Annotated in this window: 56 protein-coding genes and 2 pseudogenes; 27 read left to right on the forward strand and 31 right to left on the reverse strand. The window is 71.2% G+C overall.

Translation table 11 applies throughout. The features are described from left to right. The first annotated feature begins 40 nt into the window (after nucleotides 1-40). Entirely contained in the window at nucleotides 41-913 is an 873-nt protein-coding gene (locus KBX37_RS14460; RefSeq protein ID WP_210776464.1) for a 1,4-dihydroxy-6-naphthoate synthase, read from the forward strand. Here the strand turns inward: KBX37_RS14460 and KBX37_RS14465 are convergent. Together KBX37_RS14465 and KBX37_RS14470 are read right to left on the reverse strand one after the other, a co-directional pair. Next, nucleotides 874-1260 carry a cold-shock protein gene (locus KBX37_RS14465; RefSeq protein WP_210776414.1) on the reverse strand — a complete coding sequence of 129 codons (387 nt, stop codon included), beginning with the start codon at nucleotides 1258-1260 and terminating at the stop codon, nucleotides 874-876. The genes KBX37_RS14460 and KBX37_RS14465 overlap by 40 nt on opposite strands. Nucleotides 1261-1288: 28 nt before the next feature. Continuing rightward, on the reverse strand, nucleotides 1289-1915 hold the full coding sequence (locus KBX37_RS14470; protein WP_210776415.1) for an HAD family hydrolase: 627 nt from the start codon (nucleotides 1913-1915) through the stop codon (nucleotides 1289-1291). Nucleotides 1916-1999: 84 nt separating this feature from the next. On the opposite strand from KBX37_RS14470, the gene KBX37_RS14475 reads away from it, so the two are divergent. Beyond that, nucleotides 2000-4465 (forward strand): helicase-associated domain-containing protein, encoded by a 2466-nt coding sequence (locus KBX37_RS14475; RefSeq protein WP_210776416.1) that lies wholly within the window; start codon nucleotides 2000-2002, stop codon nucleotides 4463-4465. 42 nt (nucleotides 4466-4507) lie between these two features. Here KBX37_RS14475 and KBX37_RS14480 read toward each other — a convergent pair whose 3' ends face one another. Together KBX37_RS14480 and KBX37_RS14485 are read right to left on the reverse strand one after the other, a co-directional pair. Next, a complete protein-coding gene (locus KBX37_RS14480) occupies nucleotides 4508-4744 on the reverse strand; it encodes a hypothetical protein (protein WP_210776417.1) in 237 nt (78 codons plus the stop codon). A 135-nt stretch (nucleotides 4745-4879) separates the two neighbouring features. After that, complete coding sequence (locus KBX37_RS14485; protein WP_210776418.1) at nucleotides 4880-5767, reverse strand: L,D-transpeptidase; 888 nt, start codon at nucleotides 5765-5767, stop codon at nucleotides 4880-4882. 179 nt (nucleotides 5768-5946) lie between these two features. Between KBX37_RS14485 and KBX37_RS14490 the strand changes: the two genes are divergently transcribed. The 3 genes and pseudogenes from KBX37_RS14490 to KBX37_RS14500 all read left to right on the forward strand — a co-directional run. Then, nucleotides 5947-7626 (forward strand): DNA repair helicase XPB, encoded by a 1680-nt coding sequence (locus tag KBX37_RS14490; RefSeq protein WP_210776419.1) that lies wholly within the window; start codon nucleotides 5947-5949, stop codon nucleotides 7624-7626. A gap of 324 nt (nucleotides 7627-7950) precedes the next feature. Then, complete coding sequence (locus tag KBX37_RS14495; protein ID WP_210776420.1) at nucleotides 7951-8394, forward strand: type II toxin-antitoxin system HicB family antitoxin; 444 nt, start codon at nucleotides 7951-7953, stop codon at nucleotides 8392-8394. Between the two features lie 89 nt (nucleotides 8395-8483). Further along, nucleotides 8484-8986: pseudogene (locus tag KBX37_RS14500) on the forward strand (helicase); the annotation flags it as partial. Nucleotides 8987-9115: 129 nt separating this feature from the next. On the opposite strand, the gene KBX37_RS14505 reads toward KBX37_RS14500, so the two are convergent. Continuing rightward, on the reverse strand, nucleotides 9116-9490 hold the full coding sequence (locus tag KBX37_RS14505; protein ID WP_210776421.1) for a hypothetical protein: 375 nt from the start codon (nucleotides 9488-9490) through the stop codon (nucleotides 9116-9118). A 22-nt stretch (nucleotides 9491-9512) separates the two neighbouring features. Continuing rightward, nucleotides 9513-10292, reverse strand: a complete 780-nt coding sequence (locus KBX37_RS14510; protein WP_210776422.1) for a hypothetical protein — start codon at nucleotides 10290-10292, stop codon at nucleotides 9513-9515. Between the two features lie 431 nt (nucleotides 10293-10723). Between KBX37_RS14510 and KBX37_RS14515 the strand changes: the two are divergent. Together KBX37_RS14515 and KBX37_RS14520 are read left to right on the forward strand one after the other, a co-directional pair. After that, a pseudogene (locus tag KBX37_RS14515) lies at nucleotides 10724-11032 on the forward strand (helicase); the annotation flags it as partial. A 550-nt stretch (nucleotides 11033-11582) separates the two neighbouring features. After that, on the forward strand, nucleotides 11583-12125 hold the full coding sequence (locus KBX37_RS14520; protein WP_210776423.1) for a hypothetical protein: 543 nt from the start codon (nucleotides 11583-11585) through the stop codon (nucleotides 12123-12125). A gap of 185 nt (nucleotides 12126-12310) precedes the next feature. Here the strand turns inward: KBX37_RS14520 and KBX37_RS14525 are convergent, their stop codons facing one another. Then, nucleotides 12311-12703, reverse strand: coding sequence for a hypothetical protein (locus tag KBX37_RS14525; protein ID WP_210776424.1), 393 nt, complete (start codon nucleotides 12701-12703; stop codon nucleotides 12311-12313). Between the two features lie 417 nt (nucleotides 12704-13120). Between KBX37_RS14525 and KBX37_RS14530 the strand changes: the two genes are divergently transcribed. After that, complete coding sequence (locus KBX37_RS14530) at nucleotides 13121-13864, forward strand: TIGR04255 family protein (RefSeq protein WP_210776425.1); 744 nt, start codon at nucleotides 13121-13123, stop codon at nucleotides 13862-13864. Between the two features lie 875 nt (nucleotides 13865-14739). On the opposite strand, the gene KBX37_RS14535 is transcribed toward KBX37_RS14530, so the two are convergent. After that, nucleotides 14740-15795 carry an IS110 family transposase gene (locus KBX37_RS14535; protein WP_210776426.1) on the reverse strand — a complete coding sequence of 352 codons (1056 nt, stop codon included), beginning with the start codon at nucleotides 15793-15795 and terminating at the stop codon, nucleotides 14740-14742. A 967-nt stretch (nucleotides 15796-16762) separates the two neighbouring features. Further along, entirely contained in the window at nucleotides 16763-16972 is a 210-nt protein-coding gene (locus KBX37_RS14540) for a winged helix-turn-helix domain-containing protein (RefSeq protein ID WP_210776427.1), read from the reverse strand. 454 nt (nucleotides 16973-17426) lie between these two features. Here KBX37_RS14540 and KBX37_RS14545 point away from each other — a divergent pair, with 454 nt between their 5' ends. Then, nucleotides 17427-17663: a DivIVA domain-containing protein gene (locus tag KBX37_RS14545; protein WP_210776428.1), complete on the forward strand. Its 237-nt coding sequence runs from the start codon at nucleotides 17427-17429 to the stop codon at nucleotides 17661-17663. Continuing rightward, the gene (locus KBX37_RS14550; protein ID WP_210776429.1) at nucleotides 17660-17926 is read left to right on the forward strand and encodes a hypothetical protein; all 267 of its coding nucleotides are present in this window, start codon (nucleotides 17660-17662) and stop codon (nucleotides 17924-17926) included. Before KBX37_RS14545 ends, KBX37_RS14550 begins: the two co-directional genes overlap by 4 nt. 80 nt (nucleotides 17927-18006) lie before the next feature. Here the strand turns inward: KBX37_RS14550 and KBX37_RS14555 are convergent, their stop codons facing one another. Then, on the reverse strand, nucleotides 18007-18972 hold the full coding sequence (locus tag KBX37_RS14555) for a zinc metalloprotease (RefSeq protein WP_210776430.1): 966 nt from the start codon (nucleotides 18970-18972) through the stop codon (nucleotides 18007-18009). A 215-nt stretch (nucleotides 18973-19187) separates the two neighbouring features. On the opposite strand from KBX37_RS14555, the gene KBX37_RS14560 reads away from it, so the two are divergent. Further along, a complete protein-coding gene (locus KBX37_RS14560) occupies nucleotides 19188-19652 on the forward strand; it encodes a DUF1579 family protein (protein WP_210776431.1) in 465 nt (154 codons plus the stop codon). Between the two features lie 18 nt (nucleotides 19653-19670). Here the strand turns inward: KBX37_RS14560 and KBX37_RS14565 are convergent, their stop codons facing one another. Then, entirely contained in the window at nucleotides 19671-20417 is a 747-nt protein-coding gene (locus KBX37_RS14565; RefSeq protein ID WP_210776432.1) for a TIGR03089 family protein, read from the reverse strand. Nucleotides 20418-20551: 134 nt separating this feature from the next. Here KBX37_RS14565 and KBX37_RS14570 point away from each other — a divergent pair, with 134 nt between their 5' ends. Next, on the forward strand, nucleotides 20552-21289 hold the full coding sequence (locus KBX37_RS14570; RefSeq protein ID WP_210776433.1) for a hypothetical protein: 738 nt from the start codon (nucleotides 20552-20554) through the stop codon (nucleotides 21287-21289). Here KBX37_RS14570 and KBX37_RS14575 read toward each other — a convergent pair. The 5 genes from KBX37_RS14575 to ligD (KBX37_RS14595) form a co-directional block, all read right to left on the reverse strand. Beyond that, nucleotides 21207-22373, reverse strand: a complete 1167-nt coding sequence (locus tag KBX37_RS14575; protein ID WP_210776434.1) for a hypothetical protein — start codon at nucleotides 22371-22373, stop codon at nucleotides 21207-21209. The genes KBX37_RS14570 and KBX37_RS14575 overlap by 83 nt on opposite strands. Nucleotides 22374-22476: 103 nt before the next feature. Beyond that, nucleotides 22477-23370, reverse strand: coding sequence for a hypothetical protein (locus KBX37_RS14580; RefSeq protein WP_210776435.1), 894 nt, complete (start codon nucleotides 23368-23370; stop codon nucleotides 22477-22479). A 6-nt stretch (nucleotides 23371-23376) separates the two neighbouring features. Then, complete coding sequence (locus tag KBX37_RS14585; protein WP_307849076.1) at nucleotides 23377-23895, reverse strand: SigE family RNA polymerase sigma factor; 519 nt, start codon at nucleotides 23893-23895, stop codon at nucleotides 23377-23379. Between the two features lie 64 nt (nucleotides 23896-23959). Then, the gene (ligD, locus tag KBX37_RS14590; protein WP_210776436.1) at nucleotides 23960-24871 is read right to left on the reverse strand and encodes a non-homologous end-joining DNA ligase; all 912 of its coding nucleotides are present in this window, start codon (nucleotides 24869-24871) and stop codon (nucleotides 23960-23962) included. Further along, nucleotides 24861-25802, reverse strand: a complete 942-nt coding sequence (ligD, locus tag KBX37_RS14595; protein ID WP_210776437.1) for a non-homologous end-joining DNA ligase — start codon at nucleotides 25800-25802, stop codon at nucleotides 24861-24863. The genes ligD (KBX37_RS14590) and ligD (KBX37_RS14595) overlap by 11 nt, the downstream gene beginning before the upstream one ends. 86 nt (nucleotides 25803-25888) lie before the next feature. Between ligD (KBX37_RS14595) and KBX37_RS14600 the strand changes: the two genes are divergently transcribed. After that, complete coding sequence (locus KBX37_RS14600; RefSeq protein WP_210776438.1) at nucleotides 25889-26908, forward strand: Ku protein; 1020 nt, start codon at nucleotides 25889-25891, stop codon at nucleotides 26906-26908. Between the two features lie 51 nt (nucleotides 26909-26959). Here the strand turns inward: KBX37_RS14600 and KBX37_RS14605 are convergent, their stop codons facing one another. Further along, entirely contained in the window at nucleotides 26960-27352 is a 393-nt protein-coding gene (locus KBX37_RS14605) for a PPOX class F420-dependent oxidoreductase (protein ID WP_210776439.1), read from the reverse strand. A gap of 182 nt (nucleotides 27353-27534) precedes the next feature. On the opposite strand from KBX37_RS14605, the gene KBX37_RS14610 reads away from it, so the two are divergent. The 3 genes from KBX37_RS14610 to KBX37_RS14620 all read left to right on the forward strand — a co-directional run bounded on the left by KBX37_RS14610 (nucleotide 27535) and on the right by KBX37_RS14620 (nucleotide 29835). Beyond that, on the forward strand, nucleotides 27535-28173 hold the full coding sequence (locus KBX37_RS14610) for an FKBP-type peptidyl-prolyl cis-trans isomerase (protein ID WP_307849077.1): 639 nt from the start codon (nucleotides 27535-27537) through the stop codon (nucleotides 28171-28173). A gap of 143 nt (nucleotides 28174-28316) precedes the next feature. After that, the gene (locus tag KBX37_RS14615; protein WP_210776466.1) at nucleotides 28317-29141 is read left to right on the forward strand and encodes a hypothetical protein; all 825 of its coding nucleotides are present in this window, start codon (nucleotides 28317-28319) and stop codon (nucleotides 29139-29141) included. 37 nt (nucleotides 29142-29178) lie between these two features. Continuing rightward, nucleotides 29179-29835 (forward strand): HAD family phosphatase, encoded by a 657-nt coding sequence (locus KBX37_RS14620; protein ID WP_210776441.1) that lies wholly within the window; start codon nucleotides 29179-29181, stop codon nucleotides 29833-29835. A 28-nt stretch (nucleotides 29836-29863) separates the two neighbouring features. Here the strand turns inward: KBX37_RS14620 and KBX37_RS14625 are convergent, their stop codons facing one another. After that, complete coding sequence (locus KBX37_RS14625; protein ID WP_210776442.1) at nucleotides 29864-30037, reverse strand: hypothetical protein; 174 nt, start codon at nucleotides 30035-30037, stop codon at nucleotides 29864-29866. Nucleotides 30038-30128: 91 nt separating this feature from the next. Here KBX37_RS14625 and KBX37_RS14630 point away from each other — a divergent pair, with 91 nt between their 5' ends. Further along, entirely contained in the window at nucleotides 30129-31142 is a 1014-nt protein-coding gene (locus KBX37_RS14630) for an NADPH:quinone reductase (protein WP_210776443.1), read from the forward strand. A gap of 4 nt (nucleotides 31143-31146) precedes the next feature. Here KBX37_RS14630 and KBX37_RS14635 read toward each other — a convergent pair whose 3' ends face one another. Further along, on the reverse strand, nucleotides 31147-31557 hold the full coding sequence (locus KBX37_RS14635) for a DUF1801 domain-containing protein (RefSeq protein ID WP_210776444.1): 411 nt from the start codon (nucleotides 31555-31557) through the stop codon (nucleotides 31147-31149). Nucleotides 31558-31828: 271 nt separating this feature from the next. After that, a complete protein-coding gene (locus tag KBX37_RS14640) occupies nucleotides 31829-33463 on the reverse strand; it encodes a fatty acid--CoA ligase (RefSeq protein WP_210776467.1) in 1635 nt (544 codons plus the stop codon). A 100-nt stretch (nucleotides 33464-33563) separates the two neighbouring features. Between KBX37_RS14640 and KBX37_RS14645 the strand changes: the two genes are divergently transcribed. Beyond that, complete coding sequence (locus KBX37_RS14645) at nucleotides 33564-34055, forward strand: NUDIX domain-containing protein (protein ID WP_210776445.1); 492 nt, start codon at nucleotides 33564-33566, stop codon at nucleotides 34053-34055. Here KBX37_RS14645 and KBX37_RS14650 read toward each other — a convergent pair. Continuing rightward, the gene (locus KBX37_RS14650; RefSeq protein WP_210776446.1) at nucleotides 34048-34929 is read right to left on the reverse strand and encodes a DMT family transporter; all 882 of its coding nucleotides are present in this window, start codon (nucleotides 34927-34929) and stop codon (nucleotides 34048-34050) included. The genes KBX37_RS14645 and KBX37_RS14650 overlap by 8 nt on opposite strands. A gap of 83 nt (nucleotides 34930-35012) precedes the next feature. On the opposite strand from KBX37_RS14650, the gene KBX37_RS14655 reads away from it, so the two are divergent. Next, on the forward strand, nucleotides 35013-35903 hold the full coding sequence (locus tag KBX37_RS14655) for a LysR family transcriptional regulator (protein WP_210776447.1): 891 nt from the start codon (nucleotides 35013-35015) through the stop codon (nucleotides 35901-35903). Between the two features lie 9 nt (nucleotides 35904-35912). Here KBX37_RS14655 and KBX37_RS14660 read toward each other — a convergent pair whose 3' ends face one another. Together KBX37_RS14660 and KBX37_RS14665 are read right to left on the reverse strand one after the other, a co-directional pair. Next, the gene (locus tag KBX37_RS14660) at nucleotides 35913-37589 is read right to left on the reverse strand and encodes an MDR family MFS transporter (RefSeq protein WP_210776448.1); all 1677 of its coding nucleotides are present in this window, start codon (nucleotides 37587-37589) and stop codon (nucleotides 35913-35915) included. A 133-nt stretch (nucleotides 37590-37722) separates the two neighbouring features. After that, nucleotides 37723-38268 (reverse strand): type 1 glutamine amidotransferase domain-containing protein, encoded by a 546-nt coding sequence (locus KBX37_RS14665; RefSeq protein WP_210776449.1) that lies wholly within the window; start codon nucleotides 38266-38268, stop codon nucleotides 37723-37725. A gap of 115 nt (nucleotides 38269-38383) precedes the next feature. On the opposite strand from KBX37_RS14665, the gene rfaE2 reads away from it, so the two are divergent. Next, nucleotides 38384-40288, forward strand: coding sequence for a D-glycero-beta-D-manno-heptose 1-phosphate adenylyltransferase (gene rfaE2, locus KBX37_RS14670; protein WP_210776450.1), 1905 nt, complete (start codon nucleotides 38384-38386; stop codon nucleotides 40286-40288). Next, complete coding sequence (locus KBX37_RS14675; protein ID WP_210776451.1) at nucleotides 40285-41163, forward strand: glycosyltransferase family 2 protein; 879 nt, start codon at nucleotides 40285-40287, stop codon at nucleotides 41161-41163. Before rfaE2 ends, KBX37_RS14675 begins: the two co-directional genes overlap by 4 nt. 19 nt (nucleotides 41164-41182) lie before the next feature. Here the strand turns inward: KBX37_RS14675 and KBX37_RS14680 are convergent, their stop codons facing one another. The 3 genes from KBX37_RS14680 to KBX37_RS14690 are packed head-to-tail and all read right to left on the reverse strand — an operon-like array spanning nucleotide 41183 to nucleotide 43366. After that, on the reverse strand, nucleotides 41183-42307 hold the full coding sequence (locus KBX37_RS14680; protein ID WP_210776452.1) for a glycosyltransferase family 9 protein: 1125 nt from the start codon (nucleotides 42305-42307) through the stop codon (nucleotides 41183-41185). 7 nt (nucleotides 42308-42314) lie between these two features. Continuing rightward, complete coding sequence (locus KBX37_RS14685; RefSeq protein ID WP_210776453.1) at nucleotides 42315-42863, reverse strand: Hsp20/alpha crystallin family protein; 549 nt, start codon at nucleotides 42861-42863, stop codon at nucleotides 42315-42317. Next, nucleotides 42860-43366, reverse strand: a complete 507-nt coding sequence (locus tag KBX37_RS14690; protein WP_210776454.1) for a DUF2231 domain-containing protein — start codon at nucleotides 43364-43366, stop codon at nucleotides 42860-42862. The genes KBX37_RS14685 and KBX37_RS14690 overlap by 4 nt, the downstream gene beginning before the upstream one ends. Before the next feature lie 156 nt (nucleotides 43367-43522). On the opposite strand from KBX37_RS14690, the gene KBX37_RS14695 reads away from it, so the two are divergent. Next, complete coding sequence (locus tag KBX37_RS14695) at nucleotides 43523-44143, forward strand: pyridoxamine 5'-phosphate oxidase family protein (protein WP_210776455.1); 621 nt, start codon at nucleotides 43523-43525, stop codon at nucleotides 44141-44143. On the opposite strand, the gene KBX37_RS14700 is transcribed toward KBX37_RS14695, so the two are convergent. Both KBX37_RS14700 and KBX37_RS14705 read right to left on the reverse strand, forming a co-directional pair. After that, a complete protein-coding gene (locus KBX37_RS14700) occupies nucleotides 44104-44721 on the reverse strand; it encodes a hypothetical protein (RefSeq protein WP_210776456.1) in 618 nt (205 codons plus the stop codon). The genes KBX37_RS14695 and KBX37_RS14700 overlap by 40 nt on opposite strands. Before the next feature lie 179 nt (nucleotides 44722-44900). Continuing rightward, the gene (locus KBX37_RS14705) at nucleotides 44901-45965 is read right to left on the reverse strand and encodes a suppressor of fused domain protein (protein ID WP_210776457.1); all 1065 of its coding nucleotides are present in this window, start codon (nucleotides 45963-45965) and stop codon (nucleotides 44901-44903) included. A 92-nt stretch (nucleotides 45966-46057) separates the two neighbouring features. On the opposite strand from KBX37_RS14705, the gene KBX37_RS14710 reads away from it, so the two are divergent. The 4 genes from KBX37_RS14710 (at nucleotide 46058) to KBX37_RS14720 (ending at nucleotide 48841) form a co-directional block, all read left to right on the forward strand. After that, nucleotides 46058-46606, forward strand: a complete 549-nt coding sequence (locus tag KBX37_RS14710) for a GNAT family N-acetyltransferase (RefSeq protein ID WP_210776458.1) — start codon at nucleotides 46058-46060, stop codon at nucleotides 46604-46606. 307 nt (nucleotides 46607-46913) lie between these two features. After that, nucleotides 46914-47207, forward strand: coding sequence for a pyridoxamine 5'-phosphate oxidase family protein (locus tag KBX37_RS34485; protein WP_247658047.1), 294 nt, complete (start codon nucleotides 46914-46916; stop codon nucleotides 47205-47207). Then, on the forward strand, nucleotides 47180-47413 hold the full coding sequence (locus KBX37_RS34490; protein ID WP_247658037.1) for a pyridoxine 5'-phosphate oxidase C-terminal domain-containing protein: 234 nt from the start codon (nucleotides 47180-47182) through the stop codon (nucleotides 47411-47413). The genes KBX37_RS34485 and KBX37_RS34490 overlap by 28 nt, the downstream gene beginning before the upstream one ends. A 261-nt stretch (nucleotides 47414-47674) precedes the next feature. Then, nucleotides 47675-48841, forward strand: coding sequence for a hypothetical protein (locus tag KBX37_RS14720; protein WP_210776459.1), 1167 nt, complete (start codon nucleotides 47675-47677; stop codon nucleotides 48839-48841). Between the two features lie 150 nt (nucleotides 48842-48991). On the opposite strand, the gene KBX37_RS14725 is transcribed toward KBX37_RS14720, so the two are convergent. Both KBX37_RS14725 and KBX37_RS14730 read right to left on the reverse strand, forming a co-directional pair. Beyond that, a complete protein-coding gene (locus KBX37_RS14725; protein ID WP_247658055.1) occupies nucleotides 48992-49432 on the reverse strand; it encodes a VOC family protein in 441 nt (146 codons plus the stop codon). A gap of 480 nt (nucleotides 49433-49912) precedes the next feature. Continuing rightward, nucleotides 49913-50254: a hypothetical protein gene (locus tag KBX37_RS14730; RefSeq protein ID WP_210776461.1), complete on the reverse strand. Its 342-nt coding sequence runs from the start codon at nucleotides 50252-50254 to the stop codon at nucleotides 49913-49915. 1203 nt (nucleotides 50255-51457) lie between these two features. Here KBX37_RS14730 and KBX37_RS14735 point away from each other — a divergent pair. Next, the gene (locus KBX37_RS14735) at nucleotides 51458-51805 is read left to right on the forward strand and encodes a hypothetical protein (RefSeq protein WP_210776462.1); all 348 of its coding nucleotides are present in this window, start codon (nucleotides 51458-51460) and stop codon (nucleotides 51803-51805) included. A 297-nt stretch (nucleotides 51806-52102) separates the two neighbouring features. On the opposite strand, the gene KBX37_RS35980 is transcribed toward KBX37_RS14735, so the two are convergent. Beyond that, nucleotides 52103-52417 (reverse strand): DUF4190 domain-containing protein, encoded by a 315-nt coding sequence (locus tag KBX37_RS35980; RefSeq protein ID WP_374103750.1) that lies wholly within the window; start codon nucleotides 52415-52417, stop codon nucleotides 52103-52105. Nucleotides 52418-52831 lie beyond the last annotated feature (414 nt).

Consider the following 52831-nt stretch of genomic DNA (forward strand, 5'->3'; position numbering starts at 1 on the left):
GGGTGGGGTGGGGGCGCGGGGGCGGGGCTACCGTGGGAGCGTGGCGCTCTCCCTGGCGATCTCGCCCTGCCCCAACGACACGTTCGTCTTCCACGCGCTGGTGCACGGCCGGGTGCCCGGCGCGCCGCCGGTCGAGGTGACCTACGCGGACGTGGACGTCACCAACACGGCCGCCGAGCGGGGGGCGTTCGACCTGGTGAAGGTGAGCTTTGCGGCGCTGCCCTGGCTGCTGGACGACTACCACCTGCTGCCCTGCGGCGGGGCGCTCGGCCGCGGCTGCGGCCCGCTGGTGCTCACCCGGGGCGGGGGCGGCGACGGTGCCGGGCGGCCGGACCGGGCCGACCTGAGCGGGGCCACGGTGGCGGTGCCCGGCGACCGGACGACCGCGTACCTGCTCTTCCGGCTCTGGTCGGCCGAGCGGCCGCCGGCGCGGATCGAGGTGGTGCCGTTCCACGAGATCATGCCGGCGGTGGCCGCCGGGAAGTACGACGCGGGGCTGGTCATCCACGAGGCGCGGTTCACCTACCACCGGCACGGGCTGACCGCGCTGGTGGACCTGGGCGAGTGGTGGGAGGGCGACACCGGGCTGCCGATCCCGCTCGGCGCGATCCTGGCCCGCAGGGGCGCGGTCGACCCGGTGGCGGCGGCCGGCTGGATCCGGGAGTCCGTCCGCCAGGCCTGGGCCGACCCGGCCGCCAGCCGGGACTACGTGCTCTCGCACGCGCAGGAGATGGAGCCCGACGTGGTGGACCGGCACATCGGCCTCTACGTCAACGAGTTCACCGCGGACCTGGGGGACGCGGGCTTCGCCGCCGTAAAGGCGCTGCTGGGCCGGGCCGCCGACGCCGGGCTGATCCCGAAGACCGCCAGCCCTCAGACCTCCAGCTCGCGCGCCACCGCGTGGACCAGCTGAGCGACCTTCTGCGCGGTCTTCTTGTCCGGGAACCGGCCCCGGCGCAGGTCCGGCTGGACCTTCGCCTCCAGCACCTTGATCATGTCTTCGACCAGGCCGTGCAGCTCCTCGGCCGGACGCCGGCGCAGCTCCGCCATCGACGGCGGCACGTCCAGCAGCTTGACCCCCATCGCCTGGGCGCCCCGGCGGCTGTCCACCACGCTGAAGTCGACCCGCTGCCCACCCTTCAGGTCGGTGACACCCGCCGGTAGCGCGCCCTTGGGCAGGAACACGTCGCCACCCTCGTCACTGGTGACGAACCCGTATCCCTTGGCCGCGTCATACCACTTCACTCGACCCGTCGGCACCTGAGAACCCCTGCTTCGCTTGAGACGTCTACTGCTGCTCCAAGGCTAGCCCGATGATCCGGTCCAGCGCCGCCGGGAATCCGGTGAGATCGTCCAGCACCTGGTACGCCCCGGCGGCCCGCAGCTCGTCGGTGCGGCACGGCCCGGTGGCCACCCCGACGCCGGGCACCCCGGCCGCGCCCGCCGCCGCCATGTCCGCCACGTGGTCGCCGACGTAGAGGGTCGCGCCGTGCGCGCGCAGCGCGGTCGCCTTCTCCTCGGCGAAGAGGTCCCCGGCCACCTCGTCGACGCTCAGCCCGAGGTGCTCCAGGTGCAGCCGGGCCAGCCGGCCCATCTTGGCGGTCACCACCATCACCCGGCCGCCGCGCGCGTGCACCGCCTCGACGGCCTCCCGCGCGCCCGGCAACGGGACGGTCGGGGTGATCGCGTACGCCGGGTACAGCTGGCGGTAGATCGTCACCGCCTCCTCCACCCGCTCGGGCGGGAACCAGTGCGCGATCTCGGTGCGCAACGGCGGCCCGAGCCGGGAGACCGCGAGGTCCGCGTTGACGGGTACGCCGGTCTGCGCGGTCAGCGCCCGGAAGCAGGCGGCGATGCCGGGGCGGGAGTCGACCAGGGTCATGTCGAGGTCGAAACCGACCATCAGTGGAAGCACCCCGAGAACGTACCCGCCCAACCCGGACCGAGCCGGACGTCCGAGGGGCGGGACGGCCCCGCAGCGGGCTAGCGTGGAACGACGATGACCACCTCACTCGCCGACCACCTGCGCGCCCTGCCGGACGAGTCGCTGGCCGCCCTGCTCCAGTTGCGGCCCGACCTCGTGGTGCCGGTGCCCGCCGACGTCTCCGCCCTCGCCATCCGGGCCGAGTCGCGGGTCTCCGTGGCCCGCGCGCTGGACGGGCTGGACCAGTTCACCCTCCAGATCCTCGACGCCGCCCGACTCACCCGGCACCCCGAGGAGGGCACCACCTCCACCGACGCCGTCCTCGCGATGGCCACCGCCGGGCCGCACCCGCCCGCCCCGACGACCGTCCGGGGCGCGGTGGACCGGCTGCGTGCCCGCTTCCTGCTGTACGGCCCGGAGCACGCCCTGCGCGTCGCGGGCAGCGTCGACGAGGTCTCCCCGTACCCGGCGGGGCTGGGGCGACCGGCGGCGGAGCTGGACCTGCGGACGGCGGCGCTCTGTGCGGACCCGGCGAAGCTGCGGCGGACGCTGCTGGCCGCTCCGCCCTCGGCCCGGGCGATCCTGGACCGGCTCGCCGCCGGGCCGCCGGTGGGCAGCGTCCCGCCGGGCGCCCTCCAGGCGCCCCCGGTCGGGGCGGAGGCCGACCTGCCGCCGGACGCGACCTACGGCGGCGCGCCCACCGGCTCGCCCATCCGCTGGCTGGTCGACGCCCGGCTGCTCGTGCCGGTCTCCGCTGGCACCGTGGAGCTGCCCCGCGAGGTGGGGCTGCTGCTGCGCCGGGACAGCGGCCCGTTGGGCCCGCTGCGCACCAGCCCGCCGTCAGTCACCGCGCCGCCGCGCGAGCCGAAGGCCGTCGACTCCGCCGGGGCCGGGCAGACCATGGAGCTGGTACGGCACACCGAGGCGCTGCTGGAGAGCCTGGCCGCCGAGCCGGCGCCGGTGCTGCGCTCGGGTGGTGTCGGCGTCCGTGACCTGCGCCGGCTGGCCCGTGGCGTCGGGCTGGACGAGCCGGCCACCGCGCTGGTCTTCGAGGTGGCGTACGCGGCCGGGCTGGTCGGCGAGCTGGACCTGCCCGGGTCCACCACCGGCCGCTACGGCGCCGACCAGCAGGTGCTGCCCACCGGCGGGTACGAGGTGTGGCGGGCGATGTCGCTGGCCCACCGCTGGGAGCAGCTCGCCCGGGCCTGGCTGACGATGACCCGGCAGGTCGGGCTGGTCGGCCAGCGCGACGACCGGGACCGCCCGATCAGCGTGCTCTCCGCCGAGGCGGAACGGGCCGGCGCGCCGGCCGCCCGGCGGGCGGTGCTCGGGGTGCTGGCCGACCTGGAGCCGGCCACCGCACCCACCCCGGACGAGGTGCTGGAGCTGCTGGACTGGCGGGCCCCCCGGCGCAGCCGGGGCCGGGAGGCCGCGCACCGCGAGGTGCTGGCCGAGGCCGCCCAACTGGGCGTCACCGGGCTCGGCGCGCTCACCTCGTACGGGCGGCTGCTGCTGGCCGACGTCACCGAGGCGGACGAGCGCGCCGACGACCCGCTCGGCTTGCGCTCGGACGCCGAGAGCGGCGACCCGTCGAGCGCCGTGCGGGCGTTGGACGCGCTGCTGCCCGCCCCGGTCGACCACTTCCTGGTGCAGGCCGACCTGAGCGTGGTGGTGCCCGGCCCGCCCGACCCGGCGCTCGCCGCCGAGCTGGACGTGGTGGCGGAGCACGAGTCGGCCGGCGGGGCCAGCGTGCACCGGATCACGACGGCGAGCGTGCGCCGCGCCCTGGACGCCGGGTACACCGCCGACGACCTGCACGCCCTGTTCCGCCGCCGGTCACGCACCCCGATCCCGCAGGGGTTGACGTACCTGATCGACGACGTGGCGCGCAAGCACGGCGGGCTGCGCCTCGGCTCCGCCGGCGGGTACGTGCGCAGCGACGACGAGGCGCTGCTCGCCGAGGTGCTGGCCGACCGGCGACTGGAGTCGATGGCGTTCCGCCGGCTGGCACCGACGGTGCTGGTCACCCCGTACCAGGTGGGGCGGATGCTGCTCGCGCTGCGCGACGCCGGGTACGCGCCGGTGCCGGAGGACACCAGCGGCGCGACGGTGCTGTCCCGGCCGAAGACCCGGCGGGCTCCCGCCCGGGCGTCGGTGAGCACCCGCGCGCTGGATCCGCTGGCCGCACCGAAGCTGGCCATGCCCCGGCTGCTCGGCGTGGTGGAGCAGATCCGGCGGGGCGACGCGGCGGCGCGGGCGGCCCGACGGGCCCCGGCGGTGGTGCGCGGCAGCGCGGCCCGGGTGGCCGCCGGCCCGATGCCGGCGCACAGTCACAGCGAGGCCCTGGCGGTGCTGCAACAGGCGGTCCGGGACAAGGCGCTGGTCTGGGTGGGCTACGTCGACGCGCACGGGGCGACAGCGTCCCGGCTGCTCCGGCCGGTCTCGATCGGCGCCGGTTACCTGCGCGCCGAGGACGACCGGACGGAGATGCTGCACACCTTCGCGCTGCACCGGATCACCGCGGCCGTGCGGGAGGACTGAGCGACGCCGGAGCACGGCGGGGCGCCGGGAAGACCGGGCGCGTCAGCGCCGGCTGCGGCGCACGGTGCCGATCACGGAGACGGCGAGCAGCAGCGCGAACGCGGCGCCGGCGGTCTCGCCGACCGAGGCGACGAAGCCCTGCCGCTGCACCAGCCAGCCGAAGAAGAACCAGCCGACGAGGGCGAGCGCGGCGGCGGCGTAGCCGACCAGCGTCGCCGTGGAGACCTCGTCGGCCGGCAACGACTCGTCGTCGGTGACCGTTTCCTGGTCGACGCTCATTGCCAGCCCTCCCCGCCCCGTCCGGCTCCCGCCCTCCAGGGTGGCATCCGGACGCTTGGCCGCACAGGGGACAAAACCCTGAATCGCCGCCCCGACAGGACTGTCGGGGCGGCGATTCAGGTGCGGGGTCGCGGGTCAGGTGCCGGGGCGGCGGCCGACCAGCGTCACGCGGGAGCCGACCTTGCCGAGCTCCCACCAGCGGACCGCGTCGGTGTGCAGCAGGTTGACGCAGCCGTGCGAGCCGATCGAGGAGTTGTGCAGGTAGGTGGTGGTCTCGTGGAAGCCGATCCCGCCGTTGAAGCGCTGCCAGTAGGGCAGCCAGACGTCGTACGGGTCCGACCACTCCTTCAGGGCACGGAGGTTGATCTTGTAGGTGCCCGCGGGGGTGGCGTAGCCGGACATGCCGGTGCGGGTCACCGTCGGCTTGGCCACCACCTTGCCGTCGCGCATCACCCAGGTGGTCTGCTTGGTCAGGTCCACGCAGAAGGTGGTGCCGGAGCCGGCGTTGCACCGACTGGTGTCCGTGTTCGCCAGCCGCTTCGCCACGTCGTACGTGGTGGGGCCGGCCCGGCCGGCGGCCGGGCGGATGTCGTACCGCTGCTGGAACTTCTTGATCGCGGCGCAGTCGGCGTCGGACTGCCGGCCGTTGACGCTGACCGTGCCGAACCCGCCCAGCCGGGCGAGGTAGCCCTCCACCTCGCGCTGGTGTTCCCCCTGCTCGCAGCGGGTCTTGTTCTGCGGTGTCGGGTTGGCGAACCGGCGGCCGCGCTCCGGCTTCGGCGGCGTGGTGACGCGCGGCGTCGTCGCCGTGGCCTTCAGCGTCGGGGCCGGCGTGGTCGGCTGGGCCCGCTGGTCGGGCGGCGAGCCGCTCGCCCCCGTTACCTGTTCCGCATTGCCGACCGGGGCGAGCCCTCCTCCAGTGCCACCCGGATCGGCCTGCGGGTCGAGCGCGCACCCACCGGCGCCGACCAGCGTGACCACCGCCAAGGCGACGATCCGGATGGTTAAACCTTTATGCCTCATTGAGCCCTCCCGAATCTGCCGTCCGATTGGAAGACGTTCGGCGATGGGAAACCGTTGCGTCGTTTGGGCATTTTTTTGGGCGTCCCCGACCTCGTGCAACACTGGATGGTCGGCCTGCGGCGGGGTGTCCCCGCCGATGACGGGTAGCCGACAAGCCCGGCCGAGGAGAGGACGCTGGCGTGAGCGGTGGACCACTGATCGTGCAGTCCGACAAGACCCTGCTGCTGGAGATCGACCACCCCGACGCGCAGGCCTGTCGAATCGCGATCGCCCCCTTCGCCGAGCTGGAGCGCTCCCCGGAGCACGTGCACACTTACCGGCTCACCCCGCTGGGGCTGTGGAACGCCCGGGCCGCCGGCCACGACGCCGAGGCGGTGGTGGACGCGCTGATCAAGTACTCCCGCTACCCGGTGCCGCACGGGCTGCTGGTGGACGTGGCCGAGACGATGGACCGGTACGGCCGGCTCCAGCTCGCCAACGACCCGGCGCACGGCCTGGTGCTGCGGGCGCTGGACCGGCTGGTGCTGATCGAGGTCGCCAAGAGCAAGAAGCTCGCCGGCATGCTCGGCAACAAGATCGACGACGACACCATCCAGGTGCACCCCTCCGAGCGCGGCCGGCTCAAGCAGGCGCTGCTCAAGCTGGGCTGGCCGGCGGAGGACCTGGCCGGATACGTCGACGGCGAGGCGCACCCGATCGAGCTGGCCGAAGCCGGCAAGGACGGCCGCAAGCCGTGGACGCTGCGGTCGTACCAGCGGGAGGCGGTCGAGGCGTTCTGGGCCGGCGGCTCGGGCGTGGTCGTGCTCCCCTGCGGCGCGGGCAAGACGCTGGTCGGGGCGGCGGCGATGGCCGAGGCGAAGGCCACCACGCTGATCCTGGTCACCAACACCGTCGCCGGCCGGCAGTGGAAGCGGGAGCTGATCGCCCGCACCTCGCTGACCGAGGAGGAGATCGGCGAGTACTCCGGCGAGCGCAAGGAGATCCGCCCGGTCACCATCGCGACGTACCAGGTGCTCACCTCGCGGCGCGGCGGCGCGTTCACCCACCTGGACCTGTTCGGCGCCCGCGACTGGGGCCTGGTCGTCTACGACGAGGTCCACCTGCTGCCCGCGCCGATCTTCCGGTTCACCGCGGACCTCCAGGCCCGCCGCCGGCTGGGCCTGACGGCGACTCTGGTACGCGAGGACGGCCGGGAGGGCGACGTGTTCAGCCTGATCGGCCCCAAGCGGTACGACGCGCCGTGGAAGGACATCGAGTCGCAGGGCTGGATCGCCCCGGCCCAGTGCACCGAGGTACGCGTGACGCTGACCGACGCCGAGCGGATGTCCTACGCAACGGCCGAGGCCGAGGAGCGCTACCGGATGGCGGCGACCGCCCGCACGAAGCTGCCGGTGGTGAAGGCGCTGGTCGACCGGCACCCGGACGAGCAGACCCTGGTGATCGGCGCGTACATCGACCAGCTGCACCAGCTCGGCGAGTACCTCGACGCGCCCATCATTCAAGGCTCGACCACCAACAAGGAGCGGGAACGACTCTTCGACGCGTTCCGGTCCGGCTCGCTTCGCACTCTCGTCATTTCCAAGGTCGGCAACTTCTCGATCGACCTGCCGGAGGCGGCGGTGGCGATCCAGGTGTCGGGGACGTTCGGATCGCGGCAGGAGGAGGCACAGCGGCTGGGGCGGGTGCTGCGGCCGAAGGCGGACGGGCGGCAGGCGCACTTCTACACGGTGGTGTCCCGGGACACCATCGACACCGAGTACGCGGCGCACCGGCAGCGGTTCCTGGCCGAGCAGGGGTACGCGTACACCATCGTGGACGCCGACGACGTCCTCGGCCCGAAGCTCCCTTCGGTCGACTGACGCGCGGCCCGGGTGCAGGTGTCTGTCTCACGCGCTTTCGAGCTGATGTCGTAGACGAATCAGCCGGCCGCGCGCCCGCTCCCGGCTCAACGGCGGCCGAGCGTACGCAACCACGTCTTCTGCAGCATCGCGCACGTTTCTTGTCGTCCAGGGCGCTCTACGACGCTGGCGTGACCTTCGAGAAGGTCCGAGAGGGTGGCAGCCACACGATCTACCGATACGGCCCGCAGAACGTCGTCATACCACGACACAAGGAGATCAACGAACTCACCGCGCGGGGTACCCTGCGCAGCCTGGGCTTGAGGTAAAAGGGGGCGCTCGTCGATGAAGTACACCGTCAGATGCGCACGCTCGGGTGCCTGGTGGGCGATCACCGTGCCGGAGATCAAGGGCGTGTTCTCTCAGGCCCGTCGTCTCGACCAGGTCGAAGGAATGGCACGCGAAGCCATCGCCCTCATGCTCGACGTCGACCCGCACAGCTTCGATGTCGACGTGCAGCCCGACCTGCCGGAAGAGGTGACGCGCGCCCGCAAGGCCCGCAGCGCCCTGCGCAAGGCCGAAGAGTCCGCCGACGAGGCGACGGTCACCGCCGCACGCGCACTACTCGCGAAGGGCTACACGGTCCGCGACGCGGGCGCACTTCTTGGCATCTCCCCGCAGCGCGTGTCGCAGCTGGCGCCGAAGAGGGGTACGGCCGGCGGCTCCAGCAAGGTCCACAAGGACGGGAAGGCCGGTCTGAAACAGGACCACGAGGTCGCCGCCGCTTGATACGGCGGCTTTCGGCACCCGACCGGCCTCCAATACGGCGGCATCCGGACCGGGCGTTGTCGTGCGGCCCCCTCGCGGCGCGGCGGCGCCTGGACCTGTTCGGCGCTCGCGACTGGGGCCTGGTCGTCTACGACGAGGTCCACCTGCTGCCCGCGCCGATCTTCCGCTTCACCGCGGACCTCCAGGCCCGCCGCCGGCTGGGCCTGACGGCGACTCTGGTACGCGAGGACGGCCGGGAGGGCGACGTGTTCAGCCTGATCGGCCCCAAGCGGTACGACGCGCCGTGGAAGGACATCGAGTCGCAGGGCTGGATCGCCCCGGCCCAGTCTCCATCGACCTGCCCGAGGCGGCGGTGGCGATCCAGGTGTCGGGGACGTTCGGGTCGCGGCAGGAAGAGGCGCAGCGGCTGGGACGGGTACTGCGACCGAAGGCCGACGGGCGGCAGGCGCACTTCTACACAGTGGTGTCCCGGGACACCATCGACACCGAGTACGCGGCGCACCGGCAGCGGTTCCTGGCCGAGCAGGGGTACGCGTACACCATCGTGGACGCGGACGACGTCCTCGGCCCGAAGCTGCCCACGGTCGACTGATCCCGACCGCCCGGTTCCCGGGGTGCTGGCCAGCATGAAAAAGGGCGCTTCGCCGAGGTGGGGAAGCGCCCTTCTCCATACCGGTCTCCGGGGCGTGCCGGTCAGCTCTGTCCTACGAGCCGTGTGGTGTCACACCCTTGGCGATGTCCGAACCAGGTAGTACGAGATCAGGGCCAGAGAGCTGGTCACGGGTATCGGAAGGAGACCCGCGACTGCGGCGGCGAGCAGAAGCCGCTTTGCCCACACCGCCCGGTCCTGGAGGACGCACAATGCCGCGGCGAGGGCCAACGCGGCAGCGATGACCTGCAGAATGACGATGATCGACATGGTCGGAGACCAGTCGTGCTGCACGAGTTCGACGCCCTGCGGGCCGGTGGACGTGATGGTGCTGCGTACGGGAATCGCGAGCGCCGACAGCACCGAGGTGACGGACGCAACCAGCGCGAGGCCGGCCGCTACGTGTTTCCTGCTGATGTGCCACCGGAACATGGTCAGAGTCCCCATAGCCTGCCTCCTGATTCAACTGTTACTTGCGAAGCAGTCGACCATCCACCATCTGGTCCAGTGTTCCATCGTAGTGCCCCCACTGCTCGAGGGTGGTCTCCACGTCCGGGACCTGCCACTGCTTGTTGGTGAACCTGATCTTCGTCTTGTGGTGGATCCCGCCGGGGAAACGCTTGTTCAGCTTGTACGGGATGAAGTCATTCTGGGGGCAACCGTCGAACGACCACAGGAGGGTTCGCCCCCATTTGCTGACGCTACCGGTGCACTCTCCGGACCAGTCGAAGACAGTCTTTCCGTTCCAACACCAGTTGAGCGTCTGACGGGCGGTCAGGGTGCCGCCGGCCAGCTTGTGAGTGAGGGTGATTCCGTCCACGCACTTCTTCTTCGCGGCGGCGGCGGCCCGCGGCTCGCCGGAGCCGGGAGGCAGGTCGGGGCCGACTGCTTCCTGGGCCGTGTAGTCAGCGACCTCGTACGCCGTCGATGGCTGAGGAAGTGAGGTGACCTGCGGTGGAATGCTCGCGAGTTCCGCCTCGATGGTCTCGAGAAGGTCTTCCTGCGCCTTGCGCGGATCACACTTGTACGTGTCGGCGAGTTGCTGCGACAGTTCCCCGCGGCTGACCCTGAGGTCGGTCTCGGTGCGGAACTCGTCCCACTGCGGGTTGCCCACCTCAAAACACTGCAACCCGAGCGACTCAGACGCGGTGGCCACCCCTGGCGCAGCCGAAACGATGGCGATTGCCGACACGAAGGCCATCGTTGCGGCACCGAAGCGCCTCTTCCGTTCCCCCATGATTTCCATCAATGCCCTTTCCATTGGGAAACTCGGCCGTTGCGGTGGCCGAGCCGACTGGAGCCTAAACGCTTGTCGATCCGCCGTGGGGGCACCTCATCCTTCGCAGTCGCATGCGCGACGTATCACCATCGAACACATCCGCAGGTGCGGCAAAGCGCAGCGAAGGCCAGCGCACTGCGGCAAATCGGGCCTTCTGAATAGTGCTCAATCACACGATATCGGGTTCACATTTGCTTGCTTCGACACATAAGTAGAACGACTCCTGCGCAGTCGGCATGAATCACCCCTCTTTTCAGCGCTCGGAACATTCGAAGTCGTGTCACGAAAGCGACAAAGATGGTCGCCCAGGCGAGTCCCCTGGAACTGGATGGACGCGACGCTCCGCCCGCTCCGCAGGCAGCTCTGAGCGTCAACTTGTTCACGCCGGCATCGGCCGACGGCCGATCTTCCGGTTCACCGCGGACCTCCAGGCCCGCCGCCGGCTGGGCCTGACGGCGACTCTGGTACGCGAGGACGGCCGGGAGGGCGACGTGTTCAGCCTGATCGGCCCCAAGCGGTACGACGCGCCGTGGAAGGACATCGAGTCGCAGGGCTGGATCGCCCCGGCCCAGTGCACCGAGGTACGCGTGACGCTGACCGACGCCGAGCGGATGTCCTACGCGACGGCCGAGGCCGAGGAGCGCTACCGGACGGATCGCTCCTACACCCCTACATCGCCGACACGGAGGGCGATCACGGTGCACCGCCCGCCGAGACTGGGGCCGAGCTGTCCCTCTTGCTCGCTACAGACCTGATGTCCTACACGCCTTAGCCGCCAGCACGTCCCGATCCAGCGGCCAACCACGCCGGCATCGCCAGCCGGTCCCCGACCCCCGCCGGGGGGAGCCTTGCGCGGTAGTCAGGCAGCGTCAGCAGGCATCGTCCTGTGCGCTCACGCTCGGCCGGCTTTGTCGCTCCTTCCCGGCCCTCATTGTCGCGTAGCGCGCTGTTTGCCGACTCACTGCTGACATCGTCTGACGATGGCTGACCCTGTGCCCCCAGCTCCTGGTCCTGGTGTCCGGTCTGGGAGCAGGTGGCCTGCGGTCGGTGCGATGGCCAGGCGCGGGACAGGTTGGCACGGACGTTGCTGGATAGGTCAGTCCGGAATCTACTTGGCCATTTCTTACCGGCCTGCCTGCGGCTGGTGTCGGCGCGCCCGGCCAGCACGGTCCGGACAGCTACGGCGTCATACGCCTAAGCTCGCGAGCTGTGCGACTGACGAGAGGCAAACGAGTCGGGCTGCTTCTTTTTGGACTGGCGATGATCGCGGTGGGTGTGGTCGGGGCAGCCCGCAAGTGGTCGGACACAGCGATGATCCCGTCGATCATCTTGGGCGTGGTGGTCACGGTCGCCGCTGTGGTGGGTGCCCTTCCGGGCGGCAACTGGAAGGAGGGCCAACTGCAGTGGCCGGAGATCGACTTGCTGGCCCGAGTCGACGAGCTTGAGTCGGCAGCGGCCGCGATCGCGGAGCAGCAGAAGCAGCGGGACAAGGAGTCCGATGCGCAGATCGCGGAGTTGCGGGCCAGGTGCCAAGGGTTGGATGACCTGATCACCGACTACATCTTGGCTCACGAGCCGCCCCCGGACGACGGGATGGTCGACGAGGACCGATTGCAGTTCTTCGAGGACGAGGTCGCCAGCGCCGAACAGGAGGTACAGGTGCGGCTGTTCACCGGCGAGGACTACGACGACGGCATCGGCCTTGACGAGTTGAGGGAGAACCTGGAGGAGCTACGAGGCCAGTATCGCCGCGAGGAGCGTCGGCAGAGGGCCTGGAAGCGGTTCCCGACGGCCAGGGGCTAGGGGGCAGCGGCCGCGCGTCGCCTTGTCTGCGTGCGGCACGCTACGGGCAGCTGCGGCGTCATGCTCGACACCGGATGACCATCTTCAACCGGACGTGACCACTCCGATGGCCACGTTCCTGCGGACTGCCCAACTTTGTCCGGACCGGACAACGTCAATCAACGAAGCAACGGATGACCACCCGCCTAGCTAGACACCTGGCCGGCCACACTCATCGCCGTGGCAGCAAGGGCCGAGATCATCGCGACGAGAGCACCAAGAGTGGTGAGCCCTTCTCTGGGGGAAGCCCAGAGCCCGCGGTTCACTTGGCGCCAAGTGTGCGGGACAACCGTCATCCTGAGCTTCTGCCACTTGTGCTGCCGCTTGCTGCACCCAAGCAGGAGCCCGGAGGAGTTGTTCCGGCAGAGCGACCTGTCGCGGTTGATCGCGCAGCACCAGACAGGCGCTTGGAACAAAAAAAACGCCGTGACCAGCAATGAGAGCACGAGCAGCACTACCGGCCCAGCAGCGTGTGTCCACCAGGCCGTGATGAGGATGATGAACGCCAGGTAACCCCAGTACCGTCCCAGACCCTTCATGGCATCGAACGTAGTGGATCGGAGACGGTACGTGACGGGTCTCTGTCCGCTATCAGACATACGGCCTACCACCCGCCAACCTCCGCGGCTCGGACGTCTCGCGCACACGAGGCCTGCGGCCCGACTGCTCGCTTCTGGCCGCAGCACGGCCCCTGCCGGTGCTCGGATCCATCAATCCGCCCCCGGCAGGGAAGGCCAGCTGGCCCGACGGGCGGCGAGAGGGCCCCGGGCGTGACAGCAGCCTGAGGCTGTAGCCAAAGCCAGGCACGGTAGACGGACACCTGTACCCTAATGCACCACAAGTCCCGGCAGGCGCGCCAGGGCAGGATCCGGCAGAGCTCTCGCCATACGTGCGATCGTAGGCAATCATGGGTTGATACCGGTAACGGCGGCCGACGAAGTCGAACGGGTGAGCACGTGGGAAGGGTCTACAGCAAGGCTCCGATCATCGAAGCCGTGATCGAGCTACGAACCAGGCATGCGGAAAATGTGACACTGGACGACCTGGCAAGAATTCACGGCGCAGAGGCGACACGGTACCCAGTTCTCGACAAGCGGCTCCAGGTCGATAACCGCATCGAGGTCACGGACGGTGAGGTATCGAGTCAGATAGACCACCGTCAGTTGGGCTTTGTGTTCAAAAGTGCCGATGAGCTGCAAATAATCCACGCGACGGTGCAGGGATTTCTTTTCTCCAGGCTTGCCCCCTACCCTAACTGGGAACCGTTCGTCGAAGAAGCTTGGCGGGTATGGCAGAAGTACCGCCAAGAAGCCAAACCCGAGGCATTGACTCGCGTTGGGGTGCGCTTTATCAACAGAATCAATGTGCCGTCAGACTCGATTGAGATCAAAGACTATTTGCGAACGTATCCCGAACTATCGGGGGAGCTGCCGCAGGTGCTTAGCGGTTATTTCATGCAGGTTCAGGTTCCCCTTCGACAATTCGACGGGATCGTGAACATTACGTCGGGCATCGAGAACCCCGGCCAAGGGTTAGTCTCGCTAATTCTTGACGTTGACTGCTTTCGGGACCTTGACTTAAGCCTCTCCGCACCGGACTTCGACGAAGAAGTCAGGGCGATTCTTTGGCGTCAAAGAGAGGCCAAGAATTTCGTATTCGAGTCCTGCATCACCGACGCGACCAGGGAGTTGATTAGCTAATGCCTGCCGCCGCGATTGCATCCCAATTCAACGTCGCAGATGTATTGGCCGTGTCTTATGGCGAGGCCTCGTCAGTGAAGCGACTGAAGAGCCGCGCACTCGGCCTGCTTACTCCTACCCGTAGCTGGGATGCGGTAGTCCGCCGAAGTGCCCAGCCAGAGGTCTCGGTGCCTGACACTAGGCCTGCCACAATGCTGCGACGCGTGCCTTTTGATTACGGGCCGGAGAGCGGTGGCGAATATGTCGAGTTTGGCGAGGCAGACGACGACAATTGCAACCTTTCTTGGTGATAGGCGAGCAAAGGAGAACCGGTGCAAACGCACCTGCCTTGGTTCAGCCAAGGGGACATCCTTGAGAGAGTACCGATCATCTCGGTGGATGCGCCTCTAGAAGGCGGCCTCTCGGTGAGTTCGCCACCGGGACCTGCCGTACTTCTAACCCATGGCTGCGCGATGGATAAGGCATCCCGGGCAGGCAAGCCATCAATCAGGACGCTGCACTTCGCTCCCTTGGTCGCCGTCAGCCATCAGGATCCAGGTCGACAGCAGCTGCTGCGGGCAGGCGGCCTAGCTCCTTATGAAGTAATGCACCTTGGTGACTGCGGGCCGTTCGGGGAGTCCTTCATCGTCTTGAGCCAGATGTACCCCCTCCCGACTGCCTACTTCGTCCCTGAGGTAATCGCGTGGCCGGATCACCCTGCCGCCCATCCAGACGATCGCTACTGCACCCCGTCCCACAATGCCTCAAGGGTCGGCAGGCTAGACGATGCTCAGGTAGACCTTTTGAAGCGCAAGATGAACGCTTTCTGGACTCGATTGCTTCCGAAAGACGCATAGCGCCGGTCGGACACGCCCATCCCGATGCTCCTATGGAGGTCAAGTGGTCAGGGCGGCGAAGTCGGCGACCAGGGCGGAGTAGACGTCGCGGACGATGTAGCGTTTCAGGCAGCGCAGGATTTCCTGCTTGCTGAGGCCTTCGGTGATGCGTCGTTGCAGGTAGGCGCGGGTGCGCTGGTCGTAGCGCATGCGGCAGAGTGCGATGGTGTGTAGGGCGTGGTTGGCGCCGCGGTCGCCTCCTTGGTGCAGGCGGTGGCGGCGCACCCGTCCGGAGCTCGCGGGGATGAGTGCTGCTCCGCAGAGGTGGGCCAGGGCGGCTTCGGAGTGCAGCCGGTCGGGGTTGTCGCCGGCGGTGGTGAGCAGCTGGGCGGCGACGTCGGGGCCGACACCGAACAGGGCCGTGGTGCGGGGTGCCGCTTTCCGGACGATGGGTGCCACCTGCCGGTCGAGGGCGGTGATCTCCTCGGTGAGGGCCGTGACCCGGCGGGCGAGCCCGACCAAGGCTGCGGCGGTGGCGTGCTCCGGCTCGTGGAGTCTGGTCGGGTCGTAGGTCAGCGCAGCGCACCGGCTGACCAGCACAGCAGCGCTGGTCCTGGTCAGGTGGGCCCGCAAGGGTTCGGGGGCGGCGGCGACCAGGCCGCGCATCTGATTCAAGGCGGCGGTGCGGGCCTTGACCGCTCCTCGACGGGCGACCCTCAGGGCGCGGATCGCCTCGACCGGCCCGGTGCGGGTCTTCGGCGTGCCCATCGCGGTGCCAGCAAGGGTGGCCCGGGCGGCGGCGATAGCGTCGATCGGATCGGACTTGCCCTGGGCGCGGCGGGCGCGGCGGTCCGGCCGGTCCACCTCCACGACGGCGATTTTTTTGCTGGTCAGATAGCGGGCCAGGCCGGCACCGTAGCTGCCGGTGCCCTCCACACCCACGGCAGTTACCCGCCCGAAGGAGCGCATCCAGGCCAGCAGATCCGCGTAGCCGGCGGTGGTCGCGGGGAACTCGGCGTCGGCCAGGAGCCCGCCGGTGCGGTCGATGACGGCGGCGTGGTGGGTGTCGCGGTGGGTGTCGACACCACCGATGAGAGATCGCGTCTTGGCTGCCATGCTGGTGAGGTCCGCCTTTCTCGTCTGCGTCGAAAATCTGTGGACACGTCACCGGTCAGGCGATGCGGACAACACAGTGGTGGGCGCCTCTCGCACAGGCTCCTATCAGGTCACGACGCCTGACCGGTGACATGCAGCTGCCGGGGCCACCGAGCTGGCCGACGAATCGGGATGAGGACAGCAACCGTCGGTCTGCCGGTGAGTCAGACCAACCCGGCGACCCACCCCACCATCCTCACTGTGTGCCGTCGACCCGCCGTCCTAGGGAGCGGGCCGCCGCCCGGTCCGCAACGTCAAGCGGACCTTTGACGGCTCGTTCGGGCGCTGGCGGGTCGGGCGGTGGTCTGCTCGGCTTGCCCGGGTCGGTGGCAGGCGGGATGGCCTACCGCAACCACCCACGGACCCGGCGGCTGCCGACGATCTTCGGCCATCCTGGAGCCGGAGGGCCCCGCCGGAGGCGCCCTAACCGCAACCACGCACGGTGCGCCAGCTCGCCGGCGGGCCCGGCATGCGCTTCCCTACGCCGCGCGGGTCCTAGCCGCGCGGCCCGGCCGGCTGCCGGCCCACCACACCACGCTCAACGATCCTGTCGTTCTGCGGCGGCCCTTCGGGCTCCCCGCTCTCCGCGCCAGCCGCCGGGCGTTAGGCGTAACGGCCGCAGAGCGCCAGCGGCAGCGGCCGGCGCGCGCCCTGGCGGCGGCGCGTGCGGCCCGTTGCGGGCCGCCTTGAAGAGTTGTCCAGAAAGTTTGAACGGGGATTCTAGTGAGGGCCCCGACGGCAGGGCTGACCCGAGTGTGCCCTTGCTCCGTGCCCTCACGTGGCCCGTCGACCCGGTCAGTGCAGGTGCTTCTCTCGGCGCTTGCGCGGGCCCGTCGTAGTGACCTGATCAGGAACTTCGTTCATCCCTCATCTGTCCAGAGCTCTCATCACGCTCATCAGTCGCGCGTGGTGCGCTAGCGAGCCCGGGTCAGCGGCGGGTGGACTCTGCGACGAAGACGCCGCGGCCTGGGCGGCCGACCAGCACACCCTGCTCCCGCAACGTCGCGATCGCGCGCTGAATGGTCGAGTGCGAGACGTCGTAGGAGTCGGCGAGCGCGCGACCTGAGGGCAACTGGCTGCCCGGCGGATAGGTCCCGTCCTTGATCTTGCTTCGCAGATCGTCTAGCAGCTCGTCCATGGTGGGCGGAATAGGCACGATGCGGCCCCTTGCAGTCGGTTGGCCCACCCAGTATTGATCCACGCCCTCGACGTAGGCAATGCATCCGCTGAAAGAGGTGAAGGTGGTGACATAGCTGGTAGTGGTGATGGTTCAGCAGAAGAGGACGGCGCGGTACTTGACGTAGGTGATGCTGCATCGGTAGCGTCGCTCTCGGTGATGCGGTGCTGCTGCGGTCGGTTGGCGCCTCTCGTACCGGTCTCGCATCGCCGCCGAGACCCCACCCTCCGCGCTCCCCCGGCGCGGCCCTGCTGCTGTACCGCCGATCGAGGCTGCGGTGGCAGGGCGGGGCGGTCTCCGCCGCCCCCACCCGGCGGAGGCCGCCCCCTCCACTTCGACGCGACCCGACGAAGGGCGGTCCCCCGTGCGCGACCTGATCCGCCGGCTGGTGAGCCGACGCGAGGAAAGACCACCGATGGCAGTTGCCCACCAGAAACAGCCTCTCCGGCCCTGGCAGATCCGCGAGCGCTGCTTCAACGTGCGCCGGCGCGGCCTCGACCCCGTCGAGATCCGCACCTTCCTGCACCGCGTCGCCGACGAACTCACCGCCGCGCAGACCGCCCTGGTCGCGGTGCAGGAGGAGAACGTACGGATCAAGAACGCGCTGCGCGCCTGGCAGAGCGCCCAGTCGGCGAACCACCGCTACCGATGATCGAGCGTTGGGTGATCCATCTGCCGGTCACCGCGCCCGACCTGCTCCGGGCCCGGATCCTCGCCCGGACCGCCGCCCGGGTGCTGGCCCGGCTCAGTGCCCGCTTCGAGCCGGGCGGGGTGACCGTCTCGGCCGAGGACCAGCAGGGCGTACGCCACTGGGTCTTCTGCGACCGGCGACTGCCCGGCGGCGGCCGGTGTGCCCTGCCGGCCGACCACACCGCGCCCTGCTCACGGCGCGCGCCCTGGCTCCACCGGCGATGAAAGGCCGGGAACGTGGGCGCAACAGGAAAGGAGCTGGCGGGCCGCTGAGTGCGGCCCGCCAACCCCCGACAATGCTTGGGTTACTTGGTGCCACCGGCCCGGAACGCCACCCAGGCGTCGCTCATCCGGTCCGCCTGTCCCGCGGTGAACATGTCCATGCAGGAGTCCTGCGTGTAGTCCATGAAGTTGTGGATCGGGTCGAGCCCGGGTGCGGTGCAGGTGTCCGCGCCCACCGGGCAGTTGAACTGCGGGTGCGCTTCACGCGGGGTGTCCGCCACGTAGTCGCCGGAAGCGGAGCACCCGTGCGCGAAGGTGTGCTCCAGCATCAGCCAGTGCCCGACCTCGTGCGTCAGCGTGTCACCCAGGGCGTACTTGCCGGCCGTGCCGCCCGGCATCGACTCGTCGAGGATCACCACGCCGTCGATGAAGTCGCGGCCGTTGTTGTAGCCCTTCGGGAAGTACGCCCAGCCGAGCAGCCCGCCGCCGATGTTCGCCGCGTACACGTTCAGGGTGCGGGAGTCGCCGGTGTACAGCGCCTTCTTCATGTCGCGCTCGTTCTTGCCCGGCACGACGGTGTACCAGTCGCTGTTCACCGTCCACGTCGTGTCGACGAGGTCGAACCGGAACGGCGTGTCGGCGGCGTTCGCGGCGGTGCTGCCGGCGAACGAGTCGTTGAGCACCTTCATCTGGTCCGCGATCAGGGTGTTCCACCTGGTCGTCTCGGCCGCGCTCAGCGGGTGGTCGGAGACCATGTGGAAGACCGTCGGCACGGTGACGCTGCCGTTGGCCAGGCGCGGGGAATCCTTGATCACGCCGTAGGCGTTCGCCTCGTTCTTCGAATACAGCTCCGGCTCCTGGGCGGTGGCGCCCTCGGCGACCCGGGCGGTGCTGTGCGCCTCAGCTCCGGGCGCACAGGCCGCGGCACCCGGGGAGGTGGTCGCGGGAGCTGCCGAGGCGACCGCCCCGGAGGCTCCGCCGGCCCCCAGGAAGGTGGCGGCGGTGGCGGTCAGGACCGCCAGTTGGAAAGCCGATCTTCTTCTGCGCATCGTTGCCCTTTCACATCCGGGGGATGAGCCACGTCAGCGGCAGGGACGAGGGTCACCGGGATACGGGACCGACATCGTCGTTCCGCCATAACAACACGTCAGCGGCGTTAACAACAGACCACGAGCGGGTCGATTGCCGGATGGCAAGGGCCGGTTTCGCAACGGTCGGACCGACGACGCTTCCCGGCTCGCCCGCGGCGGCCTACGGTCGACGGATGGTCCTTTCCGAGTTCGCCGGGTCCTGGGTGGGCAGCAACGGCTTCCGGCTGATGCCCGATCATCCGCTCGCCGAGTTCCCTGCCACGATGACCGTGGCGACGGCCGCCGGCGGACACCTCACCTCGATCGCCTACTCCTGGCGGCACCCGGACGACGGACCCCAGGACGGCCTGCTCCTCATCGCCGCTGCCGGCGAGGACGGCTCACTCACGGCCGTGTGGGGCGACTCCTGGCATCAGAAGCCGGTGCCGATGTCGTTGCCCGGAGGATCAGGAGCAGGCGAGACGTTCGAGTTCGAGGGCGACTACGGCGGCGGTTGGCGCTGGCGGATCGTGTTCGACGCCGCCGACACCGCGACCCTGCGGATGCGGATGGACAACGTGATCCCCGCCGACCAGGCCACGGCCGCGATGGCCGCCGGGCCGTACCCGGTGATGGTCATGGAGGTACGCCGCGCCTGACCGGGCGCGGTGCGGGGTTCAGAGGACGTGGGTGGCCCGTTCGGCGGCGAGCCGGTCGGCCTCCACGGTGTTGTGGATGACCACGGATGCGCCGACCGACAGCGGGGCGAGCAGCCACTTCAGCGGTTGCTCGTGCTCGGCGGCGTCGACCAGGAGGCTGTCGCCGGCCCGCAGGCCGAGCTGGGCGGCGACCTCGTGCGCCAGCGCGCCCCACTCGCCGTAGCTGGTGCCGTCCGGGGTGGCCGGGTCGGCAGCCCGGACGGCGTGGTGGTCGGGCGGGGTCGCCGGGTGCCGGAGCACCTCGGCCGACCAGTCCAGCCAGCCCACCGGCACGTCGGTCAGCGACCCCGGCCCGGTGCCGACCAGGTAGCGGTGCGTCCCGTCGGGTACGTCCTCCAGCCAGTCGTCGAGGCGTTCCGGGGTCACGAACACCGCGTCGTACGGCCGGTCGCCGCCCGGTTCGAGTACCGGTAGCCCGGCGGTGGCGCGCGGCCGGAACGACACTGCCAGCCCGACCGACCAGGCACCGAGCAGCACTGCGGCGGTACGCCAGTGCGGCGGCAGCAGCACCGCGACCCGGCTGCCGGGGCCCAGCCCGCAGCCGTCGCGCAGCAGCCCGGCGCAGCGCGCCGCCCAGCCGCCGAGCTGCTGCGCGGTCAGCGCGGTCCGTTCGCCGGTCGTCCCGTCCAGGTACGTCAGCAGCGGCGGGCCGGCCTCGTTCGCCACATCCCGCCCCCACACGACCGGGTCCTGGACGGTGTCCATCGGGCGTCCTCCTCGTGACGACGACGCCTCACCCTACCGATCGAGCGGGACCGGCGAGAACGTCGACGACCCCGGCCGCCACGCCGGGCCGACTACACTCGCGGCCACATCCGGCTCGGGAATGGGGCAGTCGAATGGGCGAACTGTTGTCGACAGTCGTGCAGATCGTCAGCTCGTATTTCACCAGGATGCTGGACCGGCGGGCGGTGTCCCGGGACGCGAAGGTAGCTGCCGAACTGATGGCCGTCGTCCTGGCCCTCCAGGAGGTGTGCCTCACCGGACACCGGATCCTCGCCCTTGCCGGCACGATCGTCTCGGGCACCGCGCGACCCGACGACCTGACCGAGTTCGCCGCCACGCTCCGCCGGCAGTCCACCCTGGTGGACCAGCTCAGAGATCGGATCGAGACCGCGCGCCCCCTGCTCGCCACCGTCGAGGTGGAGTTCGCCCTCAGCGTGGCGCCGTTCCTCGACGCGAAGTCGGGGCTGCTGACCCGCTGGCAGCAGCAGGCGGCGACGAGTCAGTTCTCCACCACCACGCTGCTCTTCCTGCCCGCCGAGAGCGTCACCCGGGCCGTGGCGGCGAGCCGGCCCCGCCCCGACGCCACCTCGCTCGACCTTGACCGGACGGATTTCGTGCTGGTGGTGGCCGACGAGGTGCGCAGCGTGCGCCGGCACGAGGTACGGGACATCCGCACGGCCACCGAGGTCGAGCGCGACCGGGTGCTGCGGGACATCGAACAGGCCCGCGCCGGGCTGGAGACCGCGACGGCGCTCTGCGCCCAGTTGCTCACGGCGACTCGGGAGACCGTCGGGCCGGAGGCGTTCGCCGAGTTGCGGCGGAACCTGGCGGGTCGGGAGCTTCGCCGCTGAGCCCGCCCGACCGGCCCAGCTCCGGGTCCCGGGGATAGCCGCCGTACCGGGCCAGCGCGTACGAGCCGACGCCCGTGGCCAGGAGGCTGAGCGAGGCCATGCCGAGTTCCCGGCTGAGTTCCTCCGCGTTGAACATGAGTCGTTGGAACAGCCCGCTGCCCCGTGCCTGGTCGGTGAGCCGGATCTCGTCGAGCGACGCGCGCCGCTCCGGGAAGGAGAACCGCAGTCCGAGCAGGGCGTGCAGGGTGCCGGCCGGCGCGATCCGCAGGTCGACGGCGCAGCCACCGTCGGGGTAGAGCGAGACCTCGAACCGCGCGTCCGGCAGACCCGCCGAGATCAGCTCGCGGAACCGGCGCGGCGGGATCGGCACCCAGCGCCGCCACGACGCGATGAACTCCTCGTCCGCCCGGGCCACCGTCAACATCGGCTCCAGCGCCGTCAGGTCGGCGATGGTCATGGCGTCGATCTCGGCCCGGAGGTCCCGCGCCGGGGGTGGCGCCGGGTGGAGCAGTCGTACCCCGCCGGCTTCCACCAACAGCCCGTCCCAGTCCGGGTCGGGTCGGAACCGCCCGAGGCAGAAGTCGTCGCCGAGAGCGGCGGCGAGGTGCTGCCACCAGGCCGCCGCGCGTACCGGCCGCAGCCCGAACCGCATGGCGCCCACGATGAAGCAGCGGTGCAGCACGAGGGTGGCACTGAGGGCATCCACGTCGACCATCGGGCCGTCCAGGGCGCGCGCCGCGCCGACGGCGTCGCGTTCCATCTCCGTGTACGCGACGAGCGGCGGCGCGTTCGTGATCCGTACCGGGATGGCGCTGTCGAGCTGGGAGGCGGGATCGACCGGCGCCCACACCACGTCGTCGTTCAGGACGATCAGTGGCAGCAGCGCGTCGTCCTGCCGCACCACCAGTTCCAGGGCCGGATCTCCGCGCGGGGAGAAGATCTGCCGGGCCCGGAGCACCGAGTCGGGGTGCAGCCGTACGCCGTCGTCGATGGCCGGCACGACCACCTGCACCTCGGCGTCGATCGTCCGGACCCGGAGCGCCGGCAGGGTGCGCAGGGCACCTGCGAGTTCATCGCTGTCCATGAGTGACTGTAGCTGAGCATCGACGCGCGAGGATGCCACGAAGGCGAGCGCTGCCCGCGGCCGTCGGGCCGCGGGCAGCTCGTTGCCGGCGGGGGGCCAGGGGCTACCTCTTGATCTTGACGACGTCCGCCGGGCGCTTCACCTTCACCGCGACGCCGTAGTCGAACAGTTCGAGCGTCATGGTGGACGTCCCCTTGTCGAGCCGGCCCTTCGCCGTCGATTGCCAGGCCACGGTGAGCACCACCTTCGCGATCCGACCGTCGCGATCCAGCGTGACGTCACCGGTTGCGCTGGTCGACCCCAGCTTGTCCGTCACGGTGTACGTGAAGTGCGGGCTGCCGTCCGGGTTCTCGGTGATGGTGGCGTTCGCGCTCTTCAACGCCGTGAACAGGGCCGCCGGGTCGGGCGACACGGCACCCAGGACGCCGCTACCGCCGTCGTAGAGGGACAGCCGGTCATACTTGCCCGGGTACTGGCCGTAGCGGCCGTACGTCTCACCCGGGCCCTCCTTGTCAGCCGGCAGCTTGCCCAGCGGCCGCTCCCCGCCCTCGTACCGGGTGCCGTTGATAAGCAACTCGGTCATGACCGAATCGTCCTTTGGGCAACGGACGTACCCGGTGGCGGTCCTCGGGTCGAACGCGCCCTCGTACGTCAGCCCCCCACCCGGCCCGTCATCGGTCAGCCGCATCCGGTAGCTGATGTTCTGGCTGGCGGTGACGGCCGAGACCAGCTCCATCGCCGGCGACACCGCCGCCGGCTGCGACGACTGCCCGGCGGTGACGCTGGGACGCCCCGACGTCGGCGTCGTCGTCACGGTCGCCACGGTGGCGAGGCCGACCGCCAGCAGCGCACACGTCGCGCTGACCATGGTGGCCGTCCGGCGCCGGCGGGCCCGCCGACCGCGGTCGAGGAGCACCCCCACCGGGGGTACGGAGTCGGACTCACCGTCGACGATGTCGTGCAGTCGGTGGGCGAGCCGCTCATCAAGGTTGTTCATGCCTGGTCACCTGCTCACTGGGTAGGAGGGTTCATCGAGGAAGTGGCGAAGCTTGTCCAGCGCCCGAGCGTTCTGGCTCTTCACGGTCCCCACCGAGCAGCCCAGCAGCTGAGCCACCTCGCGCTCGGGCAGGTCCTCGTAGTGGCGGAGCACCACGACCGCACGCTGCTTCGCCGGCAGCGACATCAGCGCCCGACGCAGCACGACGGCATCCGGGCCGACGTCGCCGCCGGGGGTGGCCCGGTCGGGGACATCCGCGACGAGGCTCTCCCGGCGACGACGTCGCCAGATCGAGGTCTGGTTGTTGACCAGGGTGCGACGCAGGTAGGCGTGCGGGTCGTCGAGCCGGGACAGCCGCCGCCACCGCTCGTACACCTTGACCAGGCTGTCCTGGAGCAGTTCCTCGGCCCGCCACCGGTCGCCGGCCAGCAGCATGGCCAGCCGGATGTGCCGCTGCCAGGCCACCTCGACGAATGCGACGTACGACCGGTCCGTCGGGGACAGTGTCGTTGTTTGGTCGGTCACGCCCCTACCACGTGGCGGGGCCGCAGAAGGTTGGCTGGGACGGCGGACGTTTTCGGCGACGGCGTCAGCTCGGCAGCTCCGGGCCGCCCTCCAGCAACGGCGCGAGCAGGTCACCCTGCTTCTCCACCCGCTTGAGCACCTCGGTCGCCGTGTACGGCTTCGTCGCCGGCCGCTTCCCGGCCGCCCCGGCCTCGACCTCGTCCCACGTCAGCGGCGTCGACGCCGACGGCACCGACTGGGCCCGCAGCGAGTACGGCGCCACCGTCGTCTTCGCCGCGTTGTTCTGGCTCCAGTCGATGAAGACCTTCCCCGGCCGCAGGTTCTTCGCCATCTTCGACACGATCAGCTTGGGCTGCGCCCGCTCCAACTCCTGCGCGACCCGCCGGGCATACGCCGACACCGCGTCGGCATCCTGCGTCCCCGCGATCGGGCAGCAGAGCTGCATGCCCTTCTTCCCCGACGTCTTCGGATACGACTCGATGCCATCGTCAGCCAGCCGGTCGCGCATCAGCAGCGCCACCTGGCAGCACTGGCGTAGCGCCGCCGGCGCGCCCGGGTCCAGGTCGACGACCATCATGTCCGGGTGCTCGCCGACCTTCCACTGCGGCGTGTGCAGCTCCAGCGCGGCGAGGTTGGCCAGCCAGACCAGGGTGGGCAGGTCGTCGGCGACCACGTAGTCGATGGTCTCCCGGCCCTTGCTCGACCCGGGCGCGGGCAGCGTCTCGGTGCGTACCCAGTCGGGGGTCGCGGCCGGGGCGTTCTTCTCGAAGAACGAGCCGCCGGTGACCCCGTTGGGGAAGCGGATCCGGGTCAGCGCGCGGTCGGCCAGGTGCGGCAGCAGCACCGGGGCGATCCGGGTGTAGTAGTCGATCACCTCGCCCTTGGTGAACCCGGCCTCGGGATAGAGCACCTTGTCCAGGTTGGACAGCTCCAGCGTGCGCCCCTCGACCTCCACCCGGAACCGCTCAGCCGGCATCGTCGACCTCCTCCGGTGGCTTGTCCGGCCGCAGCCGCAGCACCCGGGGGAACCGCAGCCGCCCGTCGGGCGTGCGCTGGCCGTACTTGACCTCCACCACGACCCGGGGTGTTACCCAGATCGCGCCCCGGGCATCCTCGCGTGGCACGTCACCGGAGAACGGCGACGCCGCCGCGCGCAGCGGCTCCAGTTCGCGCAGCAGCTCCCGCTCCAGCGCCGCGCCGATCCCGCCGCCGACCCGACCCCGGTAGATGAGCCGCCCGTCCGGCCCGGGCACCCCCACCAGCAGCCCGCCGATCTTCCGCGCGCCGGGCCGCCAGCCGCCGATCACGAAGTCGCCGGTCACCTCCAGCTTGACCTTGAGCCAGTCGGGTGAGCGCACGCCGGCCCGGTAGACCGAGTCGACCCGCTTGGCCATCACCCCCTCCAGCCCGTGCTCGCCGGCCGCCTCGTAGGTGGCCGCGCCGTCGGCGAAGGCCGGGGGCACCGCCCACCGGGCCGCGCCGAGCCCGAGCGCCTCCAGGGAGGCCCGCCGCTGACGATAGGAGCGCCCGGTCAGGTCCTCGCCGCCCAACCGGAGCAGGTCGAAGATCATGTACGTCACCGGGGCCGCCGCCGCGAGCCGGGCCGCCTTCGCCGAGTCCCGGACGTGCATCCGCTCGGCCAGCGCGGTGAACGACGGCTGCCCGGTCTGGTTGAGCAGCACCACCTCGCCGTCGAGCAGCGCGTCGTCGACCTGCTCGGCCAGGGTGATCAGCTCGGGGTACGCGGCGGTGATCTCCACGCCGCTGCGGGCGTACATGCGCTGCCGGCCGCCGGTGATGTCGGCCAGCGCCCGGACCCCGTCCCACTTGAACTCGTACGCCCAGCCGTCATCCACCGGGAGCGGCCCGGTCATCGCGAGCATCGGCTTCAGCGGCGCGCCGGGCACCTTTCGATGGTAGTTGCGCAGCGAAGAGCGTGCGCCCCGTTCGATCGTTTGGGATCCTTGGGCAGAACCGGGGAGAGGAGCGCGGCATGCGGGCGATCTGGAAGGGGGCCGTGTCCTTCGGGCTGGTGTCGATCGGCGTGAAGCTCTACTCGGCCACCGAGGAGAAGGACATCCGCTTCCACCAGGTGCACCGGGCCGACGGCGGCCGGATCCGCTACAAGCGCACCTGCCAGGTCTGCGGCGAGGAGGTCACCTACGACGACATCGCCAAGGGCTACGACCTCGGCGGCGGCGAACTGGTGATCCTGACCGACGAGGACTTCGCGGAACTGCCGCTGACCAGCTCGCGCGCGATCGACGTGCTGGAGTTCGTCCCCGCCGAGCAGGTCGACCCGATCCTCTACAACAAGGCGTACTTCCTGGAGCCGGAGGGCTCGGCGACCAAGCCGTACGTGCTGCTGCGGGACGCGCTCGCCGACTCCGAGCGGGTGGCGATCGTCAAGGTGGCGCTGCGCCAGCGCGAACAGCTCGCCACCCTGCGGGTCCGCGAGGGCGTGCTGCTGCTCAACACGATGCTCTGGCCGGACGAGGTGCGTACCCCCGACTTCGGCTTCCTCGACGAGGACCTGAAGGTCCGTCCCCCGGAGCTGGCGATGGCCAGCTCGCTGATCGACTCGATGGCCGGCACGTTCGAGCCGGACGCCTTCACCGACGACTACCGGGCGGCGTTGCAGGAGGTCATCGACGCCAAGGTCGAGGGGCGCGAGGTGGTGCAGCCGGAGGAGGTGGAGGCCGCGCCGGCTGCCGCGGTGGACCTGATGGCGGCGCTGAAGGCCTCGGTCGAGCGGGCCCGGTCCGCCAGGGGCGAGCAGCCGGCCGCTGGCGCGGGTGAGCCGACGCCGATCTCGTCGGCCCGTTCGGCGCAGAAGGCGGCGAAGGCGGCGAAGAAGGCGGCCCCGGCGAAGAAGGCGGCGGAGAAGAAGGCCGCCGCCAAGAAGGCGGAGCCGGCGAAGAAGGCCGCCAAGAAGACCGCGGAGAAGAAGGCCGCCAAGGCGCCGGCGAAGAAGGCGGCGGAGAAGAAGGCCGCGCCCCGCAAGACCGCCTGAGCGTCGGGCCGGGGGCCTCCGCCGTCGTACGCCGGAGACCCCCGCCGACGGTCAGCCGCGGCCGAGCTTCTGGGTGGGGGTGATCCGGACGATCACCCGCTGCTCGCCCGGCTGCCGGAACGGGTAGGTGTCCTGCCCGAGGTACTTCTTCGCCATCCGGTCGATGTGCTCGTCGGCACCCTCGGTGACCAGCTCGGCGGTCCCCTTCACCCAGAGGGTGCGGAAGTCGTCGGCCTTGTCCGCCACCGAGACCGCCACCACCGGGTTGCGCTCGATGTTGATGGACTTCTGCCGCCCCAGGGCGGTGTTGAAAAGGATGTGCTCGCCGTCGGTGTCCACCCACACCGGGGTGACGTGCGGGGTGCCGTCGGCCTCGACGGTGGCCACGTGGGCCAGCTGGGGCTCAGCGAGCAGGGCCAGGTCTTCGTCGGTGAGGATCGCCATGGTCCAGAACCTACCGCCGGACGCGCCCCGGCACCCGGACGAACCGGGATGACGGGGAAATGCGGGACGGTAGGTGGGAGAGCGGGCGGGCGACGGGACACCGGCGGCATCGATCCAGGTACCGTGTGCGCTGGCCGCGGGTCGTCGGGCCGGTCCACCCACACCAGCAGGGAGTCGAGGACGTGAGCGAGCGTACGCAGAACCGGTCGGCGGGCCAGGGCCCGGAGTCGAAGGCGCAGCGGCGGCTGGCCGCCCAGCTTGCGGCGCAGAAGGCCGCCGAGGCGAAGAAGCGCCGGCAGGCCTGGCTGGGGGCGCTCGCCGGCCTCGCGGTGATCGCGGTGATCGTCGGGGTGTTCGTGGTGACCCGGGGCGGTGACGAGGACCCGAAGCCGGCCGCGTCGCCCGCCGGCTGCCCGGGCGGCTTCCCGACCCTGCCCGACGGCGCCGACCGGGCGCTCTGCACCAAGCCGCCGGCCGGCAAGGGCGAGGGCGAACTCAGCGGCCTGAAGGCCACCCCGCTGATCCGGGGCACCGGCGCCGCCGCCCAGAGCGGCCAGCAGATCACCGTGAACTACGTCGGGGTGTCGTACCGGACGGGCGAGGAGTTCGACGCCTCCTGGAAGCGCTCGGAGCCGTTCTCCTTCATGCTCGGCCAGGGCAACGTGATCCCGGGCTGGGACCAGGGCCTGCAGGGGCAGACCGTGGGCAGCCGGGTGCAGCTGGACATCCCGGCCGACCTCGCGTACGGCGACAAGCCGCAGCGCCCGGGCGCGCCGTCCGGCCCGCTGCGCTTCGTCGTCGACGTGCTGGCGGTGCAGTAGCCCACAGAGGTCTTCCCGGCTGTCACCTACGCGCAGTAGGTTCGGGGTCACCGTGGGCGGTCCGCACCGCCTCGCGGTGACCCCTCACCATCGTGGAGGTACGCGTGCCGGCGCTGGACGATCCCGGGCGGACCGCCCGGCTCATGTGGACGCACTTCGAACCCGTCCACGCGGTCACCTACTTCCATCCGCGCGCCCGCGCCGCGTACGAGGCGGTCGGGCTGCGCGGCTACTGGCGGGGCTACTTCGCCGGCCGGGCCGCCCCGCTGGGGCCCACCGAGGCGGCCCCGGTGATCGCCGCGTTCTTCAACTTCGCCCCGCCGATGGTGAGCCGGGCGCTGCCGGCGGTCTGGCGGCTGGCCACCCCGCAGGAGGCGCTGCGGGCCCGGCTGACCGGCGCCGTGCAGGCACTCGCCGAGCTGACCTACGAGCTGCCCGAGTCCCACCTGGTCGAGGCCGCCGACCTGCTGGAGGAGGCGGCCGCGGCGGTGGAGCCCGCCGGCCGGGTGCTGGGCGCGGCCAACGCCGCCCTGCCGCGCGGTGAGTATCCGCTGGCCCGGCTCTGGCAGGCGGCCACCACACTGCGCGAACACCGGGGTGACGGGCACGTCGCCGCCCTGGTCGCCGCCGACCTCGATCCGGTGGAGACGCTGGCCTGGCGGGTCGCGGTGGACATGCCCCTGCAGAACCTGCTCGGTCGGGGCTGGTCCGAGGAGCAGTGGCAGGCGGCGCGGGGCCGGTTGGCCGAGCGCGGCTGGCTCGGCCCGGACGGCGAGCCGACCGACGTCGGGCGGGCCCGGTTCCAGGCGATCGAGGACGCCACCGACCTCGCCGCCGCCCGCCCCTGGCGGGTGCTCGGGGCGGACCGCACCGACCGTCTCCGCGAACTGCTCGAGCCGATGGCCCGCGCCTGCCACACGGTGATCCCGGAGAACAGCCCGATCGGCCTGCCCGCCCTGCAGAGCTGACGCCCCCGCCCCGGCCCCGGTCGGGGAGGATGGGCGGGTGACGGTGGATGCGGTGGTGTTCGACCTCGACGGCGTGATCGTGGACTCCGAGCCGGTCTGGGAGGAGGTCCGGCGGGCGTACGTAGCTGCGCACGGCGGCACCTGGCAGCCGGACACCCAGCGCCGGCTGATGGGGATGAGCACCGGCGAGTGGGCCGACCACCTCAGCGGCGAGCTGGGCGTCGACCGCGACGCCGGGCAGGTCGCCACCGAGGTGGTCGAGGAGATGACCCGGCGGTACGCGCGGCACGTACCCCTGATCGGCGACGCCGACCGGGTCGTGCGCGGGGTGGCCGCGCGGTGGCCGCTGGGGTTGGCCAGCTCGTCGCCGACCCGGCTGATCGCCGCGGCGCTGGCCGCCATGGACCTGACCGACGCCTTCCGGGTGACGCTCTCCACCGAGGAGACCGCGCGGGGCAAGCCCGCGCCGGACGTCTACCTGGCCGTCGCCGACCGGCTCGGCGTCGACCCGGCCCGCTGCGTCGCGGTGGAGGACTCCTCCAACGGGGTACGCTCCGCGGCCGCCGCCGGCATGCGGGTGGTGGCGATCCCGCACGGGTCGTACCCGCTGGACCCGGACGCGGCGGCCCTCGCCGCCGTGGTGCTGGCGTCGGTGCACGACCTCACTCCGGACCTGGTGGCCGGGCTCAGCTGACCCGCCTCCGCCGGCGGAGCAACCGGCCTCAGATCCGGCGGCTGCGGCTGGACCGGGGCAGGAACGGGGTGTCGCGGCGGGCGCCGGCCGGGACTGGACCCGGTTCGCCGGTCGCCTCCACCGGTGCCGCGCACCCGGCGTCGGTCGGACCGGCCACGCCACCGAGCGTCACGGGTGGCGTCGCCTCTGGTACGTCCCGCATGACCCCTCCTCCACCGGCTACCCGGTGATACGGACGGCGGGCCCGGCGGGATCGGCGAAGATGGGGACGCGACTGTCGGAGGGAGACGGGGATGAAGGCGATCGTCTACGAGGAGACCGGCGACCCCTCGGTGCTGAAGCTGGTGGACCGGCCGGTGCCGGAACCCGGGCGCGGCGAGGTGCTGGTCCGGGTGGCCGTCTCCGGGGTGAACCCGACCGACTGGAAGGGTCGCCGGCAGTGGCCGCTGCCGGCCGGCTGGCAGACCCCCGGCCAGGACGGCGCCGGGGTCGTCGAGGCGGTCGGCGAGGGCGTCGACCAGATCCTGATCGGCAAGCGGGTGTGGCTCTGGGAGGCCGCCTGGCAGCGCCCCTGGGGCACCGCCGCCGAGTACACCGTGGTCCCGGTCCGCCACGCGGTGAGCCTCGGCTCCGCCGACTTCGACCTGGGCGCCTGCCTCGGCATCCCGTTCCTCACCGCGCACCGCTGCCTGACCGTCGGCGAGTACATGCCGACCAAGCTGCACGCCGGTGCGCTCAGCGACCACGTGGTGCTGGTGCAGGGCGGCGCGGGCGCGGTGGGCAACGCCGCGATCCAGCTCGCGCGCTGGGCGGACGCCTGCGTGATCACCACCGTCAGCAGCCCGGAGAAGGCGCAGTTGGCGGCGGCGGCCGGCGCGTCCTTCGTGATCAACTACCGGGAACAGGACGTGGTCGAGGAGGTCCGCAAGATCGCCCCTGACGGGGTGCACACGATCGTCGAGGTCTCCGCCGCCCGCAACGCCGCCACTGACGTACAGGTGCTCCGCCCCGGCGGCGCGGTCTGCGTGTACGCCGACGACGGGGGCGCCGAGGTCACCCTGCCGATCCGGCCGCTCATGGTGCCCAACGCCCGCTGGCAGTTCGTGCTGGTCTACACCGAGCCGGCGGCGGCCAAGGCGCGGGCGGTCAGGGACGTGGCCGCGGCGGTGGCCCAGGGCGGCGTACGGGCGGGCGGGGAGGTCGGCCTGCCCCTGCATTACTACCCGCTGGCCGACGCGGCAGCCGCACACCAGGCGGTGGAGGATTCGGTGGTCGGCAAGGTGCTGATCACTACCAGCGCGCAGTGACGCCTCACTCGGCGCGGGCCTGGGCGGCGGAGGCGCGGACCAGCTCGGTCAGCACGTCGAGGTCGACGTCGGCGAGCCGCTTGACGTAGAGGCAGCCCTTGCCGGCGGTGTGCCGGCCCAGCCGGGCCATCAGCTGCTCCTTCTCGGGGAATTCCTCGCCGAGGTAGAGGGTGGTGGCCGCCTTGCGGGGCGAGAATCCGACCAGGAACCAGTCCAGCTCGCGACCGCTGGCGTAGCGCAGGTGCCGCTGCCCGAAGCCGACGATGGCGTCCCCCCACATGGTCGGCGGCTCGCCGGTGACCTGCCGCATCAGGTCGCGGACGGCGATGGCGTCGCGGCGGCGGGTCTCGTCCGGCACGGCGGCGAGGAAGTCGTCCACGCTGGCGGTGGTCGGGGCGGTCTTCAGGGTTGCCATGACGTCTCCGGACTCGACGGAGGCCGGCCCGGGGGCGGCCGGTTCAGCCCGAGCCTACGAGCCGGCACCGACACCGAGCACTGTGAGCTGGGCGGATTTCCTCGTCAGCGGGACAGAGGCGAACATGTTTCGCAAGAATGACTGTTGCGGGTCGCCCCGCAGAAAAGCGGGCGGCCCCGGCGCGGTGCGAACGCCGGGGCCGCCCCTGGGGAGGGATGCTCTTCAGGAGTTTGCGTCCCTGCCCCTTACGGCGACGAGCCGCGGGAAAACGTTACGGCCCGGTCAGTTCCCGCACCTCCAGCCCGCCGTCGGCGTAGCGGGACCGGACCACCTTCTTGTCGAACTTGCCGACGCTCGTCTTCGGCACCGCGTCGATGAACGCCCACCGCTCCGGCAGCTGCCAGTGCGCCACCGACTTCGCCAGGAACGCCCGCAGCTCCTCCGCGGTCACCGAGGCGCCCTCGCGGATCACGACGGTGGCCAGCGGACGCTCGTCCCACCGCTGATCGGGCACCCCCACCACGCAGGCCTCCTGCACGTCGGGGTGGGCCATCAGCGCGTTCTCCAGCTCCACCGAGGAGATCCACTCCCCGCCCGACTTGATCACGTCCTTGGCCCGGTCGGTGAGGGTGATGTAGCCGTCCGGCGAGAGAGTGCCCACGTCACCGGTACGCAGCCAGCCGTCGCGGAACTTCTCCTCGTCCGGGGTGTCGTCGCCGACGTACCGGGCGGTCACCCACGGGCCCCGGACCTCCAGCTCGCCGACGGACGTCCCGTCGGCGGGCAGCGGCTCGCCCAGCGGGCCGACGATCCGCGCGGCCACCCCGGCCGGTACCCGGCCCTGCGTGTAGCGGTAGCGCCAGGCCTCGTCGCCGCTGGCACCGGCCGGCGGCCGGGACACCGAGCCCAGCGGGGACATCTCGGTCATCCCCCAGGCGTGGATGACCTCGATGCCGTGCCGCTCGGCGAACGCGTGCATCAGCGCGGGCGGACAGGCCGAACCGCCGACGATCACCTCCGTCAGCGAGGAGGTGTCCACGTCATGATTGTCCAGGTAGGACAGCAGGTCGTTCCAGATGGTCGGCACCGCGCCGGCCAGGGTGGGCCGCTCGGCGGCGATCATCTCGGCGATCGGCGCGGCCTGGAGGAACCGGTCCGGCATGATCAGCGACGCGCCGGAGAGGAAGGCCGCGTACGGCAGGCCCCACGACATCGCGTGGAACATCGGCACGATGGCCAGCTCCCGGTCGACCGGACCGAGGCCGAAGCCCTCCGGCATGCAGACCTGCAACGAGTGCAGGTAGATCGAGCGGTGCGAGTAGGCCACGCCCTTGGGGTTGCCGGTGGTGCCGGAGGTGTAGCAGAGGGCGGCGGCGTCCCGCTCGTCGACCTCGGGCCACCGGTAGCTGTCGGGGCGGCCGGCCAGCAGTTCGTCCCAGTGGTGCACGGTGATCCGGTCGCCGGCCGCCGCGACCAGCGGGGCGGGGTCGCCGCCGCCGACCACCACCACGTGTCGCACCGTGGTCATCTCGCCGAGCACCCGGGCCAGCAGCGGGATCAGCGTCGAGTCGACCAGCACCACCCGGTCCTCGGCGTGGTTGGCGATGTAGGCGACCTGGTCCGGGAAGAGCCGGATGTTCAGGGTGTGCAGCACCGCGCCCATGCTGGGCACCGCGAAGTACGCCACCAGGTGCTCGTTGTTGTTCCACATGAAGGTGGCGACCCGTTCGTCGCCGGTCACCCCGCACTCGTCGCGCAGGGCGTGGGCCAGCCGGGCGGCGGCGCGGCCGACCTCGGCGTACGTCATCCGGCGGGGCTCGGCGCCGGTCCACGTGACGACCTCGGCCGTGCCGTGCACGGTGGAGCCGTGTTCGAGGATCCGGGCGACCTGGAGGGGGGCGTCCATCATCGTGCTACGCATGGGTAACAAGCTAGTGTTGCCGGTCACAGGTTGGGAACCCCCGGAACGCCGGAGGCACCCCCGGGAAGCTGCGTAAATTGTCCGGGTGAGCATCTCGTGGGCGGACTCGTACGTGGGGCAGTTGCGCGCCCTGGCCGGTGACCGGACCCTGATGTTCGTCGGGGCCCGCGCCGTGGTCCGCGACAACGCGAGCCGGGTGCTGCTGATCCAGCGCTCCGACAACGGCCACTGGGCCCTGCCGGCGGGCGCGATGGAGCTGGGCGAGTCGATCGCCGACTGCGCGGTACGCGAGGTCCGCGAGGAGACCGGGCTGCGCGCGCTGCGGGTCAGCGCGTTCGCCCTCTACACCGGGCCGGACCGCACCCACACCAACATGTACGGCCACACCTACCAGATCTTCACCGCCGCGTTCCGGGTCGAGGACTGGGACGGCGACCTGGCCCGGGTCACCGACGAGACGACCGACGCCGGCTTCTTCCCCCGCGACGCGTTCCCCTCGCCGCTGTCGGCCTCGGTGCCGGAGACCCTCGCCGACCTCGACGTCTTCGAGCAGACCAACCGGCTCATCCTCAAGTAGTCCCGACCACGGCCGGCTCGGGTCGGCTGGGCGCGACCGCCTCGGCCCGGGCGCCGGTGCGTTCCGCGCCGATGCCGGCGGCCACCACGAAGGCGATCCCGACCGCCGCCCCGACGCCCGGCACCTGGTGCAGCGCGACCAGGCCGATGACCAGCGCGATCGCCGGTTCCAGGCTCATCAGCGTGCCGAAGGCGGCGGTGGTGAGGCGGCGCAGGGCGAGCAGTTCCAGCACGAACGGCACCACCGGCAGCAGCACCGCCAGCCCCAGCCCGGCCAGCAGCACCGGCCAGGTGAGGTCGCCGAGGACGCCCGGCCCGACCACCACGGTGGCGACCACCGCGGCCACCGGCATCGACACCGCCAGGCCGCGGATGCCGGAGACCTCGTCGCCGACCCGCTGGGTGAGCAGGATGTACGCCGCCCAGCAGGCGCCCGCCGCCAGCGCGAAGCCGACACCCACCAGGTCCGCCCCGCCGCGCCACGGCTCGGTGAGCAGCAGCACCCCCACGGCGGCGAGCGCCGGCCAGAGCTTCGTCCCGCCCCGGCCCCGGGCCACCGCCACCCCGAGCGGGCCGAGGAACTCCAGCGCGCTCGCCGTACCCAGCGGCAGGCGGGCCACCGCGGCCATGAACAGGATCGTCACCCCGGCGGTCACCACGCCGAGCGCGACACAGGCCAGCAGGGCGCGCCGGGTGAAGCTGGCCGGCCGGGGGCGGACCAGGACGACCAGCAGCAGGCCGGCCCAGGCCAGCCGCAGCCAGGCGGCCCCGTCGGGCCCCACCTCGTCGAAGAGGGCGACCGAGGCGGCCAGGCCGAGCTGGACGAAGAACATCGACGCGACGGCCATCGCCGCGCCGGTACGGGTGGGAGCCATGCCCCCAGTAGAGCCGCTACCCACCGTTCACGTCCACGTGACTTTGCTGGACGCACCGTTCGCCAATGATGAACAATTGCGGCATGGACCTGCGCCGCCTGCGACTGCTGCGCGAGCTGGCCCGGCTCGGCTCGATGCGCGAGGTCGCCGACGAGCTGGGCGTCACCACGTCCACCGTGTCGCAGCAGCTCGCCGCGCTCTCCCGCGAGGTCGGCGCGACGCTGATCGAGCCGCAGGGCCGCCGGGTGCGGCTCACCCCCGCCGGGCGCCGGCTGGCCGAGCACGCGGTGACCATCCTCGCCGCCGTGGAGGTGGCCCGGCTCGACCTCGACCCGCGCGCCGAGCCGGCCGGCACCGTCCGGGTCGCCGGCTTCGCGACCGCAGTCCGCCGCTCGCTGCTGCCGGTCACCGCCGACCTCGCGGCGCGCCACCCGCGGGTCCAGCTGCGCATCCACGAACACGAACCGGCCGAGGCCTTCGCGCTGCTGGCGACCGACGACGTCGACCTCGCCCTGACGTACGACTACAACCTCGCGCCGGCGCCCGTCGACCGCACGCTGGAGGCGATCCCGCTCTGGTCGGCGCCGTGGAGCCTCGGCGTGCCGGCCGACGCCGTCGGGGACGTCCCGGACCACGCCGCAGCCGTCTTCGACCGCTTCCGGGACCGCGGCTGGATCGTCAACTCCCGCTACACCGCCGACGAGGTGGTCGTCCGGACCATCGCCTCGATGGCGGACTTCGAACCCCGGATCGAGCACCGCGCGGACAGCCTGGAACTCGTCCAGGACCTGATCGTCGCCGGCCTCGGGGTCGGGCTGCTCCCCGCCGACCAGCCGACCGTTCCCGGCGTACGCCTGCTCCCGCTCACCGGCCCGGAGGCCCGGCTACGGTCGTACGCGGTCACCCGCCGGGGCCGGGCCGCCTGGCCCCCGCTCGCCCTGATCCTCGACCTGCTCGCGGCCGTATCCGCATAGCCGCCGGTGTCAGAGCATGGTCTGCGACTTCGCCTCCATGTCGGCGGCGGCCTCCTCCTTCGACTCCTTCGTGATCGGCTTCCCGCCGGCGGCGGGCGCCTTGCCGCCGAGCGGGTCGGCGCCGCCGGTCGCGCCCTGCGGGCCGGTCCCGCGCAGCTGGTCGTCCGGCAGGGCCAGGGTGACCAGCACCGCCAGGATGGCGATCAGTCCGGCGGTCAGGAAGACCATGTCCAGCGAGTCGACGAAGGCACCCTGGATGGCGGCCCGCACCGGCCCCGGCAGCGCCAGGATGGTCGCCGGGTCGTTGATCGAGATGTCGGCTCCGCCGCTGGCCTCGACGGCGGCGCGCTGCTCCGGAGGGAGCTGGGCGATCGCGGCCGGCAGCCGGTCGGCGAGCTGCCCGGTCAGCTGGGAGGAGAGCACCGCGCCGAGGATCGCCACCCCGAACGAACCCCCCAGCGACCGGAAGAACGTCGCCGACGAGGTCCCCGCGCCCAGGTCGCGGACGTCGACCGCGTTCTGCACCGCGAGGATCAGCGACTGCATGCACAGGCCCAGCCCGACGCCGATCACCACCATGAAACCGAACGCCACCCAGAGCGAGGTCTCCACCCGCAGCCGGGTGAAGAGCAGCATGCCGACCAGCAGCACCACCGAGCCGACCACCGGGAACCACTTGTACCGACCGATCCGGCTCATCGCCCGGCCGGTGAGGACCGAGGTGACGATGATGCCGGCCATCATCGGCAGCATCAGCAGTCCGCTGCGGGTCGGCGAGGCCCCCTTGGCGATCTGGAGATAGAGCGGGATGAAGATGATCGACCCGAACATCACCAGACCGAGCACGAAACCGGCCGAGTTGGCCAGCGCGAAGGTGGCGCTGCGGAACAGCCGCAGCGGCAGGATCGGCTCGGCGACCCGGGCCTCCTGCACCACGAAGAGCACCCCGAGGACCACCCCGGCGACGAAGAGCCCGACGATCACCCCGGAGCCCCAGGCGTACTCGTTGCCGCCCCAGCTCAGCGCCAGCAGCAGCGCGCTCACCCCGGCCACCAGCAGCCCCGCGCCGAGCCAGTCGATCGCGTGCTCCCGCCGCTCGAACGGGATCAGCCGCATCACGTGGTAGCAGACCACGATCGCCAGGATCGCCAGCGGCACGTTGATGTAGAAGATCCACCGCCAGTTCGTCTCGGCGAAGTACCCGCCGACCAGCGGCCCGGCCACCGACGACAGGCCGAAGACCGCGCCGAAGAGTCCCTGGTAGCGGCCCCGATCCCGGGGTGAGACCACGTCCGAGATGATGGTGAACGCCAGCGTCAGCAGGCCGCCCGCGCCGATGCCCTGGATGCCCCGCGTGAGGATCAGCTGGGTCATGTTCTGCGACAGGCCGGCCAGCAGCGAGCCGAGCAGGAACGTGCCGATCGAGAAGAGAAAGACCGGTCGGCGGCCGTACAGGTCGGCCATCTTGCCGTACAGCGGGGTGGAGGCGGTGGAGGCGAGCAGGTACGCGGTCACCACCCAGGAGTAGTGGTTGATGCCGCCCAGCTCGCCGACGATGGTGGGCAGCGCCGTACCGACGATGGTCTGGTCGAGCGCGGCCAGCAGCATCCCGGTCATCAGGCCGAACATCAGCAGGCGGATCTGGCGGGCGTGCAGGACCGGGCCGCCCTGGGCTTCCATCGTCATCCCGCCTTCTATCCCGGACCGTGCCGAACATGCGCCCCCGCCGGAAAAACCCGTCGACAGTCCGGCTGACCCGGCGCGTTGATCATGAAGTTGTTGTCCCGACCCGCCGGGCCGGTCGACAACAACTTCATGATCAACGGGAGCTGAACTCCTCGACGATCGCGGTGCAGAAGGCGGGGAGGTCGGCGGGTCTGCGGCTGCTGACCAGGTTGTTGTCCTTGACCACTGGCTCGTCTAGCCAGGTGGCGCCGGCGTTGGTCAGGTCGGTGCGGAGGCTGGGCCAGGAGGTGATCCGTCGGCCGCGCACCACGTCCGCCTCGATGAGCGTCCACGGGCCGTGGCAGATCACCCCGACCGGCTTGCCGGCGTCGAAGAACGCCTTCACGAATCGGACCGCGTCCGCATCGGTCCGCAGGAAGTCCGGGTTCGCCACGCCGCCGGGCAGCACCAGCGCGTCGTAGCCACCGGCGTCCGCGTCGGCCACGGTCACGTCGACGCCGTACGTCCTGCCGTGGTCGAGGTGGTTGAAGGACTGGATCGAGCCAGGCTTGAGCGAGACCAGCTCCACCGTCGCGCCCGCCCGCTCGACCGCGTGGCGCGGCTTCACGTACTCGACCTCCTCCACGCCATTCGTGGCGAGGAAGGCGATCCGCCGGCCCTGCAGTGTCGTCGCTGCCATGTCGTGTTGCTCCTCTCCGGGGTGTCCCTTGCCGGTTCCCGGGCCGGAATGCCCGAAACGTGGCCCCGGCTGGCGGGGATGTTTGGCCCGAAGCCCTCGGGGGAGTCGGGAAGGCATGGCAGGAGCAGCAGCGGAACAGCGCCGGCTCGCCACCGTCGTGGAGAGCTGGCTCGGGCGCCCGGTCCTGGTCGTCGGGGACGCCATGCTGGACGAGTGGCGGTTCGCCGAGTCCGACCGGCTCTGCCGCGAGGCGCCCGCCCCCGTCCTCACCCTGCGCCGGCGCATCTCCGCCGCCGGCGGCGCCGCCAACACGGCGGTCAACATCGCCACCCTCGGCGGCCGGGCGCTGCTGGTCGCCCCGGTCGGCGCCGACGTGGCCGGCGACGAACTGCACGACTGCCTGGACCGGGCCGGGGTCTGGGACCGTACGGTCGGCCAGCCGCACCGGCCGACGCCGGTGAAGCGGCGGATGCTCGCCGGCAACCAGATCCTGCTCCGGGAGGACTCCGGCGACCCGGAGGACGCGCTCGACGACGACGGGGTGCGGGACCTGCTCACCGCGCTGGACTGCGCGACCGAGGAGCTGAAGGCGGCCGCCGGTGGCGCCACGCCCACCCTGGTCGTCTGCGACTACGGCCTGGGCGCGCTGCCCGCGCCGGTGCGCGCCTGGCTGGTCGCCAACCGCGAGCGCTACACCACCGTCGCCCTGGACGCGCACGACCTGGCCGACTGGCGGGGCCTCGCCCCGACCGTGGTGACCCCGAGCTTCGCCGAGGCGACCCGGCTGCTGGCCCGCGCCGCCGCCGGCTTCGGCGCCGCGCCGCGTCCCGCCGGACGGACCGCCGCCGGCCCGGACCTGCACCTGGACCACCCGCCGGTCGACCCGGCCGACGGCCCGTCCGAGCTGAGCGTCGGCGCGGCCCCGGGCGGGGCCGGCGTACGCCTCTCCGCCACCGGCGACCGGTCCGGTGTGATCGGCACCGGGCCGACCGGGGAGCCCACGCCCGGCGAGGACCGGGTGGCGATGACCGGCGACGGGCTGAGCGTCACCGGCACCGGGGTCACCCTGAACACCGCCGCCGGCGACGGCGTCGACCGGGCGGTGCTCGCCGAGTCGCGGCTGGAGGAACTGCGCGAGCACACCGGCGCGGACGTGGTGGCGGTGACCCTGGACACCGAGGGGGCGGTAGTCGGCGGGGCCGACGGCGAGCCCCGGCGCAGCCACAGCACGCCCGTCCCGGCCAGCCACGCGGTCGGCGCCGGGGACGCGTACCTGGCGGCGATGACGCTGGCCCTGGCGGCCGACGCGCCGCTGCCGACCGCGGCCCAACTGGCCCAGCTCGCCGCGACGATCACCGTGTCGGACACCGGGACCTGCGTCTGCCGGCGGGAGGACCTGCTCGCCGCGCTGGGCACCACTGCGGACGGTACGGCCCACCCGACGCTGGTGGGCACGGCCGAGCTGGCCGCGATCGTCGGCGACCACCGGCGCGCCGGCCGCTCGATCGTCTTCACCAACGGCTGCTTCGACGTGCTGCACCCCGGGCACGTGCGCTACCTGGAGCAGGCCCGCGCGCTGGGCGACCTGCTGGTGGTGGCGGTCAACTCCGACGGCAGCGTCCGCCGGCTCAAGGGCCCGGACCGGCCGGTCAACCCGGTCGAGGACCGGATCACCCTGCTCGCCGCGCTGTCCTGTGTGGACCACGTGGTGGTCTTCGAGGAGGACTCGCCGGCCACGCTGATCGAGACCGTCCGGCCCGACGTGTACGTCAAGGGCGGCGACTACCCGCCGGAGATGGTGCCGGAGGCGCCGCTGGTCCGCCGGCTCGGCGGTCAGGTCCGCACCCTCGGGTACGTGCCGGACCGCTCCACCTCGGCGATCATCGAACGGATCCGCGCCCAGGCGACCCCGTCGCCGCAGCCGCCGCAGTCCACCCCGTCGCCGCAGCCGACCCGGTCGCCGCAGTCCACCCGGTCGCCGCAGTCCGGAACCCCGCAGCGGATGGGCAGGTCGGCGTGAACCGACCGCTCGACCTCGGCAGCGCCGAGGAGTTCCGCCGGCCCCGGCAGCTCGACGTGCTGATCCCGACCCGCAACCGCCCCGCCGAACTGGCCGTCACCCTCTCCGGGCTGGCCGCCCAGGAGGGCGTACCCGGGTTCGGGGTGGTGGTCAGCGACCAGTCCGACGGCGAGCCGGCGTACACCCACCCGGCGGCGGCCACCATGGCCCGGGTACTGCGCCACCGGGGGCACCCGGTGCTGCTGACCCGCCGGCTGCCCCGGCGCGGGCTGGCCGAGCACCGCGCGTACCTGCTGGGGCGGTCGGCGGCGCGGTACGTGCTCTGCCTCGACGACGACGTCTGGCTGGAGCCGGGCACCCTGCACCGGCTGGTCGCCGCGATCGGCGAGCTGGGCTGCGGCTTCGTCGGCAACGCGGTGCACGGCCTGTCGTACGCCGACGACGTGCGCCCGGAGACCCACGCCCACTACGAGGAGTGGGACAGCCCCGTGGTGCCCGAACGGATCCGGCCGGACACCCCGCAGTGGCAGCGGGCGTCGATCCACCCGGCGGCGAACCTGCTGCACGTGACGCGCAAGCTGGACCTGCCGCCGGGCGCGTGGCGGGCGTACAAGGTCTCCTGGATCGGCGGTTGCGTGCTCTACGACCGGGCGGCGCTGGTCGACTCCGGGGGGTTCGACTTCTGGCGACGGGTGCACGAGCGCCACCAGGGCGAGGACGTCGCCGCGCAGCTCGCCGTGATGGCGCGCCACGGCGGCGCCGGCGTGCTGCCCAGCGGCGCGTACCACCTGGAGTCGCCGACCACGGTGACCGAGCGGGAGGTGGAGGCCTGGGAGGTCGTGCTCGCCGACTCCGACACCCCGCAACCGGCCTGAGCCGGGCCGTCTAGGCAGGTCAGCGCGGTGCGCCCGGTTCGGGGCGGAGCAGCTCGGCGGCCGCCTCCAGCACCTCCACCACCGGCACGTCGGTGACGAACGAGTCCCGGTGCGGGCACTCGCCGTCGCCCGGCCGGTGCGGGTAGATGCCCGGCGTGCAGTCCACGCCGCAGACCGGGCAGTGCGTGGTCCAGGAGGCGATCGGCCGGTGCCGGGCGCGCAGCGGCGTCGCCCCGTTGATCAGGTTGCCCAACCAGTAGATGCCGACCGTGGAGGTGCCGACCGCGCCGGCCAGGTGCAGCGGGCCGGTGTCGTTGGAGACCACCAGCTCACACCCGGCGTACGCGGCGGCCAGCCCGCCGAGGCTGAGCGTGCCGACCTGCGGGCGAACCGGCACGCCGGCCGCCACGACCACCGCGTCGACCAGTTCCCGCTCGGCGGGGGTGCCGGTGACCAGCACCTCGTACCCGTCGCCGTGCAGCGCCCGGGCCACCTCGCCGAAGCGCCCGGCGGGCCAGCGCCGGCGGGTGTCGGTGGCCCCGGGGTGCAGCGCCACCCGGGGCCGGTCCGGCTCGCCGAGCACCGCCAGCGCCTCGGCCCGGTCCGCGTCGGTGACGGCCAGCGCGGGGATCACGGTGGTGGCCGGCGCGCCGACCAGGGCGACCACCTCCAGGTAGCGGATCACCTCGTGCTGGTAGTAGACGTACCGGATCCACCGGTTCAGCGGCGGAGCGTCCTCGGCGCGCAGCCCGACGGTGACCCGGGCGCCGAGCCGGCTCATCAGCGGGTTCGAGTTCGCCCCGCCGCCGTGCACCTGCACCGCCAGGTCGATGCCCTCCTTGGCGGTCCGCTCCAGGAAGTCGTCCATGGAGGCGGGCGGCTCGTCCGGGCCGGGGTCGCGGATGCCGGGGGCCGGCGGGACGACCAGCACCCGGTCCACCGGGCCGGGCCGGTCGCGCCAGAGCTTCGCGTGCCACGGCGCGCCGAGCAGCACGATCTCCGCCTCCGGGTACGCGGCCCGCAGCGACTCCAGCGCGGGCAGCGTGAAGATGAAGTCGCCGAGCGCGTTGGCGCGCAGCACGGCGATGCGCCGCACGTCGGGCACGCGCTCGCCGACCGGGCCGAGCAGGGACGCGATGGCCACCCGGACGCTACAGCCGGTCGATCTCTTCGGCGGTGGTGTCCGGGTGGTGCATCTCCCGGTCCGCCGCCGGATCGGCGAGCCTGCCCGTACCAACGGCGGCCGGACCGCTGCGGCGGCCGGCGCGGCCGACGGTGATGGTCCGCGGCGCGGCCCGCTTCGCCCGGGGCAGGCGGACCCGCAGCAGACCGTGGTCCATCACCGCGTCGATGGCGTCCGGGTCCACCCGGGACGGCAGGTCGATCCGGTACTCGAAGCCGCGGGTCTCGAAGCCGCCCGGGATGCCGTGGTCGGCGTTGACCTCCGCCTCGGAGCGGGCGCGCACGCACAGCTCCCGCTCGTCCAGCTCGACGGCGACCTCCTCGGGCGCCACGCCGGGCAGCCGGACGACCACCTCCCAGCCGTCGGCGGTCTCGGTCAGCTGGACGTCCGACGTGCCACCCCGGCCGCCGACCAGCCGGCTCAGCTCCGACCGCAGCGACTGGAGCTCCCCCATCGGGTCCCAGCCCTGCTGCCGACCCCGCCATCCGCGGCCGAAACCGCCGGGCTGTTCCGTCATCGCACGTCTCCGATCCGCTGGGTGGCCGCCGGGGGCCGCAGTGAGCTGGGGGCGTCGAGGCCGGCCTCCCGGTCGACCCCGACACCGAGCCGGTCGACCAGCTCGCCACCGAGCCAGGCGCTGACGCCGAGGATGGCCATACCGACCACCTCGATGGCGATCAGCGCGCCGCCGGCCGCCCGGGAGTCGGCGTTGAGCCGGACCGCCCAGACGGCGGCGAAGAGCAGGATGACCGCCACGTTGGCGGCGGCGTGGGTGAGCGCCACCCGCTTCGCGCGGGTGCCGGCCGGGATGGCGAGCAGGTCGAACGTCCCGGCCGCGGCGGCCAGCAGGCCGCCGACCAGGCCGACCGTGATGTTCCAGTACGCCACCTCGCCGAGGAAGTCGGGGCCACCGACGGTGTCGACGATGTCGAAGAGCGTGCCGACGACCAGGAGCGCCACCGGGAACATCACCAGCATCGGGTGCACGGGGTGCCCGAGCACCTTCAGACGGCTCTCCATGGTGGGCCTCCACTGCTCGGCTCGGGGGCGCTGTGTGAGCCGGTACCCGCCGCTCCGGTGGGCAAACCTCGCGCTCGCCACGCCCACCTAGGCTGACGGACGGCGGTCGGCGTCCGGCCGGGCCGCCACCGGGGTCAACGCACGGGGGAGGCGGACGTGACGGTGGAGATCACCTCGCACGAGGAGCTGCGCGACCTGCTGGGGGCGGCGATGCCCCGGGCGGTCGCCAAGGAACGCGTCGTACTGCACGAACGGGACCGGCAGTGGCTCGCCGCCTCGCCGTTCTGCCTGATCGCGACGGCGGGGTCAGACGGCAGCTGCGACGTCTCGCCCAAGGGCGACCCGGCCGGCTTCGCCAAGGTGCTGGACGAGACGACCCTGGCCATCCCGGAACGACCGGGCAACCGGCGGGCCGACGGCTACCGCAACATCCTGGACAACCCGCACGTCGGCCTGATCTTCCTGATCCCGGGCCGGACCGACACCCTGCGGATCAACGGCCGGGCGCGGCTGCTGCGGGACGCGCCGTACTTCGACGACATGGTGGTCAAGGGGCACCGGCCGATCCTCGCGATCGAGGTCCAGGTCGAGCAGATCTTCTACCACTGTTCCAAGGCGTTCCTCCGCTCGGAGCTGTGGCAGCCGGAGACCTGGCAGCCGGACCTGCTGCCGACCCGGGCCAGGCTGATCAAGGAGGTCGAGAACACCGCGGAGAGCCTGGCCGACCTGGAGCGCCGCTACGGCCCGGAATACCTGAACTCGTTGTACGTCGGGTAGAGGCGGGCGCGGGCCATCACGTTATCGGCGTCGCCGCCCGGAGCCTCCTGGGGTCCCTGTCGAGCTGATGTCGTGAACGGATCAGCGCACGCGGCGACGGTCGGGACGGCGGTTGGTCGTCTCAGCGGGGCGGCAGGCCGATGCGGAACCGTCGCTGACCGTCGGTCAGCTCCGGCCAGTCGTCGGGCTTGTCCGAGGCGATGCGTTCCGGGTCGGGCACCCGCAGCTGCACCCGCACCACACGGAATGAACTCGTGCAGCGACGTGCTGAGCCTGGTCTCCGGCGGCACCCCACCGAACTCCCCCGCCCGGATGTCCTCGTGGCCCTCGCCGACGCGGAGCACCGCCCAGAAATGGCGTACCACCATCCGGGCGGCGCGCTGGACCCGCTCGTCGCCGACCAGACGGATCTGCTCCAGCAGGGCCAGCAACCGCTGCCGCTCCTCCTCCGTACGGTCGTGCTGGACGGCGGGATCCGGCGCACCCTTCATCCGGGTGGCCAGGTGGCGGAAGACCCGGACCGTGGACGCGAACTCGACGCTCAGCTCGTAGAGCGGGGCGTCCCAGCGGGTCGCCATCCTCGCGCTTCTCCTTGCGCTGCTCGACCAGCAGGGACGGGACGAGACCGATCAGCGCACCGACGGCGAGGGTGAGGATCGTCGCGCCCAGAGCGCCCAGTCCATAGTGGAAGCCCAGGCGTACGGGTCGCTTGTTCGCGTACCCCCGGGCGGCCCTGCGGAGTCACGCGCGCTGCGGCCTAGCCGACCTCGGCGACGACGGCACCCTCCTGGTCGCGGATCTGCGACCGGACGATCTCGACGACCAGCTCCGGCGCGCTCGCCAGCTGGTACGTCCCGGCCACCGGCCGCAGGACCTGGATCAGTTCCGGGAGCACCGCCGGCGGGAGCTCGATCTCGAGGAATCCGTCGCCGGCGTCGGTGACGGCGACCTGCTCGCCGGGCCGGAAGCCGACGCTGCTGTTCTGGGCCTCGATGAGCAGGCCGCGGCCGAACGGCAGGCGCGCCCGCAGCACCCGGCCGATCCGCTCCGCCGCGTTCGCCCCGATGGTCACCGTGGTCGTCAGCTTCCGGCGCGCCCAGCCGCCCTTCTCCGTCCGCCAGCCGGCCTCCTCGACGAACAGGGAGCCGGTGGAGGACCCGTCCCGCCGGGCGCCCTCCTCGACGGCGGTGGCGACGCCGGGTTCGTCGGTGAGGTTGCCGCGACGGAGGTCGGTGACCAGCAGGGGCAGGCTCGACGCCACGGCCCCGAGCAGGCCCTCGGCGTCCCAGCGTTCGATTGCCGCGTACTCGTCGAGGGTCAGCCCGACGATCTGCAGGAACCGGAGCCGGCCGTGCGGAGTGTCGATCGCGCCGAGCTCGGGGTCGTCGGCGAACGCTATCGCCCGGATGGCGGTGTCGGGCTCCGCCAGCGAGATCGGGCCGTTGAGGTCGAGATGGTGACCGGGCGCGAACGGGTTGCCGGACTGGAAGACGTAGCGGGCGAGGTTCTGCAGGAAGTTCGCCGCCCACATCGGCGGATCGGTCTCGGCGGCCGTCCGGGCGACCCGGAAGGTGAACTCGAACCCCCAACCCGACTCGTCGGCGTTGTCGGACTCCTTGACGTACAGCTCCGACATGCCGTAGCTGACGAAGTGCCAGTGGTCGGCGCGCGGATAGACGCTCAGGCCGTCCAGCGGATCGGGCCCGCCCAGCGCCCACTTGATGAGGGTGCCGTAGTGCTTCGGCTCGACACCCGGATAGAGCTGGTCGAGCGCGGCGTCGATAGCGGCCCAGCCGGGAGCGGCATCATCGGTGTCGACCATGAGCGGAGACTGTACGCCGAGCACGGGCTGGCGCGACGGCCGCTCGCGCCCCGGGACCGCACCGTCAGACCGGCGAGTCGATACTGGGCGGCATGTCTGAGCTGGCACTACCGATCCGTACCGAGCGACTGGTCCTCCGCCGGTACCGGGCCGACGACGTGGATGCCCTGCTCGCGTACTACAGCGACCCGCTCGTCGCCCGCTACATCCCGTGGGAGCCGTGGACGCGGGAGTTCGCCACCACGGTGGTCACCAGGCGGCTCAGCAGCACAGGGATCACCGGGCCGGAGTCCCGTCTCGCCGTGGTGGCGGAGCACGAGGGCGAGGTCGTCGGCGATGTGATCCTGTGGCCGGCCGACGAGACGCTGTCCCGCGGCGAGATGGGGTGGGCCTTCCACCCGGCGGTCTCCGGCCGCGGGTTCGCCACGGAGGCGGTTCGCGCGGTCGTCGACGTGGCCTTCGGGCACTGCGGCATGCACCGGGTCATCGCTCACGTCGATGCCCGCAACGAGGCGTCGGCGCGGCTGTGCGAGCGGGTGGGCATGGTCCGGGAGGCGCACCTGCGCCGGGACCACTGGGCCAAGGGCGAGTGGACGGACACGCTGATCTACGGCCTGCTCGCCGAGCAGTGGCACGGGTGATCGAGACTGCGTAGACGTGCGGCCCTGACCTACTGCTGCGACCCAGCTCAGCAGAGCCACCGATCCACCGCATCCGTCGCCGTCGGGCCTGGTGCGTGCCGGCGGTAGTTCCGGTGCCTCCGCACGGCCAGTTCCGGGCGCACGGCAGGATCAGGCTGTGAACATACGTAACATTCTGCGCGACCTCCCGGTCTTTGCGCAGCCGCTACCGCAGTTCGCGCCGGGCGACGCGCCGGGACACCCCAACGATCTGTTCGTGTCGTGGCTCGGCGAGGCCATCGCGGCCGGAGTGGCGGAGCCACATGCGATGTCGTTGAGCACGGTCGACGCGGACGGTATGCCCGATACTCGTACTCTGCTCCTCAAGAATGTCGATGACAGGGGCTGGCAGTTCGCCACCGATGCCGACAGCGCGAAAGGCCGACAAGTTGCCACCCGGCCCTTGCGGCCCTGGGTTTCTACTGGCGCGAGCAGGGACGACAGGTCCGTGTTCGAGGGAGCGTCGCGGCGCTCGATCCGCAGACGTCGGCCAGCGATTTCCTGGCCCGACCGGTTGGTTCTCGGGTGGCGAGCTTGGCCAGCAGGCAGAGCGAGGTGTTGACCGATCCGGCCGACCTCGAACACGCCCTCACCGCTGCCGAAGACGCCGTCAGGGACAACCCCGATGTGCTCTGTGAGAGCCACACGGTCTACGCGGTAACACCCGTGACGGTGGAGTTCTGGCAGGGCGACGCCCAGCGGCGGCATGTGCGACTGCGTTATCGCCGAGTCGGCGATGCATGGGCCAAGGAGCTGCTCTGGCCCTGATCATCGGCCGTGCTGCCCGCTCGCGGCGGCAACTCGGTCGACGGTCCGGGACGAGCAGCGCACGCAACGCCCAGTCGTCATCGGCGTCGACACCAGCGCCCACCAGGGGCGTTCATCTCGGCTGCCACGGCCGGATTGTGGCCGGTATGCGCCATGGCGCCAACGTGCCGGCCGCCAACCATTGCCCAAGTCAAAGGTGACCAGTTCCCTTCACTCACCACTGTGTCCCTTACCGACTTGATCAACAGGGTTGGAGATAGCGTGAAACGCACCGCCATCGCCGGCACACCGCCGACCAGCAGATCGTGGTACTCCCGGTTGTCCGCGTCCGTCGGCACGGCGACGGCCCTCGCCGTGCTGGTGGCTCCCTCCGTCGCCTCGGCGAGCACGACCGACCGGGCATCGGCGGTGACCCCGACCACGGTGTCCACCGCCGGCGTACCCGCCGGCTTCGCTCCCACGTCCACCTCGTGGACCAGCCCCGCCGACGGCTGGGTGCTGGGCTTCGCGCCGTGCCGGGCCGGTTCATGCCCGACCCTGGTCAGCACGGCGGACGGGGCGCAGACCTGGCAGCAGCAGCCCGCCCCACGGGTGTCGTCCACACCTGACCAGACGAAAATCCACTTCGCCAACAAGCTCGACGGGTGGACCACCGACGGCCAGGTTCTCCTGGCCACCCATGACGGTGCCGGCACGTGGCGGCGCGTGCGGCTGTCCGGCGCTGTCGGCTCGGTCAGCATCGCCAAGCTGGCTTCGACCGACCGGTACGCCTACGCGATCGTCACCCACGGAATCGGAAGCACCAGGACCACCCAGCTCTACTCGTCGCCCCTCGGCGCGGACAACTGGCAGCCGGTGGCCGGCGTCGCGGTACCTGGCAGCGGCGGGTGGGACATCGCCACCCACGGTTCGGCCGCCTACGTCGCCCTCGGCGTGATCCACACGTCGATCCGGATGTGGTCGGCGGCCGACGGCAGTGCCTGGACCGAGGTCCAGCCGGTCTGCTCGGCGTACGACGCGGTACGGCTCAGCAGCACTGAGCCCGATGACGTCGAGGGCATGTGCAGCTTCGGACCGGAGCGCGGCTACATGCACAAGCAGCTGGTCGAGTCGGTAGGCGGCGCAGCCCCCGTCGTGCTGGGGTACGCGCCCACCACGGGTATCACCACCGGGTTCGCGACGACCTCGGCCGGTGGCACGGTCGTGGCCGGCGTCGGTGCGGGCGCGAGCTGGCTGCACGCCAGCTTCGACAACGGCGCCACGTGGGAGACGCCCCTGGCGATCCCCGACGTACAGCTCCCGATGCTCGACCTGGACTTCCAGGACGCCACGCACGGCGTGGTGGTCTGGGGTGGACCCGCATGGTCGGGAGCCGCGGTGTACCGCACCACCGACGGCGGTCACACGTGGAGCCAGCTCACGCTCTGACGTCAAGGCGGTCCGGGGACCGTTTCGGCCCCCGGACCGCACGGCCCCGCAAGATCGCTACGCGCTGGCTGCTGCCGGCGCTCGCTCCCGGCCCGGGGGGCCGGTGCGCCCGGCCTGCTCATTGACCCTGGAGAAGCGCCGGCCCGGCACTCACCACAGCCGGCCGGGGAAGCGCGTGGTGACCTCCTGGAGGAACCAGCCATTGCCGTCCGGGTCGTTGAACGAGGCGAACGAGAAATAGCTCGCCCGGTCCGGAGCCAGCCCGGGGGCCCGTCCTTGGCCGTTGGCAAGGGGCAAGCCACCGCCTGCGGCGTGGAAGACCTCGCTCACGTCGACGCCCCGGCCAACCAGCTCGGCGCGGGCCGCCTCGATGTCGTCCACGACCAGGCACAGGCCCTGCATGGAGCCGGGCGCGGCCGTGGTGAGGCTGGGGCCCAACATGATCGAGCAGTCCGACCTGGGCGGTGTCATCTGCGCCACCCGGCCACCCCCCTCGCCGACGTCGATATCCTCCCGCCAACCCAGCGCCTTGTAGAAGTCCTTGGCCCGTCCCACGTCGGCGACGGGCAGCACGACGAATTCCAGCTTCATGTCCACGCTGTCGGCTCCTCTTCCTGCGCTGGCAGGCGACGTGTCAACGCCCTGGTTCCTGCGCCCTTGGCTGGCCCTGCGCCCATCCTCAACCAGCCCTCGCCCGAATGCCCAGGAAACTACAAAACCCCTCGAATCCCCCATGGATGTGACGCCCCGACGGCGTCTTCGAGCAGGCGAACAGCTTGGCCGCGGTCACGGGCTGGTCCACGAGGTGGAAGCGGGGAGCGAAGCCGGTACGCCAACGGTGGCCACCGTGGTCGGGTGAGTGCGGCGTCGGCTGCTCGCTTGGGTGCTCGGCTTCACGACGGCACGAAAAAGCCCAGGTCATGATCGGCGATCAAGCCGGTGACCTGGGCTTTTCTATGGAGCCGCCTGGCGGAATCGAACCGCCGACCTACGCATTACGAGCTCAAGTCGCCCACCTCGATCTACCTGCCCGCGCCCGCCGTGGCCTGCGGAAAGGCCTCTCGGCATCGCTCACTGCCGCGCTCCACTGTCCCCGCCCCGCCCCCAGGTTCCGGCATTGACGCGTCGCGCGGCAACCCAAACCCAGCGGATCAGGCCGTGGACGACTACGTTGAGCATCGCCGGCCCGAGCACCACCAGAAACCAAACGCTTCTGCCCCAATCGTCGTTGTAGTCACCGAGCACAAATTCCAGCGACCAGGGCAGCCCGAATACGAGCAGCGGAAAGTACGGCAGTAGCAGGTCGAACGGTCCCGTCGGGGAGTCGCTGGCGTATACATATAGGAAAAGGGCCACCGCGCCGAGCACTATCGTGGCATGCGCGAGCAGGACCCACGATCCGAGCGACTTCACGACTGCACCCTAGCCCTGCCTGCCTGCCGCCGACAGCCCTCGATTCCGGTGCCGACGGGCACGGCCGGGCATGGGGATTAGAAGAAGATCAGGGACGGCTGGTCAAGCCCTTGCGCCCCTGGTCAGCCCGTCCGCTGTTGTCGGGCAGCATCAGCGTCTGCGGAAGGTCTTGGCTGTACGGATGGCTGTACGGCAGGCGGGTACTGACGTCTGATCCGTAGATTCCCAAGACCACGTCCAAGCCGTCCGGGCTGGTCCGCATCGCCCTGGTCCTCGACCGCTCGGCAACTCCATAGCTTCGGTCCCGTCTGATCCGGTTCGCCCCGGTGGCTCCCGCGCGTGGCTCGCAAACTGTCAGACCCGAAAATGGGCTCCCCAGCCGACGGCCAGAGTGACAAACTGCAGGTAACAGCTATGGCCCGCCGTGCTCCCACCCCGCGCCACGGCTTTGATTACGGGCCTCGGGGCGGTTGGCGTGTCCATTTTCCCGCATGTGCGGCGCACCGAAGGGACCCAGGAACAGCTTGGGAATTGCCGATTTCTGCCTGTCTACCGGTTTGGCGGCCTGGTCGCGGCGGTCTCTCGTGGCCTCGGCTGGCCCCTCCTGTCCTCGCCCAATGGCACGCTAATGGCACGGTTGGCGAGACAAGTCATGATCTACGTATGCGTGTTGCAGCGGGAGCCGAAGCCCAGCCGTTCGAACTGGCGCTCTTCGCGCTGTTGGTCATCGTTCTCGGCCTCATCTCCGTTGGCCAAGGCGACGTGTACCAGAGGCGTCGATCCCGAGGCAAGAAGCCCCTCCTCCCTGCCTGGGCACCGGGCGGCTGGTGGCCTCGCCATCCAACGGCAACTTTGCGGGCCGGCTGGGCAACGACTGGAGTCGGCATCGCTCTGCTACTTCTCGCGGTCTACCGGGCAGTTATCGCGTAGCTGGAGCTGGACCCGGAACGCCAGTTGGGAAGGAGCGAGCTCAACCGGCCGCGATGCCTGAAATGCCTGCGGCCGGCGTTGGCTCCGGTTGCGTTTCGTGCCCGCTCGTGACCGCTGGGTCTTCCGACTACTGGCCCGTGGATGGCCCGGCCAAATCTCGGGCCTGTGAAGGCACCGTCGCCCGTGCGTCGACGATTGCCGTTGGCTCGTATCCTTCGGGCCATGCCCGATGATCCGCCTAGCTCGCGCCCACCACTCAGACGTGCGCCACGCATGTTGATCGCCGCACTGCTGGTAGGCGGGTTGGTGGTGTCATCCGTCAGCATCCGTGAGTTGATCGAGGGCGCGGTAGGAAGTGGCCCGCTCGCGGATTTCGGCCAGATCGCTGTTCCGATGGCGGCCACGGCCTGGCTTGCGCCCCATGGCTCCTACCGCCGTCGAGACGCACTGTGGTGGTTCCTTCCCCCGGCAGGCCTCTACATCTTCGCGGTGGTGGCGTGGCGTGTGGCTTTCCTGCCCTACCGTGATTGGACGCCTCGACCGGATGAGGCATCTCGGGTCTCCTGGCTGCGCGACCGCCAGCGGGCCGGATTGTGGTACCTGCGCGGGGAAGCACAGTAGGTGCTCCGGCCGAGCGGTTGAAGGCGGATCTCCTCGTCGGGCAGTCGTAGACCGTCCAGCCTCCCCGGACGGGGACAAGGTGGAGCGCCAACGTCAAGGCGGTGCAGCGGATGGCCGATGCCTTGCAACCCGTCGGCGAGCCTAGACCGCTTCGTTCCGAAGGAACCGTCGCTGGTCGAATACCTGCGTGAACACCGGACCATTGCTGCCCGACCGGTCCGCCAGCGTCCACGGGTGTCGGCCCTTGTGCGCGTCCGTTGTCACCCACTTGGTCACCCGGCCACGAGGGTCAGACGTTCAAGGGGACATGTTTGGCTCGCATGGAATGAATCTGCAAGCTACTTCGCCAGGAATGGTAATGCGGTGCATCAGTAGTGCTGCAATGAATGCCGCACCTGTGAGGAAACCAAGCCATCCGATCAGTATTCCCGTCGTGGCGTACCCTGCTCCCGCTTCTCCGCTTTGCCCTATCTCGCGCCGTGCAAGATGCCCGAAGATTGCGGCGGGTAGTGAGAGAAAGGCCCCTACACCGCAGCACACGAGGAAACCAAGGCCAATAAGTGCCATTCCCAGAGAGATCCTGGCCTTGCTGTTGGTCGGCCGCATCCGCATAGGGTAGTGACCCGGGCCGTGCCACGTCGTCCCCAAGAGCGACCCGCTACGCGGTTGTCGGCCGGTTGGCCACCCACTCGACCCGCGCCGGCCCTCCCCCGCTGCACCTCCTAGCCATCCCGTCGGCCTTCGTCCGCACACCGCGGCCGCCGTCACGCTCCGCCACGCGCGGATCGCGGCATGTGCGTGTGTTGCAGTGTCAGGAGCCAATCCAGGTTGGTGTGCCGTTGTGGGTGGTTGTCGCTAGTGTTCCGTCTCAGTTTTGACTAGCCACTTGCTGGAGGGCGCTCGTCCACGTCGGACCTTGGCCAGGATCGATTCGGCTGTGGCGGTCCACACGAACGGCTTCGGGTCGTCGTTGTGCACGCGCAGGTACTCCTCGATGGCGGCGACGAGGTCGTCGACGCTGCGGAA

Source organism: Micromonospora sp. U56 (assembly GCF_018070095.1).
GTDB lineage: Bacteria > Actinomycetota > Actinomycetes > Mycobacteriales > Micromonosporaceae > Micromonospora > Micromonospora purpureochromogenes.

Excerpts from the sequence above, each read along its gene's own strand:
- KBX37_RS14475 (WP_210776416.1), top strand. The coding sequence starts at position 2,000 with ATGACCACCTCACTCGCCGACCACCTGCGCGCCCTGCCGGACGAGTCG.
- KBX37_RS14480 (WP_210776417.1), bottom strand. The coding sequence starts at position 4,744 with ATGAGCGTCGACCAGGAAACGGTCACCGACGACGAGTCGTTGCCGGCC.
- KBX37_RS14485 (WP_210776418.1), bottom strand. The coding sequence starts at position 5,767 with ATGAGGCATAAAGGTTTAACCATCCGGATCGTCGCCTTGGCGGTGGTC.
- KBX37_RS14495 (WP_210776420.1), top strand. The coding sequence starts at position 7,951 with ATGAAGTACACCGTCAGATGCGCACGCTCGGGTGCCTGGTGGGCGATC.
- KBX37_RS14505 (WP_210776421.1), bottom strand. The coding sequence starts at position 9,490 with ATGGGGACTCTGACCATGTTCCGGTGGCACATCAGCAGGAAACACGTA.
- KBX37_RS14520 (WP_210776423.1), top strand. The coding sequence starts at position 11,583 with ATGATCGCGGTGGGTGTGGTCGGGGCAGCCCGCAAGTGGTCGGACACA.
- KBX37_RS14525 (WP_210776424.1), bottom strand. The coding sequence starts at position 12,703 with ATGAAGGGTCTGGGACGGTACTGGGGTTACCTGGCGTTCATCATCCTC.
- KBX37_RS14535 (WP_210776426.1), bottom strand. The coding sequence starts at position 15,795 with ATGGCAGCCAAGACGCGATCTCTCATCGGTGGTGTCGACACCCACCGC.
- KBX37_RS14540 (WP_210776427.1), bottom strand. The coding sequence starts at position 16,972 with ATGGACGAGCTGCTAGACGATCTGCGAAGCAAGATCAAGGACGGGACC.
- KBX37_RS14545 (WP_210776428.1), top strand. The coding sequence starts at position 17,427 with ATGGCAGTTGCCCACCAGAAACAGCCTCTCCGGCCCTGGCAGATCCGC.
- KBX37_RS14550 (WP_210776429.1), top strand. The coding sequence starts at position 17,660 with ATGATCGAGCGTTGGGTGATCCATCTGCCGGTCACCGCGCCCGACCTG.
- KBX37_RS14555 (WP_210776430.1), bottom strand. The coding sequence starts at position 18,972 with ATGCGCAGAAGAAGATCGGCTTTCCAACTGGCGGTCCTGACCGCCACC.
- KBX37_RS14560 (WP_210776431.1), top strand. The coding sequence starts at position 19,188 with ATGGTCCTTTCCGAGTTCGCCGGGTCCTGGGTGGGCAGCAACGGCTTC.
- KBX37_RS14565 (WP_210776432.1), bottom strand. The coding sequence starts at position 20,417 with ATGGACACCGTCCAGGACCCGGTCGTGTGGGGGCGGGATGTGGCGAAC.
- KBX37_RS14570 (WP_210776433.1), top strand. The coding sequence starts at position 20,552 with ATGGGCGAACTGTTGTCGACAGTCGTGCAGATCGTCAGCTCGTATTTC.
- KBX37_RS14575 (WP_210776434.1), bottom strand. The coding sequence starts at position 22,373 with ATGGACAGCGATGAACTCGCAGGTGCCCTGCGCACCCTGCCGGCGCTC.
- KBX37_RS14580 (WP_210776435.1), bottom strand. The coding sequence starts at position 23,370 with ATGAACAACCTTGATGAGCGGCTCGCCCACCGACTGCACGACATCGTC.
- ligD (WP_210776436.1), bottom strand. The coding sequence starts at position 24,871 with ATGCCGGCTGAGCGGTTCCGGGTGGAGGTCGAGGGGCGCACGCTGGAG.
- KBX37_RS14600 (WP_210776438.1), top strand. The coding sequence starts at position 25,889 with ATGCGGGCGATCTGGAAGGGGGCCGTGTCCTTCGGGCTGGTGTCGATC.
- KBX37_RS14605 (WP_210776439.1), bottom strand. The coding sequence starts at position 27,352 with ATGGCGATCCTCACCGACGAAGACCTGGCCCTGCTCGCTGAGCCCCAG.
- KBX37_RS14615 (WP_210776466.1), top strand. The coding sequence starts at position 28,317 with ATGTGGACGCACTTCGAACCCGTCCACGCGGTCACCTACTTCCATCCG.
- KBX37_RS14625 (WP_210776442.1), bottom strand. The coding sequence starts at position 30,037 with ATGCGGGACGTACCAGAGGCGACGCCACCCGTGACGCTCGGTGGCGTG.
- KBX37_RS14630 (WP_210776443.1), top strand. The coding sequence starts at position 30,129 with ATGAAGGCGATCGTCTACGAGGAGACCGGCGACCCCTCGGTGCTGAAG.
- KBX37_RS14635 (WP_210776444.1), bottom strand. The coding sequence starts at position 31,557 with ATGGCAACCCTGAAGACCGCCCCGACCACCGCCAGCGTGGACGACTTC.
- KBX37_RS14640 (WP_210776467.1), bottom strand. The coding sequence starts at position 33,463 with ATGGACGCCCCCCTCCAGGTCGCCCGGATCCTCGAACACGGCTCCACC.
- KBX37_RS14650 (WP_210776446.1), bottom strand. The coding sequence starts at position 34,929 with ATGGCTCCCACCCGTACCGGCGCGGCGATGGCCGTCGCGTCGATGTTC.
- KBX37_RS14655 (WP_210776447.1), top strand. The coding sequence starts at position 35,013 with ATGGACCTGCGCCGCCTGCGACTGCTGCGCGAGCTGGCCCGGCTCGGC.
- KBX37_RS14660 (WP_210776448.1), bottom strand. The coding sequence starts at position 37,589 with ATGACGATGGAAGCCCAGGGCGGCCCGGTCCTGCACGCCCGCCAGATC.
- KBX37_RS14665 (WP_210776449.1), bottom strand. The coding sequence starts at position 38,268 with ATGGCAGCGACGACACTGCAGGGCCGGCGGATCGCCTTCCTCGCCACG.
- rfaE2 (WP_210776450.1), top strand. The coding sequence starts at position 38,384 with ATGGCAGGAGCAGCAGCGGAACAGCGCCGGCTCGCCACCGTCGTGGAG.
- KBX37_RS14685 (WP_210776453.1), bottom strand. The coding sequence starts at position 42,863 with ATGACGGAACAGCCCGGCGGTTTCGGCCGCGGATGGCGGGGTCGGCAG.
- KBX37_RS14690 (WP_210776454.1), bottom strand. The coding sequence starts at position 43,366 with ATGGAGAGCCGTCTGAAGGTGCTCGGGCACCCCGTGCACCCGATGCTG.
- KBX37_RS14700 (WP_210776456.1), bottom strand. The coding sequence starts at position 44,721 with ATGGCGACCCGCTGGGACGCCCCGCTCTACGAGCTGAGCGTCGAGTTC.
- KBX37_RS14705 (WP_210776457.1), bottom strand. The coding sequence starts at position 45,965 with ATGGTCGACACCGATGATGCCGCTCCCGGCTGGGCCGCTATCGACGCC.
- KBX37_RS14710 (WP_210776458.1), top strand. The coding sequence starts at position 46,058 with ATGTCTGAGCTGGCACTACCGATCCGTACCGAGCGACTGGTCCTCCGC.
- KBX37_RS34485 (WP_247658047.1), top strand. The coding sequence starts at position 46,914 with ATGTCGTTGAGCACGGTCGACGCGGACGGTATGCCCGATACTCGTACT.
- KBX37_RS14725 (WP_247658055.1), bottom strand. The coding sequence starts at position 49,432 with ATGAAGCTGGAATTCGTCGTGCTGCCCGTCGCCGACGTGGGACGGGCC.
- KBX37_RS14735 (WP_210776462.1), top strand. The coding sequence starts at position 51,458 with ATGTTGATCGCCGCACTGCTGGTAGGCGGGTTGGTGGTGTCATCCGTC.
- KBX37_RS35980 (WP_374103750.1), bottom strand. The coding sequence starts at position 52,417 with ATGCGGATGCGGCCGACCAACAGCAAGGCCAGGATCTCTCTGGGAATG.